Genomic DNA, 57671 nt, shown 5'->3' on the forward strand with positions numbered 1-57671 from the left:
TGGCTCCCCCTCCCCGACTCGAACGGGGGACCTGCGGATTAACAGTCCGTCGCTCTAACCAACTGAGCTAAGGGGGAAGCGTCATGCCTTTCAACGGGGCGAAATATTAATGACAGCATTGCAAAGTGTCAACATAAAAACTTCATAAATTCAAAAAAGAAGCTTATTCGATGTTTTTATGTTCGATCTGAGCAAAATGTAGCTGAAAAGCGCAGCGTTTTTTGTTTTTTAGAAGACTAGCTATGTCGAAAAGATGACTTTTTTGCATTCTTTTTGAGCAGTAGTACCAAATTGAAAATATAAAAAACCATTCTTTGTTCAGATATTCTCTATTAAAGTGAGGAAATCATCACTTATGCAATAATTTCTTGTGATTGAGAAAATCAAACCTAAGAGTTTTTATTAGGCCATCCTTAGGTGTTATTTTTTTCTTGTATTTTCTTACTACAGATGGCGAATATTTCATCTTTTTTTATGAAGCACATCGACATCATTGTTTGTCGAGGATGACTAAATTTATTTTTAGGTATACATATCAGTTAGTTACTGAATAGTGTGTTGTCGTGTTTTATGTTTCATGCTGGCTTTCCATTAAGGGGAGAGCATTTTTTACACATTCTTTTCTAGAAGCTTACAAAAGGGTCAAAACGGGATACTTCACTATTATTCGTTTTATCAGTTTCAAGCTAGTCTTCAAAGCCTTTATATTTGCGGCTTCTAGAGAGTTATCCACGGTTTCTGTGGATAACTCTGTTTATTAAACTTTAAGAACAGCTATAGTACTAGGATTTTAGGGCGCTCCAGCAATTTCAAGTGTTTAATTAAGTTTTTTTAATTCATTTTAAATCAATGTGTTAGTGTTTTTATCTGAAGCGATGCTGAATTGATAAGTAAATTTATTCGTGACGATGAAATGATGCTATTTATTGTGTAAAAAAACAGCGAATAGTGCCATTTAATTGTAATAAAGCTATTAAATTTGTTTTTATATTGTTTTTTATAAGGGTTAGTGGTTATTTTTATGTCAAAGCGTCAAAAGTTATAGTTTTGTACATCGATTTTGATTCTGCGAATAAAGCATAGCTTGCAAGTGAAGGATGCTTTAAACTTATAGGCTCATATAAAGAGGCCAAGAATTCTTATGAGCGTGAAACCGCAGAGCAAAACTAAACCTGATCTTTTAAACTCCCCAATTCTGCCGACCTTAAAAAAAATGACCATTCCTATGATTTTCGGAATGATCACTCTTATGATGTTTAATTTAGTCGATACCTTCTTCATCAGTTTGTTAGGCACTGAGCCATTAGCCGCAGTAAGTTTTACTTTTCCAGTTACCTTTACTGTAATTAGTTTAGCAATCGGCTTAGGGATAGGTACCTCCGCAGTTATTGCTAAAGCACTCGGAAGTGATAATTTAGATGAAGCTCGTTTTGATGCCAGTATGTCATTATTGGTGTCGGTTGTAATGGTGTTTTGCCTTTCTGCCTTAGGTTATTTGTATATTGAGCCTATCTTTAAATTATTAGGCGCAGGTGAGCAAGTCTTGCCACTTATTCATGACTACATGAGCGTGTGGTTCATCGGCAGTGTATTTTTAATTACCCCTATGGTTGGCAATTCAGTGCTTAGAGCCAGCGGCGACACCAAAACGCCAAGTATTGTTATGGGTGGAGCGGGGCTGATAAATGCTATTTTAGATCCGGTACTAATTTTTGGTTTTGGGCCAATTCCAGCCTTAGGTATACAAGGGGCTGCTATTGCGAGTGTTATTGCTTGGGCGGTTGCAGTAATTATTATTTTATATATTCTGGCAATTAAGAACGGTTTGTTGAGCCTGCATGCTGGTCAGCAAACAGCAGTTAGTTCAGTTCGTAAAATTCTTAAAATAGGTTTACCGGCGGCAGGCGCAAATATGTTGACGCCAATAGCGATGGCGGTCATGACGGCATTAGTAGCTAAGCATGGCCCTGAGGCGGTTGCAGCGTTTGGTGTAGGCAGTCGCATTGAATCTATCGCAAGCCTTGTGGTGCTTGCTTTATCAATGACCTTACCACCATTTGTAAGTCAAAACTTTGGGGCAGGTAAGTTTGAACGTGTTAAAGAAGCTTACTCAAAAACCTTGAAATTCGTGATGATTTGGCAGTTCGCTATTTATATTTTACTGCTGTTAACCTCTGGCTTTATCGCGGATGTATTTGGTAAAGAGCAAGCGGTAATGGATGTGATTAAGTTATTCATTTATATCTTACCACTGAGTTATGGCCTGCAGGGGGTGATTATTTTATCTAACTCTTCATTTAATGCCTTGCATAAACCAATGAATGCCCTGATTTTAAGTGTGGTACGTCTGTTTGTTTTTTATGTACCTTTTGCTTATATAGGCAGCGAAATTGCAGGTTTAACTGGTTTATTTATTGGTGCCGCGATTGGTAACTTATTTACTGCAATGGTTGCCTATAAATGGTTTATCAAAGAAGTTGATGGGTTAAGTGCATCATATATGAAGGAGTGTCATTCATGAGCGACCATTTCCAACTAGTTTCTAAGTTTCAGCCAAGTGGTGACCAACCAACGGCCATTGCACAGTTAAAAGATGGCCTAGAGGCTGGGCTTGCACATCAAACATTATTAGGGGCTACAGGAACCGGTAAAACCTTCACCATGGCCAATATCATTAATGATTTGAATCGGCCAACCATTATTATGGCACACAACAAAACACTCGCTGCACAGCTTTACGGTGAAATGAAAGAGTTTTTCCCTCATAATGCGGTTGAGTATTTTGTATCTTATTATGATTATTACCAGCCAGAAGCCTACGTTGTTGCCAGCGATACCTTTATTGAAAAAGACGCGTCTATTAATGAGCACATTGAACAAATGCGTTTAAGTGCCACCAAAGCGCTGCTTGAACGACGTGATACCATTATTGTGGCTTCGGTGTCTGCTATTTATGGTTTGGGCGACCCTGACTCATACATGAAGATGATGCTTTTACTAAAAGTAGGTGAAACCGTCGATCAGCGCGATATGCTGCGTCGTCTTGCTGAATTGCAATATACACGCAATGATATTGAATTTAGCCGCGGTACTTATCGCGTACGTGGCGAAGTGGTCGATATATTTCCTGCTGAATCGGATACTTACGCTGTGCGTGTGGAGATGTTTGACGATGAAATTGAGCGCTTAAGTATTTTTGACCCGCTTACAGGAGCAGTTGAAAAGCATATTGTACGTGCGACTATTTATCCAAAAACCCACTATGTAACACCCCGTGAAAAAATTCTTGATGCCATTGATAAAATTAAAGATGAGCTTAAAGACCGCCGAGCTCAGTTACTCAGTGCCAACAAACTTGTGGAAGAGCAACGTATTGCTCAGCGCACCCAGTACGATATTGAAATGATGACCGAGCTTGGTTATTGCTCTGGTATCGAAAACTATTCGCGATACTTATCTGGCAGAACACCGGGCGATCCACCGCCGACATTATTAGATTACTTACCTGATGATGCATTGATGATTATTGATGAATCACACGTTACTGTGTCGCAAATTGGTGCTATGTATAAAGGCGATAGAAGCCGTAAAGAAAATCTTGTTGAGTATGGCTTTCGCTTGCCATCGGCGTTAGATAACCGCCCATTACGCTTTGAAGAATTTGAAGCCATTGCGCCGCAAACTATTTATGTGTCGGCAACCCCTGGTGACTTTGAGCTTGAGCGCTCATCAGGGGAGGTTGCAGAGCAGGTCATTCGTCCGACCGGGCTTATTGATCCAGAAATTGAAGTACGCCCTGTGGGCACCCAGGTTGATGACTTACTCTCAGAAATCTATAAACGAGTAGAAGTGAATGAGCGGGTGCTTGTAACCACGTTAACTAAGCGTATGGCAGAAGATTTAACCGACTATCTCAATGACCATGACGTAAAAGTACGCTATTTGCACTCAGACATCGACACTGTTGAACGGGTTGAAATTATTCGTGATTTACGTGCTGGCGTATTTGATGTGTTAGTAGGCATTAACTTATTGCGAGAAGGTCTCGACATGCCAGAAGTTTCACTGGTGGCGATACTTGATGCCGATAAAGAAGGTTTCTTACGTTCGACTCGTTCACTTATTCAAACCATAGGGCGTGCTGCGCGTCACTTAAATGGTAAAGCAATTCTGTATGGCGACCGCATCACTAATTCAATGCGACAAGCCATTGATGAAACAGACCGCCGCCGTGAAAAACAACAAGCTTATAACCTTGAACATGGTATTGAGCCACAAGCACTGGTTAAAAGTATTACCGACATTATGGATGTGGGCGAAGAAGCAAGCCCGAAAGACAACCTTAAGTTAGTGCGTAAAGAGTCTAAACAAGTGCTCAGCGCGAAAGATATTGCCAGCCAAATCAAAGCTCTTGAAGCGAAAATGCATGCTTATGCTAGCGATCTTGAGTTTGAAAAAGCGGCGTCTGTGCGTGATGAAATTCACGAATTACAACAACAGTTAATTAACTAAAGATGATGACAAACGATTTTTCTGCCATTTTAAATGCTTTAGCAGAGGCGCCACTTGCTGCTAATGAATTATGTCGTGTATTCCATGGCCGTGGTCACTCAGTCGCTGAGCTGAGCCACATAAACTTAGACTTTTATCCGCCAGCACTCTTTTTAGTTTCATATCAAGAGATAGATGAACAAGTACTTGCGCAATTAACTGATACCCTGTGGCAATGGGCACAACAGAATGCGCCAGCGCTTGTCAGTGCATTGGTTTACCAACAACGTAGCGGCATTAACACCCGCAACGCGCTTATGTATGGTGAATTACCCCAAGAGCACCATGTCAGTGAAAATGGTATTAAGTTTAAAGTCGATTTATTGAGTCGCCAAAATACTGGGATTTTCCCTGATATGCGCCGTGGCCGAGAGTTTGTTCAAGCTAATAGTAAAAATGCAAAAGTGCTCAACTTATTTTCATACACGTGTGGCTTCTCTGTTGCAGCAATGCAGGGTGGGGCAGACCAAGTTATTAATATGGACATGAATAAAGGGGTGCTGCGAACAGGTAAACAAAACCATCAGCTAAATGGTTTTGATCAAGGTGTGAGTTATTTTCCGCACGATATTCTAAAATCATTCGGTAAGCTTAAAAAATCAGCACCGTATGAATTGATCATCGTAGACCCGCCGAGTTTTCAAAAAGGCAGTTTTATATTGACCAAGGATTATCAAAAAATCCTACGTCGTTTACCTGAGCTGCTAAATGAAAACACCCAGTTGTTACTGTGTGCAAATAGCCCTGAGCTATCTGAGCAGGCGTTTAAAGATCTCATTAGCGATCATACCCAAGGGGCAATTAGTTTTGTTGAGCGACTATCTCCTACTGATGGCTTTATTGAGGTTGACAGTGATCGCAGCTTAAAAGCGTTAGTCTATAAAACAGCAGACTAATGGCACTGAGTAAACGACTTTCAGCCATTGTTGATGTAGTTGATTCTGGGTATGACGAAATCTGGGATTGTTGCTGCGATCACGGTTTGTTAGGGATTGAGCTATTACAGCAAAATAAAGCCCAGCTTATACATTTCGTTGATATTGTGCCTGAGCTGATGCAGGTACTAAGTGATAAACTCGAACGTTTTGCCACAAGTGAGCAACGCGGCCGTTGGCAGGTACATTGCCAAGATGTGGCAATGATTTCACCAGATCCTAAAAAGCGTCACCTTGTTATTATTGCGGGGGTGGGAGGTGAGTTATTAGTGCGATTTTTAGCGCAGATTGTTAGTCAACAGCCAAATACGCATATCGACTTTATTGTTTGCCCTGTACATCACAGTTATCAAGTTCGCAGCTATTTGCAGACACTGCCATTGGGGCTCGTATCTGAGCAGTTGGTGTGTGAAAACAAACGATTTTATGAAGTTATTGCCATGAGTGCGTCTTCTTCGCAGTCGATCACTCGAGTTGGCCAGCAAATGTGGCAGCTAACAAGTAAAGAGCACCAAGCTTATCTAAAGCAGTTATGTGCTCATTACCAACGTATGTTAAATCAAGACGCCGATTACTATCAGCCTGTGCTTGAACAATACAGTGCATTATTAACTTAATAAGAGCTAACTTAATTAGAGTTTATTAATTTCTTGTTTTACGCTGTAGCTTGAATCAGTAACGATGGCTTCGAGCGTTTGCACACGCTCTTTTAGCTCTACAAGCTCTTTTGTTACTGCAGCGACATGTTCGTTCGCTTCTTTGCTGTCTTTTAATGTTCGAGATTTAAACTCTAAATGTTTTTTATACATATCATAAATCACACCTGAACCCACAGAAATCAAGACAATCAATACCACCATGGTTGTCCCTGACATAGCACTCTCCTTATTATTTAAAAATTATGTATAGATTATAGCCTGATTTTTTAATTGCAAAGGTGATTCTGTTACAAGGTGTTTCGTTTTAAAAATGGCTTGATACGAATAAAGCCGGTGACCAGCATGGTACCCGCGATAACACACAATGCGCCAACCAAGGTATTAGGTCCAATTTGCTCATCTAAAATTAAATTGCCCCAAACAATGCCAAATAATGGAATTAAAAAGGTAACAGTCAACGCAGAGGTTGGGCCAATGTCATCAATCAAACGGAAAAACAGGATATATGCCACCGCAGTACATAGCACACCGAGTGCCACCACACCAAGCATCACCTCATTACTTGGAATTTCTCTGGCAGGAATAACAAAAATAAGTGGTAGAACCATAATACTTGCCGCCCACATACTGCCATGGGCATTATCAAAAGCAGATAACTTAGGTGCATGTTTTGTGTAATGAGATGCAATGGCATAGCTGAGCGAGGCACACAATGCAGCTACAATTGCTGTGATTGCTTGCGTGTCGATAATCAGGCTATTTTGCCCTACTAAAATGGCTACGCCCGTTAAACCTAATAGCAAGCCAAGTAACATACTTTTGGTGGGTTTCGTTTTACTCCATACAATACCAACGATGGCACCCCAAATAGGGGTCGTTGAATTTAATATGGATAAGGTTGAGGCATTAATTGTTTGCGCTGCATAGGCAAACAATAAAAAGGGAAGGGCGGAATTAAGTGCGCCAATAATGAAAAAATGCTTTTTGTGGGTCGTGAAAGCGAGTTGCTTTCGTAAGTACATCGCAAAAATAAACAGTGTAATTGCAGCAAAGCCAACTCTTAACTCAATTAATACTGCAGGGCCTAAGCTATTCGCTGCCATGCGCATAAATAAGAAGGAAGCGCCCCAAATAGCAGCAAGGATGAATAAGCGTAATAAACTTGGCAATGACATGGTTTTACATTCTTGAATTATAAAACCTGAGCATAACAAATTTCTGCTCTAATACTCGCCATTTTCGGACTATTAATCGGTTGATTTTGGAAGTTTCTTTTCGAAATCAGACTTAACGATTTCTAAAGCTGCTAATACATCTTCGGCGGGGACATCGTTTTGCTCTAATAGCATAATAAGGTCAACAGCAATTTTAATATAGTTAGGCGCACCTTCTAACTCACTGCTCATTTTTGCAATTCCTTTTTCTTAGCGACTTGGCTGATCGCTACATCAATAGCTGTTTGCACTTGTTGCTCCATTCTAATACGTTCTTTTTGCGGTAAATAAAATTCCATATCGACATCGTAGCGAATGTAACGAGCAGGCAGTTGATTTAATACTGTGCAGCATAAATCTGCCATAACATCATCACTATAGGTCGCTTCTAAGTTTCGTTTTGAGATGTCTTCGACAACCAATTTTTCATAGTAATTATGAATGTCGTCATGCAATTTCATACAAAGTTAGCCTTATTTAAAAGTCACTTTTAGTGTATACCAAGCTTTAAAATAAATCGACAGCTGCCCTATAAAGCTGGCTATGAACTTCAACCAAACGGCTTACATTTCGTTGGTAGCCACCGCCCATGGCTGAAAACACTGGGATTTTTGCTTCCTTGGCTTGGTTTAATACAAAATGGTCACGCTGATACACGCCTTCTAAACTCACTTGAAAGTGTCCTAATTCGTCATCTGTTGCGATGTCTGCGCCGGCGTTATACAAAATGATATCTGGCTGGTGGAGTCTAATTGTTAAGGCTAAAGCTTGTTTGACTGTTTCTAGGTATTCATCATCTGTAGTGCCATGCTCTAACGCAAAATCGTAGTTTGATTGCTGTTTAATACGCGGGAAGTTTTGCTGACAATGAATTGAGCAGCTAATGATCTGGGGATGTGCTTGTGTAACTTCGGCTGTGCCATCCCCTTGGTGGACGTCACAGTCAAAAATTAATACGGTGTCGGCTTGCTCGGTATTAATTAAGTGTGCTGCGGCTATCGCTAAGTCATTAAAAATACAAAAACCACTACCATAGCTCGTAAAAGCATGATGATAACCACCACTTAGGTTAAAAGCAGCACCCTGTTGCAAAGCAAACTCAGCGCCTTGAATACTTGCGCCAACAGAGTAAAGTGTTCGCTCAACCAACTCAGTGGACCAAGGAAAGCCCATTTTTTTAATTACTTTGCTATCAAGGCTACCAGTTAAAAAAGCGTCGATATACTCGGGGTTATGGCACAGAGCAAGCTGCGCTCTAGTGGCTTGTTGTGGGGTAATAAAATGCTGCTCATCAATAAAGTTGCTAACAAGCTGTTTTAACATGCGGTATTTATCAATGGGAAAGCGGTGACGCTCGGGTAAAGTTAACGCTGAATAATTTGGATGATAGTAAAACATTATCTCAGCTGTTGCTTTTCGACTTGCTGAATTTTGTCTTCAGTGGCTGAAATAGCCTTTCGACAACGGCCAAGTCTTGCATGTAAAGCTAATATTTCTTTATTAATTTCGGTTGCTTGCTGTGCATTTGCAGCGTCGAGCTTAAGTTTTCGCTCTTCGATCATCAAAACTAAGCGGCGTTCAAACTCATGGGTTTGTTTTAGTTCGTCATACAGTTCATGGGATGACTGCATGATTTTTTTTACTGCTTGCTTATAAACTTGTGGCTTAGCTTTCGGCTTAAAGCTGTATTTATTTTCTTTAGCCCATACTGGGGTTGATTTGATTACATTGAATACCGCTTCGACTTGAATGGCAATACGCTCAAGCGCATATTGATAAGCATGGCGATGCTCAGCTGGCGGCAGGCTGTTAAGCTCATCTTCGATTTCGGTTACATAGTCAGCCAGCATCATACTTTTCGTACTAAACACGGCTTTATCAAACAAACTTGGCTGGGCTTGCATATAGCGATTTTTAGCAAATAAATTACCCTTATCAAATTGTGTGGCTAATTGTTTGAGTCTTTCAATTTGTGAACGTAGTTTATCAAAAGCAGTCGATTGCATTTATAAATAAGCCTCATAGATTAACTTTAATGCTAACACTATAACCACAGTGTTAAACACTGGGCGGATCATTTTACTACCAAACTTTATTGCAGAATGTGCTCCTAACCATGCTCCAAGCATCAAGAAAAAACCCATTGTGATACCAAGTAGAAAGTTTACATGGCCAAGTGCAACGAAAGTGATCAATGAAATAAAGTTTGAAACAAAATTCATTGAGCGGGCAAGACCACAGTTAAGCAATAAGCTCATTTTATATAAAAGGCTATTTGATGCGGTCCAAAATGTGCCAGTGCCGGGGCCTGCTAAACCATCAAAAAACCCAAGTCCAAGCCCTTGCAGCCACTGTTTAACTTTAGTTTTACTGTCAAGCTCTGGTAACTCGTTATGCTCAGTTGCACTTAAACTGCCAAATAAGCTGTAACAAGCGACTAAAATAATCACCACCGGTAGTAATTTATTTAAAAATTCAATACTTAAGTAATCTACCACTAAAGTACCTACGAGCGCCCCAATGGCTGTTGCTAAAATGGACGCAGCCCAAAACCGTGGGTTGAACAACTTTTTACGAAAATACGTTACGCTGGCTGTCAATGAACCAAAACTTGCTGCAAGTTTATTGGTACCTAATGTGAGGTGAGGCGGCAAACCTGCGGTTAATAGTGCAGGTACCGTTAACATGCCACCGCCGCCTGCAATTGCGTCAATAAAGCCGGCTGCTAGTGCAACTGCACATAATAGTGCCCAGGTTGTTGGGTCTAAAGCTAATTCAAACATTAATAATCAATTTGTCTTTTAAAAGGTGGCAAGGTATCGAGCATGGCTTTGCCATATCGCTTGGTCACTAGTCGGCGATCAAGGATAGTAATGCGACCCTGATCATTTTCTTTGCGCAGCAGTCTACCACAGCTTTGTACTAATTTCTTTGCCGCATCAGGTACGGTTATCGAAAGAAACGGGTTGCCACCTTTACTTTGCACAAACTCGGCCTGCGCTTCTTCTATTGGTGAGGTAGGCACCGCAAATGGAATTTTTGTAATTACTAGGTTTTCTAAGTATTTACCTGGTAAATCAAGACCCTCAGATAAACTTTGAGTGCCAAATAAATAGCTAGCACGGCCTAAATCCACATTGGCTTTATGTTTTTTAAGCAGGGCTTCACGAGACATTTCTCCTTGCACTAAGACCTCAATTCCTTTGTTACGTAATGCTTTAACAACATGATCCATCTGCCAATAAGAGGCAAATAACACTAAATTTGCTTTTTTATCATCAAGGAATTTGGGCAATTGCTCAGCTAAGTGATCACTAAACGCTTTATCGGTTGGCTCAATATGACTTGCAGGAATATGCAGCGTCGCTTGTTTAGGGTAATCAAATGGAGAAGGGACTTTTATGTATTTTACGCCTTCTTCTTTGGCAAGACCGCATTCATAAGCAAAGTGATCAAATGAACCCAATGCAGTTAAGGTGGCTGAACAAAGCACGGCACCCGCACATTGATTCCATAATTTATCTTTAAGGTAATAGCCAACTTCAATAGGGCAATCACTAAGTAAATGGTCGTGATGGTTCTTATATTCTAAGCGTTTGATCCAGCGCGCATGGGGAATACCTTCGCCTTTTGTGGCGTAACTAAACCACAGCTTGTTTAATAACTCTAGACGATTAATGTACTGACCACTTTCAGCCAAGATTGGATCGGCCACATAAGGTTTTACATCGCCATCACTTACGTCTTGCACTAGGGTATCGTGCATCTTGTTGAGTGCTCTTAGGGCATCAAGGGTGGCATCGCTAATATCTTTTGCTTTGGCATGTAAAGATGCTGGGATTTCACCATGTTCAAAACGATAGGTGTCATCACTGTTATAATTAAAGTCTGCGTTATCAAGAATATCACGCACTACTTTTAAATTTTTACCGGCATCATTGATACTGTCACTGAGCTTAAAATTTTGCCCAATCGCTTTTTGACCTACGAGCACATTGGCCATTTTGCCGGCAAATTTAACCAGCTTGTCGAGCCAGTCTATGGTGCCTTTAATGGTTGCTGCGGCAGAAGAGAAGTCGCGGGTGATGTGCGCTAAATGGTGTGCTTCATCGATAACATAAATCGTATCGTCAGGTTCAGGTAGAATCTTACCGCCACCTAAATCAAGATCAGCCAGTAGTAGAGAATGGTTGATCACTAGCACATCCATTTGCATCAGACGCTGACGTGCCATATGAAAAGGGCAGAGCTGATGAGCGCGCATTTGTCGTTGGCATGAATGCTTATCACAAGCAATTAAATTCCACACTTTATCAGGAATTGTATCAGCCCAGCTATCGCGGTCGCCTTGCCATTGCTTTTTTGAATAAGCATCATAAAGTTGCTTTAAGCATTTGGTTTCCATATCTGAAAGGGGCGATGATAGGGTCGGCATAAACTCCATTTGCGTTTGACTGTCGCCATTGACGGCGGCACTCAGTTTTTGTGCACAGATATAACGCTGTCGACCTTTCACTAAATCAAACTTGATGTCGAGGCCAGAGTGCTCTTTAAAAAAAGGCAGCTCCTTACTAATTAACTGTTCTTGTAGAGCAACGGTTGCCGTCGAAATCACTAATTTCTTTTTCTTGGCCATCGCTAAAGGCAATGCCCCTAAACAATACGCTAGCGATTTTCCGGTCCCGGTGCCTGCCTCAATAACGCAAATTCGTTGGCTCTTGTGATATTCGCCAGCTAGAGTTTTTGCTATTTCGGCAACTAAATAGTTTTGACTGCTTCGAGGGCGATAATCGGTGAGGTTATCAGCAACATGCTTATGAATTTGCCGAATTGTTTTTTTTAAAGAGTTAGAAAGCATGCCCAGAAAACCTAAAGTATGTATATAATTACAGTAATGAATTTTAGAGATTTAACTGGGCAACTACAAGCGACTTGTTTGATTATTATTTTAATAGCTTTAACAGGGGCTCGAGGTGAACCTTGTAGTTTGACCACTGAGTCAGAGCATCTTTGTAAATCGGTTGCCTTACTTGTTCAGAACTTGGCGTCATTATTGGACGTTGGTGATTATAAAAATTAATACAGTTTTCATGCATCTCTAAATTGCAATGACGTAGTAATTCAGCCACCGTATTGGAAAAATCATTAACTAGGTTTTGATAATCGACTGTATAAATTTCGCCAGCATATAGCGTGTCCCAGTGTGACATTAAGTCTGTATAATCATTTATGTATTGTGCAAGGGATGTGAAATCGTAGCTATAGGCGTGGCCCTCTGAAAAAGAGTGTTTGTATAAACTCCATGCTGTTGCGGCTTTATCTCGCGTAACTTCGAGTATTTTAGCGTTCGGGAATAGAGTTTTTATCAATGCAATATGATGGAAGTTTGTGGGTTGTTTATCGATAAATATCTTATTTCCCCCACGTAATGGCGCAATAAAATTCAAATACCTTGCGGCATAATGAGCCTTATCTTGTTCTGAAAGATTATCAAGGCCATAAGGTACATCTGAGAGTTTTTTACTCTCAAGCTCTCGCGCAATTGCGTTAATTTCAGTTAATTCATAACTTGCATCAACATCAGGGTGACTTGCTAAAATTTGCTCAATCAAGGTAGAGCCACTGCGGGGTAAGCTGACGATAAAAATCAGCTGTAACGACTCATCAAATGCATTATGAGCCATTGGCTTTTGATTAAAATGTTGCGTGCAACGAGAAGTGAAATTACTCGGCTTGTAGGGAGTGAGTGACTTTTGAATAATGTTCGCTTTTTCTAACATCGCAAATGATAAGTTGAAGTTACCCTGTTGCTCATACGCTTTTGCAAGCGCAAAGTAGAATTGGGCACTATTTAGGTGTGGTTTAGCAGTTTGTGTGAGCTGCTCGAGGTTATTGATATTTTCGCTATCAAAAACGTATGTCTTTAAATTTGCCAAATTCCAATAGGCTTCGCCTAGTTTACTATCTAGTTGTAGTGCTTGTTTGTAATGATCAATAGCAAGCCCAGTATTACCTTTTATTTTTTCTATGTTGCCAAGGCGAAGGTGGCATTGGGCTGGGTAATAATTTGCATCGAGTAACTTGTTATAGAGGGCTGTTGCTTCAACAAATTGCATTAGTTTTACATGAGCGATCGCTAATAAGCTCTCTATATATAATGTCGGTGAAGATATCGACGAGTGGTAAAAAGAGATTAACTCATCAAATTGCTTGGTATTGAGTAAGGCTTTACAGTAGCTTTCTTTAACAGTTTGTTTTTGTGCGTTGTTTTCAAGGTTATGTTTTGATATTGCAAAGTAAGCTTTGCTATCACCCACTTTAAATGCGATCTCAGCCAGCGTATCAAGTGCTCTATATTCATTTGGTACTAATTTTAATAATTGCTGAATGGTTTGCTGTGCTTGCAGAGGGGTTTGATTGGTTAATTGTTGCTTCGCAGTGTCTAATTGTTTATTAAACCAATAAATCATTTCATATTGTTTGAGTGCACTATGCTGTTGTTCATGCTCGTGCAGTCGTTTGTGAGTATCAGCAAGTAAAGCCCAGCCATCGTGATATTCTGGATGTTCATTGAGTACTTCTAACAACATAACTTTAGCTTTATGTGGTTCAGTAGCAACGAGTGTCTTTGCGTTATTAATCGCATCAATTGGGCTCATAATTGGCTCTTATAATTTTATGTAGTTAGGGTGTACTATACCCCTTCCGTAATAGATTTTTGAAGTAAATGGTTACAGATACAGGTTTTATCCTTTCTAAAGAAGCGTTTGATAGCTCATCAGGGGTTAGTTTTGTGTTTTGGCTCTGGTGTGAAAATGGCCCATTAAAAGTACAGGTTGAGCACCAAGAGGTGTTATTTTTCATTCCTGAAAACCAAGTAACTGCTGCAAAGCGACTATTACAAAATCAAAACATTCATGCTCGTTTTGCTGATGCCAAACTAAAAAACTTCCAAAATCAGTCGGTGATATGCTGTTATTTTAAATCGTTAAAAGATTACTACAGCGCCATTAAGGTTTTAAAAAGTTCACAACTAGTCACTTTTGAAGATGATGTTAGGCCAATTGACAGATTTTTGATGGAGCGTTTCATTAAAGGCTCTGTATGGGTAAAAGGTGAAATTCAAACACGAAGTGGTTTTCGACTGTTAAAGAACGCAAGATTAAAACCAAACAATGAATTTAGACCTTTCTTCAAACATGTTTCTATTGATATCGAGTGTAATGGCGAAGGCGTACTATTTTCTATTGGTTTAGTCGGAAACGGTATTGATAAAGTCTTAATGATAGGGCGCCCAGAGCCAACGACTCATCTAGATTATCAAATCAACTGGTGTGAAGATGAAATAGATCTTCTTACTCAGTTTGAAAATGAAATTCAGCGAATTGACCCTGATGTATTGATTGGTTGGAATGTTATTGAGTTTGACTTCAGTGTGCTTCACGCAAGAGCCGAGGCGTTAGGTATATCTCTAAAGCTTGGTCGCAACAAAGAAAAAATGCGCGTGCGCTCGGGAAATATTACTCGCATAACAATGCCTGGTCGTGTAGTTATTGATGGAATTGATACCTTAAAAAACGCTACTTATCATTACGATAGTTTTAGTCTTGCAAATGTAGCGAGTATTGAGCTTGGCGAAGAGAAGCTAATAAATACAGATAATCGTCTTGAAGAAATTATTCGCCAGTTTAATGAAGACAAACTGTCTCTTGCTAATTACAACAGGCAAGATTGCATTTTAGTGATGCGGATTTTTGAGAAACTTAAGTTACTTGATTTTGCAGTTGTAAGAAGCCAGCTTACAGGGCTTGAATTAGAACGAATGGGCGGCTCAGTTGCAGCCTTCACTAATCTTTATCTGCCGTTACTGCATAGAAGTGGCTATGTAGCCCCTAACTTAGGCGATCACGGCTTAAGTTTTGATAGCCCTGGTGGTTATGTCATGTCATCGCAGCCAGGTTTATACAAAAATATCCTAGTGCTTGATTACAAAAGCCTCTATCCATCAATAATGCGTACATTTTGTATAGACCCTCTCGGCCTTATTGAGGGATTAAAAAAATCAAATGATACAATCGAAGGCTTTAACCAAGCACAGTTTTCACGCACTGAGCATCATCTGCCAGAACTTATTAGAGGACTGGCTGCGACAAGGCAAATAGCCAAAGATAAAAACCAAACCATGCTCTCCCAGGCAATTAAAATCATCATGAACAGTTTATATGGTGTACTTGGCTCGAAAGGCTGCCGCTTTTATGACCCTCGATTATCTAGTTCTATCACTTTGCGCGGTCATGAAATTATGCAAACAACCAAGCGTTGGATTGAAGAGTGGGGCTATGATGTCATTTATGGTGATACAGATTCGACCTTTGTTAAGCTTGATGATGATCTAAATCCACTAGACTGTAATGAAATCGGTACGAAACTGGCAGAAAAAATAAACAAATGCTGGCAGCGTGTATTGCAGAAAGATTATAAAATAGACAGCTTTTTAGAAATAGAGTACGAAACCCACTTCAGTCCATTTTTTATGCCAACAATTAGAGGTAAAACAATGGGTTCTAAAAAGCGTTATGTAGGAAAAGTCGAAAAAAAAGGCGTTTCAAAATTAGTCTTTAAAGGGATGGAAACAGTTAGAAGTGATTGGACAGAGCTAGCCCACAAGTTTCAAACAGAATTATTTGAGATTTTATTTTCTGAAAATTACACCCAAGAATTTATTTTTCAAGCGTTTGATAACTATGTTAAAAAACTATATGAAGGTGAATTTGATTCAAAGCTAATTTATCGTAAGCGACTGGGTCAGCATTTGACTGATTACCAAAAAAACATCCCTCCCCATGTAAAAGCAGCGAAACAGTATTTAGCTGACAATCCCAACTTAACGTTTCAACGTGGTCAAATAATTGAATATGTTTACACCGCTAACGGCGCTGAGTACTACACTGGTGACCATAATTATGATTATGGCACTTATGTAAATAAGCAATTGTTGCCAATAGCTGAAATGATAGTTGTTGATTTGGGTACTAAAGTTTCGTCACTAAGTGACCGTCAGATACGGCTTTTTTAAGATTGTTAACATTTTTTTGACTCTTTATTGCGATGAATGATCAATAAGCTCAGTTTAAATGCTTATTTGTTTATTTTTTGCTCTTAAAACTGGTAAAAGTAAACTTTTTGCTGTCTCATTAAAAATTTGTAAATAAAGAGCTGGATATTTTGTTTTATTTGTTTATTATTTGTTTGTCGCAGTCCTGATGCGATACAAATAATAAACAAGCTTATGCTAAATATAGCCACAATATAGTGGTCCAGGGAGAATCAAATGTTAAATAATAAAGTTTCAAAAGCAGTTCGCTTAGCGCTTGCTTTTGGTACAGCTTCTACAGCTGCGTTTTCTGTAAACTCTTATGCTGCTGAAGAAGAAGCAGCAGAAAAAGTTGAACGTATTGAAGTTACAGGTTCACGTATCAAACGTACTGATATTGAAACTGCAAGCCCAGTACAAGTTACAACAGCTGAAGAAATCGCTGTAGCTGGTTTTACACGTGTTGAAGACATGATGAACAGCTTGCCTCAACTTGAAGCTTCAAACACAGCGTTCCAATCAAATGGTGCTTCTGGTACAGCTACTCTTGACTTACGTGGCATGGGTTCACAGCGTACATTAGTACTTATCAACGGTCGTCGTATGCAAGCGGGTGGTATCTACACTCAATCTGCTGATATTAACCAAATCCCAGCAGCACTTATTAAACGTGTTGACGTAATGACTGGTGGTGGTTCTTCAACTTACGGTGCTGATGCGGTAGCGGGTGTTGTAAACTTTGTAATGAATGATGAGTTCGAAGGCTTTGAAGTAAGCCTAGGTTCAACTGCATATCAACACGACAATGATAATGAATACATCCAAGGTTTAATGGATGAACGTGACTTTGACTACCCAGAAGGTAGCTCAGGTTTTGATGGTTCTTCTTTTGACTTCTCAGCTACATTAGGTGGCTCTTTCGATAGCGGTAAAGGCCACGCTGTTGGTTATTTCACTTACCAAAAGCAAAATGAACTTCGCCAAGGTGCTCGTGACTATTCTTCATGTGCTCTAAATGCTGCAGGTACAGCGTGTGGTGGTTCTGGTAACGCGGTAATTCCTAACTTCTATATCTCAGCGCCTACAGACAGCGGTGCATTCGACTGGGATGATTACGATTATTGGACACTTGGCTCTGATAGCAGCTTCATTCCTTCAAGTGGTAACGTATATAACTACGCTCCAATTAACCACTTCATGCGTCCTAATGAGCGTCACACGTTAGGTTTATTCTCTAAATACGAAATTAATGATCACTTCCAACCGTTCATGGAAGCGATGTACATGCGTGACCGTACTACAGCGCAAATCGCTGAGTCTGGTACGTTCTTCAACGAAAACTACGTTATTGATTATGATAGCCCGCTTCTTACAGATGCGCAGCGTCAAAACTTAACTGACCGTTTCGGTTTAACTTCAGGTGACCAATTTGCAACTTACATCGGTAAACGTAACGTTGAAGGTGGCCCACGTGCAGATAGCCTTGAACATAACTCATTCCGTTTAGTACTTGGTAGCCGAGGTGAGCTAAGCGACCTTTGGTCATACGAAGCATTCGTACAGTATGGTTCAACGTCTTCATCTTCTGCATACGAAAATGACTTCTTCGGTCCACGTATCAGCACTGCGCTTTCTGCAAATGGTGAAGACTGTTCAGCAACTTCTGGTTGTATCCCTTACGAAGTATTCACGTACCAAGGCGTTACTCCTGAGTCAGCTGGTGCATTAACTGGTACTGCGATTCTTAACGGTGTTACAGAGCAGTTTATCGTGAATGGTTTCGTTACTGGTGAATTTGAATGGGGTCTACCTTCTTCAGATTACCCAATTGCGGCAGTATTTGGTGCTGAATACCGTGAAGAAACGTTCAGCCGTACTGCGGATGAAGTTTACGCGCAAGGCTTATTACTAGGTCAAGGTGGTACAACTAAGAGTTTAAACGGTGAATATGACGTAACTGAAGTATTCGGTGAGTTAAGCTTACCTATCGTTGAAGGTATCACAGGTGTTGAAAGCTTATTAGTTGAATTAGGCTATCGTTGGTCTGATTACAGCACATCAGGTTCAGAGCCTACTTATAAAGTAGCAATGAACTGGGACGTAACTGAAAACTGGAAAATCCGTTCAAGCTATAACCGTGCAGTACGTGCAGCGAACAACGGTGAGCTATTCGCACAACAAAGCACAGGTTTATGGCCAGGTACCGATCCTTGTGCAGGTGCAACACCATCTCTTAGCCAAGCAGAGTGTGCTAATACAGGTGTTCCTGCATCTCAATATGGTAGCGTAGGTAAGAGCCCTGCTGACCAATACAATGGTTTCTTTGGTGGTAACCCTGAGCTTCGTCCTGAAATTGCTGATACAATCACTCTTGGTGTTGTTGGTAACCCATTTGAAGATTTTAACTTCTCAATCGATTATTGGGATATCGAACTTGAAGATGCAATTGGCGCAATTGATCCTGAACTAATTGTTGAGCAATGTGGTAAAACTGGCCAAGCAGTTTTCTGTGATAACGTACAACGTACACCGGGAAGTGCTAGTCTTTGGATTGGTTCAGGCCAAGTTGTAGCGACAAATACTAATTTAGGTAAAATTCACTATGAAGGTATCGACTTAAGTGCTAACTACGACATCGAAGTAGGCGGTGGTACACTTTCTACAAGCCTAATCGGTACTTACATGATGACTAAGGAATTTGATAATATTCCTGGTGTAAGTGAAGTATATGATTGTGTAGATACACTAAATAATGGCTGTTTCCCACAACCTGAATGGCGTCATGTTCTTAGCGCAAGCTATGACACAGGCAGCTGGTGGAGAGCGACAGCTAAATGGCGTTACTTCAGTGCAGTTAACGAGTACGATGGTGCTGATACACTTGTACAAGATGGTATTGGTTCACAAAGCTACCTTGACCTTAAAGGCACGTTTACGGTGAATGATTACACTTCAGTACTTATTGGTGTAAATAACATTCTTGATAAAGAGCCGCCAATGGTAGGTGGTTCACTTTCAACAAACGCAAATGCTATTGCTGGTTACTATGACACTTTAGGTCGTTACTTCCATGCAAGCGTGACGTTAAAATTCTAATTTGAATTAATTAATGTATGATAAAGCGAGCTTCGGCTCGCTTTTTTTATGGGAAAACAATGACATCAGAACAACACGCGTTTACCCAAGCGGTAGCTTTACTTCAACAAGGTAAAGTTAGCCAGGGGATAGAATTATTAAAACCGTTAACACATAACAGTGAGTTTGCTGAAAAAGCGTTACAGATCCTTTTCAAAGTTGCTATGCAGCAACAAGATACTGAAACAGCCATTGCATATTGCCAACAACTGGTATCTATTGCTCATACAAAGTTTGATTATGTACTGACCTTAGTACAATTAAGTATGAGTTGTGGCGAGTTCAAAATTGCAAAAAACGCGCTGTTGCCATTATACACAGCAAATCCGCAGCAAGCTGATATTTGCTTTCAGCTTGGAAAAATAGAAAGAAAGCTCGGTAATTTTGATGCAGGGATTTCCTTTTTTGAACGAGCTATAAAACTATCTGAGCAGTTTAAAGCACCCGCTTTAATAGAAATTGCTTTTTTGTATAATGAGCAATTACATCAACCCGATAAAGCCCTACATTACTTACAACAAGCGATTAGTCATGATAAGAATAATCTTCAAGCTCACTTTTCATTGGCAAATATTTACGAACAGCTTGGTGATAAAGAGAAGGCGAAAACAGGCTTTCAACAGGTCTTAAAATTAGATGCATTTAATGCGATGGCTCAAGCAAGATTAGCCGATATTGAGACCTTTTCTGAACGCGATGCAATTGACTATGAACAAGCAAGCTTAGCGATATTAAAGCGAGAGTCAGATGATATAGCATGTGCTGATATTTATTATGCACTTGGTAAAGTATTTAATGATTGCAAAAACTATCAGAAAGCATGGCATTATTATGTAAAAGCGAATCATTACAATAAAAAGTATTTACCAGTCTATGATCGCCAGTCTGCTGAGAAGATTACTGACTACACATTAGCGCGTAATATTGCTCTGCCAGAAGCTAACAGTTCAATAACACCCATTATAATTTGCGGTATGTTTCGTTCTGGCTCAACACTAATTGAACAAATCATCAGCTCTAATGAGCAAATAGCGGCAGGTGGTGAAATTGCCTATTTACATTCATCGTTATTCAGTTTGATTGGTGATGAAAAGGCACTTGTTAATAAGGCTAAAGAGCCTGAATTTATAGATGGTTATAAAGAACAATTAACTTTAAGAGCTGAAGGTGCGCTTTATGTAACAGATAAACGCCCTGAAAATTACCTTTATTTAGACATTATCAAGCAGTTATATCCAAAAGCGAAGATTATCTGGACAGAGCGAGATATTAAAGACAATAGCTTGTCAGCTTTTTTCCAGCATTTAGGTCCGAGCTTAAACTATGCTGTATCTCTAAATGATACTCTACATCACTATGAGCAGCAGCAACGAATTAAATCACATTGGCAGTCGTGTTTTAGTAATGATATTTTTACTCTGAATTACGACCAGCTTGTTTGCTCGCCCGAGCAGATGTTAGAACAGTTGTTTAGTTTTTTAGGGTTAGAATACACTGATGAAGCCCAGCGATTTCATAATAAATCTGGCGCAGTAAGTACAGCGAGTGTATGGCAAGTTAGAAAACCACTTTATAAATCATCCTCAGGACGATTTGCAAATTACCTTGAATACATACAGGCCGATGAAAAATCCTACCTAGATGCAAAAGCGCTGTTAAATAAGTAATTGGTAATAAAAAAGACCATCATCTAGATGGTCTTTTTTATTATTTTAAGGGCATGATATCACATGGAATGGTTAGCCGAGGGCTAGTGCTTTTTAGTTGGTATGTACCATGCCAAATATAGCTTGGAAATATAATAATTTGACCTTCTTCAGGGCATATTTCACGAGCTATAGACTCACGTTCACCTAAGTTAAGACTGGTTTCTCCTAGCTTAAGCCAGCCATTTTTAGTGTCATCATCTTTACTCATTTCATTAGGAATAGAAATATAGCTCGGCGCTGATAACCAACCTTGAGGGTGGATATGATTAGCATGAAAACCGCCTTCTTCTAGTTTCACTGACCAACTACCTCTAGCAACAAATCGTTTATGGTTACGTGCTAAAAGAGGGTGGTTAGCATCCTTTGGTAACTGCATTAGGTATTGATTAATGCATTGGCTCATAGATGACTTAAATAAATCAATAAGTTGGTTTGAGCGGTGTAATAAGTGACCTTGAGTTTGACTACCGCTGCGCACACTTTGATCTAATGGTTGTAGTTTATTTGTGTGAAGGCTGATCATTAATTCCTGCAACTGCTTATTAAAATCAGCAAAGGTTTTAAAACCTGGCGGAGCAGGCAGCTCCATGACTTTAACGAATTTATCTAGATCAGTTAACCAGTGATATTTATCATCATTTGATAAGCGCCAAGCAATACTTAAATATGCCCAAAGCTCTTGGTTATTAGGATTAAATTTTACAGCAGTTTCTAAGTGAAAGATCGCTGAGCTGTAATCGCCTTGTTGTATGTAAAAGTTTGCTAAATCAATACAGTAACGAGCATTTTGTGGAGCTGCTTTAACGAGCTGTTGAAGGAGTGAAAATGCTTTTTCTTCGTCACCTGTTCTATCAAGAATAATACTGTGGGCATGATGTAAATCTAAATTTTGTGGGTTGTTTTGTGTTGCATTACTACTTACTAATAATGCTTCTTCTAGTTTACCTAGTTGTAGTAGTTGACAAATTTGCGAGTGGATCAGAACAGGGTTTGCATCAAAGTGTTTAAAAGTGTCTGCATATGAACTCATTAACTGGCTTTGAGAGTGCTCCCAGTAGAGTTTATTAAGGCTTTCATGTGCAGGTACATAGTTAGGAGCAAGCTCTAGGCATGCCTTAAGATGAGCTTGTGCTTGTTCATATTGCTGTAAATCATAGTATGTACAACCAACTATGTAATGCAATTCGGCGCTTGGTTGCTGTTTTAAAAGCATTTGCAAAAGCGCTAATGCCTCGGGAAATTGACCTAAATTTCGATAATTACAGGCATGTTTATAAACGAAATGAAATTGCCCTTTTAATTGTTTTGGCAATTTTGTTTGAAAATAGTTTTCGATTTTTTGTAAGTCACCCAGTCGCTCGAAAAGTTCTAAAGTGAGCCAATGGTAACGGACTAATGCGTTCTGAGAGGGCGATGTTTTGCTTAATAAAAGTTCGGCTTTTAATAATTCATCTTGATTAACTAGACTTTCAATGTAATTGAGGCGTGGTTTTTCAAGAGACAAAGAAACTGTGTTGTATTCACAAAAATGAATACAGTCTGCATACTTTTTTTGTTTACATAGTAGATTAGTGTAGTTGTCTAAAAGGCCAACATGATTACTAAATTGGCTAAGGCCTTTTAAATAACACTGCTCTGCATCAGTTGTTTTGTTTACAGCTGATAAACATAAGCTATTCAATGTATACCAATCAGCGGTTTTATTTGTATGTAAAGAAAGGAGTTGTAATGCCTGCACATATTGTTGTTGATTGAATGCGTGCAAAGCTCTTTGTAATGAATTATTCACTCGTAAACCCTGTTTTTGCTTTATGTTAACAGGGTGTACAGTAAAGTAAAATATTACTCTTGATTTACATCAAGGTCTTTGATTTATTCAGTGTGTTTATGGTGAAGGGTAATAAACAGCCCTGAAAGTTAACTTAGTTTAGGTTTTTGCTGTAAGGCCTGACCTGGTTGTAAAAAGCTGACTTAGCAATAAAGTTTCTATTCGAAAAAGACCGCATGCCGCTGATTACTGACATGCGGTGTTTAGCGATTAATTATTTGAATCAATATCTTTGATCTCAACAGTACCGCTATTGTCTTGGCGTTTTAAGTTAAGCTTTTTAATTTTTTCTAACATTTCAGGTGAAAAGCGACCAAAATCCATTGTACGCATCATGATAGAGTCGTTAATAAAGTTAACATTAACGGCCCCCATACCTGAGCTACTGCCATCTTCAGATACTGGTACATCAGAATTACTCACCACAGCGTTTAACATTGCTGCTGGGTTAGTTGATGCAGTTGCACCAAAACTACGCTCTGTACCAAATAAGTCGGTTATATTCCAATCTTCAATGTCAATTTTAAAACGTTTTGCGTATTTAACATCGCTTTTCATTTGCCCTTCAGCGTAGTCTTCTAAATGCTCACGTAAGTCAGTTTCGAAGTCAGTAAATAATGATTCAGTTTGCTCATAATATTTAGATACATAAAGGCGGCTTTTACGCTTAATTTGCATGCCTCGATTAGAGTTTACAAATTCTTCACCATTTTCAACTAGTTGATGGTAAACCTTATTACCTTTATAAGCTTCATTGCGCAGGTTTGGGCTACCTATGTTACCTTGATAAAAGCCATACATGACGATTGGTTTCTTTTTACCGAATTTTTCAAAAACAATTTTATGTTGGATATCATTGAGTGAAAGCTTATAACCGGCAACGGTTAAAAACTCTTCATCTAAAATTGAATCATCATCAAAAAGAAGATCTTCTGTATCGCGAATAGGGTAGTGCTCGATTAACTTTTCAACTATCGCTGTATTGTAAAGGTTAAGCCAGTATGCCAATTGCTCATCGAGGCTAAGTTCGTTAAGAGAAATTTCGTCAGGTACTTTTTCCAGGCTTATACGAATTTTGTGAAAGCCATCTTTTATTTCTGATTTAGATACTGCCTCAAATAAAAAACGATTAGCCTCCAAAGCTGTATCATTATTTTTATGTGATTTCATGCGCGTGCCAATGGATGATTGGGATTTACGTGAGCTTCTATCAGACCTGCCCATATCTAGCACTGTTATTTCAAGTAGGTTATCAAGATCCTCGTATGAAATTCTTATATCTCTATTAAGGCTAAAATCTGAGAATTCTTCTGGTAGTTCATTGATTTTTGCGTACGAAGAAAGTGAGCAAAAAGTAAATGCAATTAGTAATAATTGTTTAATCATGGTTTTTCCTTGTTGTTTTAACAATCTAACTATTGCCGATTGTTACATTTTTTTCAAGTTGGAATGTACCGAATTTATTACTACTTAGCGTCTTGGGCTTAGTAAATAAGGAGGGTGAGCTTTTTTCTAGAGTCGACTAATGGGTTTGGTTAATAGAATGTTCATTCTATTAACTTTTGCATGGTTAATCTTAAAAAACATATCTAACTATCATCTTATCTAAGTAATTTGTGGTTTCGTCTATATCTATTGGGTTTAAGTTTTCAAATTTTAAATTTAAGCGAAAAAAAAATCCAAAATACAAACCGCCTATTTATTGTGTTTATTGCAATTATTTGGCGTTATTTTGGTGTGTACCTTTATTGGTACTAAATAATGAAATTCTTCTTTCCCTTTGTAACTCATTGTTAATGATGCTGTACCCTTTGTGGTTTAAGGGTTTTTCGTGTGTTAAATTTGTTTTTAACTCTGTGGTGTTTTTATATTTATTGTTAAAAGTTGAACTTTTGCGTTAGTGAAGTGTTGACCTTTGAGAGTGGCGAGTATTATTATCAAAGCTCGAAATGACTGCGGAATATGCATTTATTTTGAATAACTATAAATATTCCATGAATAACATGGTCCAGGGAGAATCAAATGTTAAATAATAAAGTTTCAAAAGCTGTTCGCTTAGCGGTTGCTTTTGGTGCAGCTTCGACAGCTGCATTTTCTGCTAGTACATTTGCTGCAGATGAAGAAAACGCAGGGAAAGTTGAACGCATCGAAGTAACAGGTTCACGTATCAAGCAAGTTGATATGGAAACTGCCTCACCAGTGACAGTTATTACTGCAGCTGATATCCAGTTATCTGGTGAAGCGACAGTTGCAGATGTATTAAATAACTCGTCTGTAAACAGTTTCGGTTCTTGGCGTGGTATGTCAGGTTATGGTTCAGGTGCCGCCGCAACTTCAAATGTTAATATGCGTGGCCTTGGTGCAAACTATACACTTGTATTATTAGACGGCCGTCGTATGCCAGGTACTAGTTCTTCTTCTGGTGCAGCGGCTGATACGTCACGAATTCCAATGGCAATCGTTGAACGTATTGAAATTCTTCGTGAAGGTGCATCTGCGGTATATGGCTCTGATGCGGTTGCTGGTGTAATCAACATCATCACTAAAAAAGATTTTAATGGTTTAAACTTCACATATGACACAGAGTTACCTTCAGTTGAAGGTGGTGATACTAACCGTTTCTCAGTGACAGGTGGTTATGCATCTGATAAAGGTAATATCACATTAACTTACGAACACTACAAAGCAGATGCAGTTTATGACCGTGATATCTGGGAATTAGATTCTGAATTATACGGTGCATTTTCGTCTTACAGCTCTGTTCCAAATGGTCAAGGCAAAGACTCTAAAAACTGGTACTCAGCAGACTTATGTGATGTTGCAGATAATACAGTACCAAGTAGCGACGGCCGTTGTTTATATAGTTATGGCGCTGTGACTAAGCTTTTCGCTGACGCAGAACAAGACTCAATCCTTTCAAACTTTAAGTATGAGTTAACAGACGACTTATATTTCCGTGGCCGTGCAAGTGCTTCAATGTCTAAGACTGATGCTCGTTATGCTGGTACACCTGTATCAACTACAAAACCGACTATGTATGCTGATAACCCTATGAACCCATATGGTGAAGATATTTCACTAAGCATGCGTTCAGCTAACTTGGGTAACCGTGATACTCGCGTTGAAATTGCTAACATTGATTTTGTTGGTGGCTTAGTAGGTTATACTGATATTGGTAACGGATTTGACTGGGAAATCAATGCGCAGCGTAGCCGCTCTACGACTGAATCATTCAACCGTAATCTAATTAATGATCCACTTGTACAATCTCTAATCGATACAGGTGAATACGATATCTTCAATACTACAGGTATGGATTTTGCTTCATGGGATGCACAAATGGCAGAGCTTTATGCTGGTGCAGCTCACATGGGTACCTATAAAGCAGAGTTCGAAAGCACTCAATTTGACGGTTTAGTTTCTACAACGCTTGTTGATAATGAATCATTTACCTTAGCGGGTGTAGTAGGTGCTGAGTTTGAAACGATCGACTTCACTCAGTATTCAGACCCTCTATCTGCTTCAGGTAATGTGTCAGGTGGTTCAGGTGGTGATGATGTATTTGCAACACGTGACCGTACTTCTAGCTACTTAGAGCTACAAGCTGCTTTCCCATTCGGTTTAGATTTAAATGCTGCAGTTCGTTACGATAAATATGAGCAAGAAGGTGACGTAGGTGCATCTGTTGTTGCAGGTGAATTCGATAACGTAACTAGTCAACTTGGTGCTGCTTGGCGTATCACAGATGACTTATTAGTACGTGCAAGCTGGGGTGAGTCTTTCCGTGCTCCAAACATGGGTGAGATGTTCTCTAGTCAATCTTTAAGCTTCGAAACTAACTACGATACACTTTGGTGTGATAACCAAGGTAACGCTGCAAGCGATACTGTTTACTGTGCGCCAAGTGGTACACAACACAAAACGTGGTTTGGTGGTAACCCAGATTTAGAGCCAGAAGAAGGTGAGTCTCTAACTGTTGGTACAGTTTGGAATGTGACAGATACACTTTCAATGGAAGTTTCATACTACAAAGTAAAAATTGATAACCGTATTGCTGCAATCAGTACAGATCGCTTACTTTCAGATGAAATTGAAAATGGCTCTAACCCAGCTGTTGTGCGTGATGCAGAAGGTAAAATTGATGTAATGTACAGCTTTGATCAAAATATGGCTTCTTTAGAGACGTCTGGTTTTGACTTTAAAGCGAACTACACTCATGAAACTAATATCGGTGATTTCTCATTACGTGGTGAAGCAAGTTACGTTGAAGAGTTTGTAGAAATCACAGAAGCAGGTGCTGATCCTTTCGATTACTCTGGTCTTCAAGATTACCCAGAGTGGCGTGCAAATATGACGCTTGATTGGAAATATGATAACTTTGGGGCTGCTTGGTCTACTTACTACATTGGTAAACAAGAATCAGGGGCAGAAGAATTTAACAATCCTTCTTTAGCGCCAGTTGCGAGCTACTTCAAGCATAATGCACAAGTATCTTATACACATGATTGGAACGGTAAAGTAACATTTGGTGTGAATAACATCTTCGACCGTGAAGCACCTAAATGGTACGACGGTTTCTACGACTACCGTGATGCTTCTACAGCACTATATGATGTGCTTGGCAGAACAATTTTCTTAAAAGTAGAACAAACGTTCTAATTTTAAAGAATGCATAAGCTTCAAAAACCTCGCCTAATTGCGAGGTTTTTTTTTAAATAACAATAAATCTATAGGGTTATTTATATTGAAATACTTACCTATGTAATGCTACTCAACTGGGTGTTTTCTTGGTATGTGATAGCAAGCCAGCAACACACTGATAACTATAACTTGAAGACTTCTAGAAATCGCCAAATTTCCAATTTATCACTGACTTTAAATTATTTTCTCCAATAAAAAAGCGTAAAATATAATAAATATTGAAACCGAAGGGTTATAAATTATAAAAGTAATTCTCCAGTTTGAAGAGCATGATATGAATACCGTATCGTGACCAAAGAGTAAGGAGGCTGTTTTTATATTAAATAACAATGCAAAAGAAAGTTTTAGTATTTATAAAACTAAAACTGACTCTAAAGCGTGCGATTTGTTGGCGCTCATGAAGGCACATCAGGCATATGCTCAGCGTTTTCTATAGTACAAATGCTGACAACAAATCCGAGCATATTTTCATTAGCTTTAACGGTTGAAACTTAAAGGTTCCGGAACTTTATAAACTACCACTAATAGCCGTAGGAATGAGCTAAAAAAGGCGTATTCGTAAAATAGATATGATGACAAAAAGTTTAGGTAATGTTAGAGCTTAGCCACTTGATCATGATGGTACAGTTCGTGGAACTGCAAAAATTGATAATTTTTAAGGGTTTTCTCTATAAAGGTAAAGCCGTACAAGACTTCAAGGTGCTTAAACTGCTTAATGTTGTAGTTAAGGATATAAATTTGTAGATGTTAAGTATTCGATTTGTAATAAAAATTGTTTTTTATAAAGCGATACTTACCCTGAACACTATATTTATTCGACGAAGCAAAACAGAGCTAAAGTTTCCATCAGCACCTATGTGTTGGAAATATAGCTTGGTGCTATGCCTTTTCTGAAATCGATCAAACTTAAGAGCCGAAATAAGCTTATATTTTATGGTTATCAAAAAGTTCTTTAGGAAAAAATTCCCCACTAATTGTTAATCCCTATCGTCGTTCTTTTAGTATTCGAGGTTATAAGGGGTTAACTCTGCGCTTCAGTGTTATGCAACCTTAGATTATGTAACTGCAGCAGGCCGAGCTTATTTCAAAATTTGAGTAGTGTTATTGATTATAGATATCAGTGAGCCTTACCTAAACATTGGGAACCTCACCGTGAGCCTTTTAGAAAATCAGATTGGCGGTATAGTAAATAAATCTTTGATGATAAAAATGTCACCTTACGTCACACAGATAAAATTAAAGCGTCGGTTATGGTTGTTCAAGGAATTGAAGGCTTAAGTGTAGTTATGTAGCACAAGACCGATTTACATGAAGCACAGACAAAACAGTAGGAAATTTTGTCTGATGTTGAATGGATCATGAAAGAAATTTAAGAACGAGCCTTTTAATAGCAAGAAAATAAAGTTGAGCTTTATACAAAAATGAAAAAGCTTTTAGAAAAAAATACGAAATAATAGGTTTTCTAATAAATATAAAAATCCCGAATTTAAGCTGGTTATCTTGGTTTTGGTTTTTTATTATTTCGAATATATGAATTAATGTGAAATATATGTGACGTTACTTTTCTTCAAATACTTATATGTATGAAACTTAAAATTCACATTTAAAATCAATGGTTAAAAAGCTGTTGACCAAATGTTGTTCCTGATATTAGTATTTAATTCCCTTAAAGGGTACTAGTACCTTTTATGGGTTTAAATAAATTAATAGAGTCATAACATGGATATGACCAGGGAGATTCAAATGTTAAATAATAAAGTTTCAAAAGCAGTGCGTTTAGCAATTGCTTTTGGCGCAGCATCAACGTCAGCATTTTCAGTTTCTGCAGTGGCTGCAGATGAAGGTGCAGAAAAAGTAGAGCGTATCGAAGTAACGGGGTCACGTATTCGCTCTACTGACCTTGAAACAGCACAACCAATCCAAACAATAAGTCGTGAAGATATTGCTAATCAAGGTTTCACATCTGTTATTGATTTGATTGAAAATATGTCTGCAGCTGGTTCACCGCCAATCAGTCGTTCTGAGCCATTAGTGTCTGGTGAGAATGTGGGTGGTAACTACGTCAACCTTCGTAACTTAGGCGCCAGCCGTACTTTAGTTTTAATCAATGGTAAGCGTTTGGGTATTACTACCTCTGGTTATCAAGATATCTCGGCTATTCCAATGGGAATGGTTGAACGTATTGATGTGTTAAAAGATGGCGCGTCTGCAATGTACGGTTCAGATGCAATGGCTGGTGTTGTTAATATTATCACTCGTAAAAACTATGAAGGTCTTGAGTTCACAGTATACGGCGGTGGCTATGACGATGGTGATGGTGAGAAGAAAAACATTAGTATGGTCACTGGCTTTTCGGGAGAAAAGGGTTCAATTACTTTAGGTGCTGAGTGGCGTGATGAAAGTGATGTATGGGCGAGAGACCGTTCTTTCTCAGAAGTGTCATATCCAGGTTATGATATTCCAAATAACCGTACTTTAGTGGGTCAATATGGTCGTTTTTATTATAATGATCAATGGTGGGTTGCTAAGCGCCCAGGCAATGCTTCATCTTTTGACGATTTTGAACCGCAAACTTATGAAAATGGTTCAAGTAATTCAATTGACCAAATGCATTTAGAAACGCCTTTAAGTGCACGCTCTCTTTATATCAGCTCTAACTACGATATTACTGATAGTGTAAGTTTTACAAGTGATATCGGATATAGTGAACGTGAAGCGTTACGTCAGGTAGCAGGTTATCCATATCAATCAGCGTCAGATGGCTTTGTGTTAAGTGGTGATAGCTATTTTAACCCAGTTGGCGAAGATGTTTCATTTACTCGTCGTGGTTGGGAAGTTCCACGTACAACTGAAAGTAATCAAGATACTTTACGTTTTACTGCCGCATTAGAAGGCTCTTTCGAGTTAGCTAATCGTTATTTTGACTGGGATGTTGGTGGTGTTTACAGCAAGAGCACAACTGTTCAAGTAGACAACGGTAACTTCTATAAGCCTGCTATTGAAGCCGCTACTGGCCCTTCATTTTTAAACGCATCGGGAGAAGTTCAGTGTGGTACTGAAGATGATCCAATTTCATCAGCTGAGTGTGTTGCGTGGAATCCTTTAGCAGGCTTCGGTGCAGGGCCTGTTGAAAACTCGCTAGCAGATCCTGATGTACAAGACTTCTTGTATCCTACACTGCATTATCGTGGTGAAACTCAAACAACAATGTACTTTGCTAACATAAGTGGTTTACTTGCAGAGTTACCTGCAGGTTCATTAACTTTCGCTGTTGGTACTGAGTATCGTAAAGAGTCGGGTGAGTATAATCCTGATGCACTAGCGCAACTCGGTCAAAGTACTACTCTTGCATCTGGTGCAACGGGTGGCGGTTACGATGTTACTGAAGGTTACGCAGAGTTAAATGTTCCTATTTTATCTGATGTTGTTGGTGCTAAGTCTCTAAACGTTAGTCTTGCGACTCGTTACTCAGATTACAGTACTTTTGGTGATACAACGAACAGTAAAGTAGGCATTGAGTGGCGTCCAACTGATGATTTATTGGTTCGTGGTACTTGGGCTGAAGGCTTCCGAGCTCCAACAATTAGTAACTTGTATGGTGGTGGTTCTCAAACTTTTACAACAGGCTTTATCGATCCATGTGATTCAGTTTATGGTACAGCAGCTGGCTCTGCGCGCTGTTTACAAGATGTACCAGCTGATTACCGTCAGTTACAACAAGGCTTTGTGCCGACGACTGGCCCTGCAGCTCAAACACCAGTGCCATTCAATAGTGGTTCAAATCCACTGTTACAACCAGAAGAGTCTGTCAGTAAAACCGTTGGTTTTGTTTACAACCCAAGTTATGTTGAAAACCTTGATATCATCCTTGATTGGTGGAGTATTAAAATCACTGACACGGTAGTTTCTGACTCACCAAATGAGATCTTAAAAGATTGTTATATTGGCGGTGATGAATCACGATGTGCAATGTTTTCACGTGATCCGAACAACTCAATTGTTAACGATTTAACATATGGTACGCGCAATGCTGGTTTCACTGAAACATCAGGTATTGATCTATCATTAGCATATGCATTTGAAACTGGTTTTGGTGACTTCCGTGCAACTCTAGATAGCACATACTTACTAAAATATGATTCAAAATCGACAAATGATCCAACAACTAAAGTTGAATCAGATGTAGGTCATGGAGATACATTTAGAACACGTGCTAACTTTGGCTTGAATTGGACGTATGGAGATTTCAGTGCAAACTGGGCGATGCGTTATTTCTCTTCAATGCGTGAGGACTGTTATTTTGAAGACCGTTGTAGTGATCCAAACTTCCAACGTGATTGGACTAATGGTGTAGTTGTGCCTAAAAATAAAGTAGGCTCTACTACATTTAACGACCTACAGTTCACTTATAATACGCCATGGGAATCTAAGCTTTCTATTGGTGCTAACAATGTATTTGATAAACGTGGTCCTATTATGTACTCAGGCCCAAGTTCTACTTATTCATATTACGGTGGCTTTGATATTGGTCGTCAATTGTACTTCCGATACTCACAAAGCTTTTAATGTGTAAATAACAATAAAAACCCACTGACTAAAGTGGGTTTTTTTAGTTTAATTAACTGCTCTTGATTATTTCTTACTTCATACCCATTGGCTTTTGCAATAGTTTAGAGGTGGAAAATATGCGCATGCTATTTTTAAATAATTAACGCAATCTTTATTCGAATGGCGACTGTACGTCTGTATCGAATCATCTATTTGTTAATTTTTATAGTAGCTAGTTTTAAACAAAAATTGAGTATTTAAATTTCACTGCTAGAATGTATCTAGTTATTTACTTTTGCTTGGTTTAGTTCTGAAACGACGATTTCTCTTTTACCTCTATGCTATTACGCTTTTATTCTCTTGTATTGCTTCTGCGACGCAACTCAAAGCGGGTATCGTAAGTTATAATTTTTTTCCTTATCACACCCAAGACGCAAATGGTCAATATACTGGTGTAATTGTTGGTTACAGTAACGAAATAGCGCGTTTAGCTGGTGCCGATTTAGAGTACCGAGTTTACGACAGTCTTGACGAGCTTCTGGACGGACTTAAAGCTGGTGAAATAGACTTTGCGGTTGGGTTGAATAAAACCACGCAACGTAAAAAACATTATTTATTTTCAACACCCTTTATGGAAGGTCCTCGAGGAATAGTTGTAAATCAATCTATTGCGAATAGTGCCTTAAAGAACTTTGCTAGTTTACGATGGGTTTGTATCACTGGGAGTTCGCATTGCGAATATCTAGCAGAAAATGGGGCGCTTTATATAAATCGCTTTATAAAACCAGATGATGCGTTTAAAAAAGTGGCGGATGGCTCATTTGATGCTTTTTTAGGTGATTATTCAGTTTTGTCTCATCAGTTAAAAAATCGTGGTAAAGACGGTCTTAAAGTTGTAAGTCCTATCTGGCTTTCTAGTGAAACATTTCATGTCATGTTCAACCAACAGAAGACGGCTTTACGTAATCAAGTTAATTCTTTTTTAGCATCTATCTCTCCAACCACGAAACAATTATGGGAAAGTTCGGCAAGTGAAGAATATTTGGCCGCAAAAGCCTATAGTCAATTCAAACGTGAATTCAATAAAGTAAGTGTGAAAGGCAACAATAATTATTTACTTACGTTCTCGTTTATTGATGGTTTGTTTCCAATTAATGACACAAATCAAATTGGCGAAGCTACAGGCTATTTAAATGATACCCTTGAGTTACTATCTGAACGAAGTGGGTTCCAGTTTAAATATATCCCTGCTGCAAATTCCAAAGAATTAGAAAGATTATTTTTAGCGAATAAGATCGATCTCATTCCGACGATGACACCAACAAGAATTAATGAAGGTGTTTTGATTGCTTTACCGCCGCACGTAAGCGTAGAAATGGTTTTAATTTCTAAACGTTCGAGTAAAACTCAGCGTATTGGTTATATAGATCTGTTTGCAGATCCAAAAAAGAAGCTGCCAAGTGCTGAGAATTTAGAAACGGTGTCATTTAGCTCAATTGTGACACTTTTTTATGCTTTGAGGAACGACACGATTGATAGTGTTATCTTACCGCAAAGCATTGCGGCATATCAATTAAATCAGTTTTACATAGGCGAATTTTATATCAACCCTAAATACCGATATAATCAGCCGATCTATTTCCTTGTGAATAAAAACTTTACTGAATTAGTCAGTTTACTTGAAAGCCTTTTCAAAACACTAACGAGCAATGACTTCAATCATATTGTCAATCGTCATGGTATTTTTAATATCGAGCGTGGATATGACAAAACCACCGTTAATACAACTGCAATTTTAACCTTAATTCTTATCTGTATTTCGATTATTTATTTTGTTAGCTGGCGGATTACCATAAACCGTGAGATTTCAAAACGAAAAGAGGCTGAGCAAGTTGCGTTAAGTAAATTGAACTTCACTCAAAAACTCATCGATGATTTACCTACAATGGTAGTGATACAAGATTCTGAGCAAAAAAGGATAATGTGGAACAAAGCCTATAAGGATAATTTTGCTCATTTATGGGACGAAAAAAAACGGTATTTACGTGACGAGTTAGCACAAGTTAGCCAGTTATTGACGCAGAATAAGCAAAGCTTGCACTCTGGAAAAGTTTTTAATCGTCAAATGAACTTTACCAATAAAGTAGGAAAGAAGCTTGAGCTTCTCTACACTAAAAAGCCATATCTTGGAGTTGATGGTCAGTTGGCTGGGATTATGACCGTCATCACTGATTTGACTGAACATCATAACCTTCAAAGGGAAAACCAAGCGGTTCAACAATTATTACAAACGATTACTGATACTATCCCTGGCGGGGTATTTCAGTATGAATATTATGATAATGGTGAAGGGTGTTATACCTATATTAGCAAAGGGGCGCAAAGTTTATTGGGGGTAACATCAAGACAACTCAATAGCCGCGGTATGACCGGATGTATTTCCCCTTGTATTGTTGATGAAGACCGGGTGCAAATAGCTAAAGCCTTTAAGCAAGCAAGTAAGCGCAAAGGCATGATTGATATTGAGTTTAGAATTAATAATCTTGGCCAAAAAGTTTGGTGCCGTTATATTGCCAATGCACAAACAAAAGGCAATGACATACAACAAGGGGTTAGGTGGAATGGTATCTTATTAGATATTAGCTTACTCAAACATCATCAAGTTGAATTAAATAAGGCCAACCAACAGGCGCTTCAAGCTGATTTAGTTAAAAGTCGTTTTATTGCGACGATGAGTCATGAATTAAGGACACCTTTATCTGGGGTAAATGGTTTTATTGAGCTTTTAAAATCATCACAAGTAGACAGTGAGCAATCTACTTTAATCGAACACATTGAGGTTTCAGTAACTAAACTACAAGGTTTAGTTGATGATATTCTATATTTTGCAGACACTAGTACGGGTAACATCGAAGTAGTGGTTGAGAATGTTGATTTGGAAACTCATTTGTGTCGCATTCTACGAGCACATGAACATCAGGCTAAACAGAAGGGACTTCATTTCAAATTAAATTGGCTGACTGCTGCTTACACATCGACATCGGTTGATATTAATCATTTAATGCATGTTTTATCACACCTACTAAGTAATGCAGTTAAATTCACAAGTCAGGGCTCAATAACTTGCGAGGTAAAGTTTGAGAAACAGTTGTTAAATATCACAATTACAGATACCGGTAAGGGGATGACAACTGAAGAGCTTGCTCAAATCTATAAACCATTTGAGCAAGCCGATAACTCTTTTCAACGCCAATTTGGCGGAACAGGCTTAGGCTTAGCGCTAGTAAAACAGCTGGTTGACGCGATGCAAGGCAGTATCACTTTGTCTAGCACATACGGCAAGGGGACGCATGTTTATTTATCTATCCCATTGCAACATACTAAAAAGCCTCAATTAAGCACATCATCTGGGTATTGGATTGTTTGTAGTAAAAGTGAAGAGCTGGTCCGGCTGCTTGGAACCATGGCAGTCAAACATACCATACTTGATTGGCCCTTGGAGTTATCTGAACTTAGTCAGACTGAAAATTTAATTATTGATGAGCAATACATGGTTGAGTTACTAGGAGAGCAGTGGCGTGCTAAAAAAGCAGGCATTGCTGCTAAGTATACTATTGTGCCATCAAGCCGAAATACTCAACAAGTAAATGATTGTAATTGTCATTTACTACCTATCGAACCACTTTATCCCGATTCATTACGAGAGCTACTTAATAATATTCATACCACCTTAGATATAATTAGCCCAGATAAAGCGCATTTATATGGCCAGATTTTAATTGCTGAAGATAATAAAACTAATCAATTATTACTTGAAAAACAATGTCAAAAATTAGGTATAAAAGCTGTAATGGTCGAGGATGGATTAGCTGCTTTAAGGGCGCTTGAAGAAGGGGACTTTGATCTACTCTTAACAGATTGCCATATGCCTCACTTAGATGGTTTTAAGTTAGCCGAACAGATCAGGACGATAGAAAAATTCCAGAACTTGCCAATTATCGGTTTTACTGCAGATGACTCTAAGACCTGCTTAAATATAGCTCTCAGCTCAGGCATGAACAGTGTTTTGTTTAAGCCGTATAAACTTAATGAATTGTATAATCGGCTTGCAGAATTTATTGATCTTAATAAAGACGATGAAAACATTATTACAGATAGTAAGAATGTAAGTTTGCAAGGGATCAAAGATATACAGCATTGGCTTAATGTTTTTGGTAACGAAAGTGATGCAAAAATGTTGGCAGAGGTATTTATAAATAGTTTGCAGGATGATTTGAGTACGTTAGAAGATCACCTCAATAGTGATGAGTTGGATAAAGTGTCTGCTGCTATTCATAAACTGAAAGGAGCGCTTGTCATGCTTCAATATCCACCTATCTCAAAACTAATTGTAGATACGGAAAAGACGTTTATTGATAATCATGATACTGCCATTGTTATTGATTTAATTACTGAGTTAAAAGACGTCATTGTTCAGATCAGAGCATGGGTATAATAAAAAGTTAGGATAAAGAATTAGAGTCGAATAGATTATTTTATGAATAGGGCATATACTAACTCATGTTTATACATTTTACTTAACTTTAATATTAAAGAGAGCTCTCAATGAAAGAAATCCGATCTTTTGTAAAATCTGCGTCATTATCTGAATTAGAAAAAGCAAAACAGCTAATCGACACAGCTATCGAGAAATATACTCAACAGCAAGAAGCTAAAAAAGAGGTACTCGATTTACTAAAAGAAAAAGGACTTACATTAGAAGATCTACAGGATGTAGTAACAACAGACAAACGCACTAAGGTTAAACCCAAGTACCGCATCGAATTTAATGGCGAAATTGTAGAATGGACAGGCCGTGGTAAACGACCTAAAGCATTCCAAGGTGTCGATTTAACAAAACACCTTGCTTAATTTTTTGCTTTAAAGAATACCAGGGGAAGCGTATGCTTCCCTTTTTTATGTCGATTATAGTCCGATAACATGAAGTACGTACTCAGACCCTACCAACAAGAGGCCGTAGAGCGCACGGTTGCTCACTTTCGACAAACAGATGACGCAGCACTAATTGTGTTACCAACAGGGGCTGGAAAAAGCCTGGTTATTGCTGAACTTGCGCGTATTGCCAAACAAAAAATTATGGTGCTTGCGCATGTTAAAGAATTGGTAGAACAAAACGCCGAGAAGTATATTAGCTTTGGCTTTAAGGCAAGTATTTTTTCTGCGGGGTTAAAACAAAAGTCATTAACGGAGCAAGTGACCTTTGCGAGTGTGCAATCATTGGCACGTAATACCGATAAGCTTACAGATGCTTACTCTTTGTTGATCATTGATGAATGTCATCGTGTCAGTGGTGATGAACAAAGTCAGTACGGGCAGGTGATAACGAGTCTAAAAAAACAAAACCCCAATCTTAAAGTACTTGGTTTAACTGCAACACCATTTCGTATGGGAATGGGCTGGGTTTATCATCATCACTATCATGGTTTTGTTAGAGGTGATAAAGACGCACCATTTAAAAAGTGTATTTTTGAGTTACCGCTGCGCTATATGATCAAAAACGGCTATTTAACGCCGCCTCATGAAGTCGATGCAGCTATTAGCCATTATGACTTTTCATCACTGCCGAGTGATTCATTTGGTCGTTACGGCATTGAGAATATGAATGCGTTATTAAAAGACAGCACCCGCGCGACAAAAGCCATTATCAAGCAAGTAATAGAGTACAGTGAACAGCGTCATGGTGTGATGATCTTCGCTGCAACCGTGATGCATGCCAAAGAAATTACTGGCTACTTACCTGAGGGTAGTACGGCACTTATCACCGGTGATACTGATAATAACGAGCGTGATCGAATTATTAATCAATTTAAAGCCAAAAAAATAAAGTATTTGGTTAATGTATCCGTACTCACGACGGGCTTTGATGCCCCTCACGTTGATTATATTGCGATTTTACGGCCCACCGAATCTGTCAGTTTATATCAACAAATAGTGGGTCGAGGCCTTCGTTTAAGCGAAGGAAAAAAAGACTGCTTAGTTATTGATTATGCTGGTAATGGCTTTGATTTGTTCTACCCAGAGGTAGGGAGTAAAAAAGCGCAAAGTGATAATGAGCCAGTTCAAGTGCTATGCCCTGGCTGTGGATTTGCGAATATTTTTTGGGGTAAAACTGATGGCGAAGGCAAAGTGATTGAGCATTTTGGTAGGCGCTGCCAAGGCTTGCTGGACGATGGTGAAGAGCAAATACAGTGTGATTATCGTTTTCGTTTTAAAGAATGTGAGCAGTGTGGTGAACAAAATGATATTGCTGCAAGGCAGTGTCAGTCCTGTGGTACCATGATGGCAGACCCTGATGATAAACTACGAGAAGCACTAAATTTAAAAGATGCCTTGGTATTAAGGTGTAGTGGTTTGTCAGCTCAAGTGCTCGCAAAAGGTTTACTTAAAATTAGCTATTATGATGAAGATGGAGCCAGTTGTGATGAGGTATTTAACTTAGCAAATGACACCGGACGATTTATTTTTAATAAGCAGTTTGGTAAGCGAGCAGCACCTGGTTTTACCCCAATGGAATGGCAAAGCGCGGAACAGGTTGTCAATTTACAACAGCAACTGCTTGCACCCGATTTTGTGATTGCGCGTAAAAATAAAAAATACGGTTGGAAAGTGGCTGAAAAGCTATTTGATTATCAGGGCAATTTTCGTAAGGCGAATCAATTAAATTGATCCCCTTACGAGATTGTGGGAATGGCTTATTCTTCTTCGGCCATCAACCCCCAACCATCGCCATAACCATTATGGCTATTAGCAATGCTTTCTAAGTATTGTTCTGTTTGGCTAAGTAAGGTGTGATCTGGCACCATCTTCACATGAGTAATTACTTCCCACACCCCTGTATCTGGGCATTTGGCTAACTCTGTTGAAGGGGCAAGTTCATCACTTGTAATGGCTTCAGCAAATTTTTCTGCTTCAGACTTTTGTTCAAAAAGAATATAGAAATCGATAGTTTGCATACTGGTTAAATCGACACCAGCGTCAGCAATTTCAGCTAATAATTGACCGTTTTCGTCATCAGGGAAGTGCATTTAGTCGCTCATTCATTATAAATCTAGGTATTATCCGCTATTGTAGCGAAAATAATTGTTTAACGCGTACTAATTTTAACATTTCAATTATGTCAGTGGCTATTGCACTGTGCTAGTATCTTTTTGTACTCATTTTAGATTATGACTCTTCCAAAAAAGTAAGGATATTTTTTGTATACTCGGCATTTCTTTTTTGTCTTTGTGTTTATCTGCTTTTCATACAGCCAGCACGCAATTAGTGCCTCAACTGTTATTAAAGATTATAAAATTCAAGGGATCAGTGATGATCTCGAAAAAAACGTTGAGCTTTACATTAAGCAACTGGTCGATGAAAAAACTTCTAAGGCTTTAAGGCGTCACGCTAAAAGCCAAGTTGAAATGAGTTTAAAGGCGCTTGGTTATTATAAGCCGATAATCAAAATTAGTTTCGATGATGCTCAGCAGCTTTTAATTGTTGATGTTCAACGTGGTCCTGCTACCCGTATTGCAGATATTAACGTGACTATCACGGGTGCCGGTAAAGATGACGCTGAATTTATGTCTGCCGTCAACAGCATCAAAATCAAACAAGGTGATTTTTTAAATCACGGTAAATATGAGGCCGCAAGAAAACGTATTGAAAGCCAACTATTAGACTTAGGCTATTTTGATGCAAAATGGCATGAGCATAAATTGGCAGTTTCGCTAAAAAATAATAGCGCAAAAGTCATTTTCAATGTCGATACTGGGCCCCGTTATCAGTTTGGTGACATCACAATTGGTAGTGAGACTCCAGCCGAAAAATACATTCGTTCGCTGGCTGAATTTAAACAAGGTCAGCCTTATAAGGCGACCGAGATTTCTGATTACAACTTAGCACTGTCGAGTACCCCTTACTTTGCCAGTGTTCGTGTGTATGCAGACATTGCAAAACGTAAAAATAACCAAGTGCCTGTCAACGTTGATGTATTACATAAACCTGCCAATAGTTATGAAGTGGGTGGTGGTTATAGCACTGACCTTGGACCAAAAGTCCGTTTCAAATGGACCAAGCCTTGGATCACCGAAGATGGTCACTATTTAGAAAGTAACCTCAATGTATCTGAGCGCCAGCAAGATATTTCACTTGGCTATACGGTGCCAGTTGACGACCCTAATGATGATCTTTGGCGCTTTTCTGTGGGTTACAAGCTTGAAGATGAATTAACCAACGATTTATACAGCCGTATATTCACAGGGCAGCTTCAGCGGCAGTGGCTCACTGATGACGATTGGGTACGTACTGCTTTTCTAAGACGTGATTACGAGACCTATCGAATAGGGGATGAAGAACAAAGCGCAAAAATGCTGATGCCTGGTATTAGTTATGCCAAAAAAGACACCGAGGGGGGCACAACGCCTTATGAAGGCTATCAATGGATGATGTCAGTCGAGTTTGGTTTAAAAGATATGATGTCTTCAACCAATATTTTGCGCTTACAACTGCAAAATGCCTGGTTAACTACTTTTGCAGATCGCCATATGCTGTTTTTAAGAGCCAATCTAGGTGCCATGTTGGTCGATAATATAAATGATGTGCCGTTATCACTGCGTTTTTATGCCGGTGGTGATCAGAGTGTACGTGGTTTTGCCTATGAATCTATCTCCCCTGAAGATGAGGAAGGGCGTTTAATTGGTGGTAAATATTTAATGAGTGGCACTGTTGAATATAACTATCAATTTGCTGAACATTGGCGCGCAGCCTTATTTGTCGATAGTGGTACTGCGACTAATGATTTTAGTGATCGCGTCGAAGTTGGTGCCGGTTTTGGTTTTCGCTATTTAACACCGGTTGGCCCTGTACGTATCGACCATGCTTGGGGTTTAACAAAAGAAAGCAAAAGTACCCGATTAAGTATTACCATAGGGCCTGAAATCTAATGAAGATGTTAAAAAAGATAACCAAGGTTCTTTTAATTACGCTGGCAAGTTTGCTAGTTATTGTGTTTTGTTTGTTATTCACCGCGCCTGGTAATCACTTTATTGCATTCACGGCGAATAAGTTAGTTGATGGCTTATCAATCAAGTTGCCATCTGGTCGTTTTCTATATAACGATGCGTTTGATGTTCACTTTGAAAATCAAAGCATCAAGTTTGATGCAAAGCAGCTAAAAATTGATTTATTTTGGTGGCGTTGTGATGGGGTTTGTCTTGATAATTTAAGCGCCCAGTCGATTGATTTAAATATTAAAAGTCAGGCTGCATCAACTGAGCAGAGCACTGAAACAGAACCTAATGTTGAGCAAGTCACACAAATTAGTTTACCTATGAAGATTGTTGTTAAGCGTGTTGCAATTAATCGCTTTAATCTAGCACACCCGAGTGCCGATGTAACAGTCAACAAACTAAACTTAAGTGCTCACGGCGAAGCATCGGATATTACAGTGGATACACTGACCATTGCTGATGTTGCTATGATGCTACACGAAGCAAAAGAGCAGCCTAAATCAACGCCATTAACAGAGCTGCCAGCATTACCATCACTCGATATTACGCTACCGATTAATATTGAGTTAAAGCAATTTCAAATCAGTAAAGTTGCTGTAACCCCTTATGGTGCTGAAGAGGCTCAGCTAGTCGAAAATATTGAATTAGTTGCGTCTGCTAAGGGGAGCGATATTAATCTTGAAAAGCTTGCTGCAAGTTATCAGCAATGGCAATTGCACTCTAATTTAATGGCAGAGCTTTCTGGTGAAAATACAATTGAGGGAGCAGTGTCTGTAAAAAGCACTGAGCATCAAGCGAAGTTATCGCTTTGGGGCCCGCTTGAGGATTTAAAATTAGATTTAGTAACGCAAGGAGCGTACCCAGCAGAGTTAAAAGGGGCTGTGAATTTAAAACAAACAAATTACCCATTTGATTTAACAGGCCAGATAGCAAAGTGGCAAATTGCCACAGACACACAACAGCTGCAATTATCGGACTTTGATTTAAAAGCCAAAGGCCATGCCGATGCTTATGCTGTCGATTTGAGCCTAGTAACGCAGTTAGACGCATTACCTGCAATGACTGTGAAATCGCAATTACAAGGTAGTTTAACAAACGCAAAACTTGAGCAGTTAAGCCTCAATGCTAATGACAGTAAAGCAGACATTAACGCATCAGTTGATTGGTCGAACGGGATAAAAAGCGAGTTTAAAGGGGTTTTAAGCCACTTAAAAGCCCAATACTTAACGGATGCATTAAGCAGTGATTTATCTGGTGAATTTAATGGTTCATTTAATTTACAGGCAGGTGAGTGGCAGCTTGCCTTAGATAACACGCAATTAAATGGTTCAGTTAATGAAGTGCCAGTGACCTTGTTGTCGGATTTTGAACTTGATAGCAGCCTGCATGCGAGTTTTAAAAAACTTGAAGTGAAAAGCGGTAAAAATGAAATTGCGCTATCGGGACAGGTTGATGACGTATGGCGTGTAGACGGTAAATTGCGTCTAGATGCAAGTGGTCAAGATATCTTGCCTATGCAAGGCAAGGGCTTTGCAGATTTGAGCTTACGTGGTGAGCGTCTTGCGCCAACGGTTGATTTAAATCTAGTCCTTAATACATTGAGCTATCAAGATATTCAGGTTGATGGTTTAACATTAAAAGGGCAATTTGATTACGCAGCAGATTGGCAAACGGATGTATCACTGGTGCTCGATTCTGCATCGATTAGCGAACACAAAATTAATCAAATTGAGTTAGACGCCAGTGGCGATAAAACAGATCATCATTTAACTTTTTTACTCGATGCAGATCAAGGCAAGGCATCATTTGATGTAGACGGTAAATTTAATAAAGAAACCTGGCAAGGTGCGCTAAGCCAAATTCTTGTTACCGATAATCAGGTGCGCTTTGGCACTAATAAACCAGTTAATATTCAAGTAAATACCAAAACCTTTGACTTTAATGTAGGCGCGCATTGCTGGCAAAGTGATAACTCAAAACTATGCTTTGAGACCTTGCAGCAAACTAAGCAATTAGGCCAGTTAAATGCACAGCTTGCAGCGCTATCAATTGCTGAATTTAAACACTTCTTACCCGATAACTTGAAAGTAACTGGCGATGCAAACGGGGAGTTTGTTGCTAATTGGAATAATGGTGCATTGAAAACGATTCGTGCCAATATCAAAACCAACCAGCTTGAAGCATCTTTAATTGATGACGCAAATGTTTATAAGTTACCGATAGAGGTTTTAGATATATCGGCAATGAGCGATGCGCAAATGGGTAAACTTAATGCCACAGTTGATTCATCTGTATTAGGTAAAGTGACGTCAGAGCTCAACATTGATGATATTCAAAATCAACAGACCTTAGCGGGCGACTTGGTTATTGAGAAAATTGAGTTAACAAACTTACGCCCTTTTATAGCTTCACTTGAGGAACTAACAGGCGACATAAAAGGTCGGTTAGCAATCGCAGGTACTTTAAAAGAGCCATTACTCAATGGTGATTTTGATGTCGAAAAAATCAATCTAGAAGGGGCTACCTTGCCGGTGTCGCTGCAAAACTCTTATGTGAACATTGCCTTTAATAACCAAAGTGCAAAGCTCACGGGAGAGCTTAAAGACACCGAAGGGGGCGCGCTTAATTTATCAGGCGGTGTTGATTGGCAGCAAGATTTACCGGACGTTGACGTGAGATTAAACGGTAAAGAGTTTTTTGTTCGTGCTCAGCAAGATGTCACCTTTAAAGTGTCTCCAGATTTAACTATGTCGTTAAAAAATAATGCGTTTAATCTTGATGGCCAAGTCGTCGTGCCATGGGGACGTATTGCGATTGAAGAGCTACCAGAAGGTGCTGTGCAAGTCAGCGATGATGAAGTCATTGTTGATATTGAGCAGCAACAGTCAGAAAAAGTGCCCTTTGATTATGCTATTAACTTAAAGGTGTTGGTTGAGAATGATGTGCGCGTTGACTCGTTTGGCTTACAGTCGAAAGTTGAAGGTGACATAAACATCAGCATGGACCAAGTTACGCCGATGATAGCAACGGGTGAGTTAAACCTAGTTCAAGGTACCTATCGTGCTTTTGGTCAAGACTTGCAAATTCGTACCGGTCAGGTGGGCTTTAGCGGCTCAATTGATAAACCGTACTTGAACATTAAGGCAATTCGTAATCCTGATAACACCTCGAATGGCGTGATTGCGGGTATTACGTTAACTGGTAATGTTGAACAGCCTTCCTTAAAAGTTTTCTCAGAGCCTGCGATGGACCAAGCCCAAGCATTGGCTTATTTATTAAATGGGCAACCTCTTGATGAAGGAGATAGTTCAACAGATGCGATGCTCACCCAATTATTGCTTGCCCAAGGTGTAAACCGTAGTGAGGGTGTGGTATCTAAAATTGGTGAAAGCTTTGGTTTGTCTGATGTCAGCTTAAGTTCAAGCGGCAGCGGGGATGACACCAAAGTCGAAATATCTGGTTACGTTACTCCGGGTATTCAAGTGAAATACAGTGTTGGCATTTTTGATTCACTAAGTGAAGTGGCGGTTCGCTATCAACTGCTGTCGCAACTGTATATTGAGGTGACCAGTGGTTTGAATCAAAATGTTGATATTCTTTATAAGTTTGATTGGGATTAATACCTACGCTTGTGATCAAACATCGCTTTTACTTGCTTATTTAGGTTTAAGTTAATAGGCTGAATTCTCAATTACTTAAAAGATAATAACAATGAAATTAAGTCTATTAACCTTATGCCTTGGTGCCTTCTTAGCTGCACCAATTGATGTTGATGCAAAAGAAACTAGTCAAAAACGTTCTGCTGGCGAAATCATTATGACCGCAAGTAGCAGTGAGTGGCGAGAAGTCAGTGCCGAAAACGTCATTAAATTAACCTTACCTACGGGTGCGGCTTATATCGAACTAAACGATGAATTAGCGCCCATTCACGCAAATAACATGCGACAGCTTGCCAAAGAAGGGTTTTATCAAGGCCTAAGTGTGTATCGATTTGTTGAAGGGTTTGTCGCGCAGGGCGGGGATGCTAGCGAAAGTAAACCCGTTAAAAATGCCAAAAAAGGGTTACCTGCTGAGTTTTATCTACGCACAAAGACGCCTTTAGCGATTACAGAGCTTAAAGGGCCTGATGGCTATGCCACTAAAACGGGCTTTTTAAATGGCTTTGCTGTGGCACAAAACCAAAGCCAAACAGAAACATGGCAAGTACATTGCCCAGGGGTCTTTGCCATGGCCCGCGATAATGATATCAATTCGGGTGGTACCGAATTTTATGTAACCATTGGCAATAGCCAGCGCTATTTAGACCGTAATATCACCGTGTTTGGTCGTGTTTTAGAAGGCATGGAACACTTTAATTTATTGCAGCGTACAGCCACTGAAGGTCAGGCATTTAACCCCATCACCGATATGCAAGTATTAGCAGATATTAAAGACACTGATAACAGTGAATTTCGGGTGATGAAAACAGACTCAAATGCATTTAAAGCCCTTATCGAAGCACGTAAAAACCGAGTAGAAGCGTGGTTTGTTGAAAGCCCCAATTTTATCGATGTATGTGCAATGCCAATTCCAACCGAACGGATTAAATAAAGCCATGACCACCTGATAGATTATTTGATACAATATCAGTCTATTGGTTAAGAAATATAAGGGTATCGGGTGGTTAACCTAGGTCCGCTGTTTGGCGAATTAAAAACGTGTTTACGCAAAGATCAATTCATCTTCAAAAAACGCCTTCATGGCATCAAAAAAATCAACGATGAAACTAAGCAAGCGAGCATAGCGCAAAAAATAGCTGAAGATATTAGCCGTTCGCAGCAATTGCGCGAGCAACGTTTGACTGCCTTACCTAAAGTGACCTACCCAGAGCAACTTCCTGTTAGCCAAAAGAAAGATGATATTAAACAGGCGATTGCCAATAACCAAGTGGTGATCATTGCCGGTGAAACAGGTTCTGGTAAAACGACGCAGATCCCAAAAATGTGTTTAGAGCTTGGCCGCGGTGTTGATGGATACATTGGCCACACGCAGCCTCGTCGACTCGCGGCTCGAAGTGTCGCGAATCGTATTGCAGAAGAAATGCAATGCGAGCTAGGTCAACAAGTGGGCTTTAAAATTCGCTTTAGTGACCAAGTTTCTGACAATAGCTACATTAAATTGATGACAGACGGTATTCTGTTGGCTGAAATTCAACAAGACAGATACCTAAACCAGTACGATACCATCATCATCGATGAAGCCCACGAACGTAGTCTGAATATCGATTTCATCTTAGGCTATTTAAAAAATTTACTGCCAAAACGTCCTGACTTAAAAGTTATTATTACCTCAGCAACAATTGACCCTGAGCGCTTTTCTAAACATTTTGACGATGCACCCATCATTGAAGTATCAGGTCGTACTTTCCCAGTAGAGGTTCGTTACAGACCAACCACTGAAATCAATAAAGATGAGATGGAAGCGGATGGTGACCAATTACAGGGTATTTTTGATGCCGTTGATGAGTTGTGTGATGAAGGTCCCGGCGATATTCTAATTTTCATGAACGGTGAACGAGAAATTCGTGATACCGCCGATGCGTTATCAAAGCGAAACCTCAAAGGCACCGATGTTTTACCGTTATATTCGCGTTTATCAAACGCTGAACAGAACCGAATTTTTGCGCCGCATAGCCGCCGTCATATTATTTTAGCCACCAACGTGGCTGAAACATCACTAACGGTGCCGGGTATTCGCTATGTTATCGACCCAGGTACCGCGCGTATCAGCCGTTATAGCTATCGTACCAAGGTACAACGATTACCGATTGAGCCAATTTCACAAGCTAGTGCCAATCAGCGAAAAGGCCGCTGTGGTCGTATTGAAGCGGGTATCTGTATTCGTTTATATAGCGAAGAAGACTTTAATTCGCGTCCAGAGTTTACTGATCCTGAAATTTTACGCACCAACTTAGCCTCTGTTATTTTGCAAATGCTTGGTTTAGGGCTTGGCGATATGCAACAGTTCCCGTTCGTGCAAGCGCCAGATAGCCGAAATATCAACGATGGTTTAACGCTACTTGAAGAACTCGAAGCCATTAAGCCAGCTAAACGTCATAAAAAGACTGAGCTTACTAAATCAGGCAGAAGTTTAAGCCGTTTACCGGTTGATCCACGTTTAGCGAAAATGGTGCTGACTGCCGATGGCTTAGGTGCACTGCGTGAAGTGATCATTATTGTTGCGGCATTGTCGATTCAAGATCCACGAGAGCGACCACAAGAAAAACGCGGTGCAGCGGATGAAAAGCACGGCCGTTTTGACGATCCAGATTCAGATTTTATCGCCTTTTTAAATTTATGGAATTACCTTGAAGAGCAGCAATCTGAATTGAGCAATAGCCAATTTAGAAAGTTATGCCAAAAAGACTTTTTAGCCTATATGCGGATCCGCGAATGGCAAGATATTGTTTATCAGCTATCAACTGTGTGTAATGAAATGGGCATGAAGGCCACTACCAATGTTGCTGATAGCGAACGAATCCATCAATCTTTATTAAGCGGTATGCTAAGTCATATTGGTTTTAAAGATGAAAAACAAATTTATAAAGGCGCACGCAATAGCCAGTTTCATATTTTTCCAGGCTCAGGATTATTTAAAAAGAGCCCAAAATGGATTATGTCGGCTGAGCTTGTTGAAACCAGCAAACTTTATGCGCGGATCAACGCACGCATAGACCTAAAATGGGTTGAAGGCTTTGCACAGCATTTAGTAAAGCGCAGCTACAGCGAACCGCATTGGGAGAAAAAGCCAGGTGCAGTTATCGCGTTTGAACAGCAAACCCTGTATGGCCTATTAATTGTTAATAAGCGCCGCTGTGTTTATAGCAATATTGATCCAAAAGTAAGTCGCGAGTTGTTTATTCGCTCGGCGTTGGTAGAGCAAGAGCTGGGTCAAAATGAAGGGTTTTTACACTATAACCAAGAGTTAATAGAAGATATTCAGGTTCTTGAAAATAAATCTCGCCGCCGTGATATCTTGGTTGATGAACAAACCTTATTTGAATTCTACGACAAGAAAATTCCGCAAGATGTAAATAATCGTGCTGCGTTTAATAAGTGGTGGAAGGGACAAAAACAAAAAGATAAGCGCTTTTTGCATATGTCTCGAGAAGAATTAATGCAGCATGGTGCCGATCATGTCACCGAGTTCGATTACCCAGATACATGGCAGCAAGAGAACTTGTTATTACCACTGGCTTATCATTTTGATCCAGGCCAAGCCGTTGATGGTGTTGCGGTACAAATTCCGGTAGCACTGTTAAACCAAGTGCAAGAAACTGGCTTTGATTGGCATATTCCTGCATTTAGACATGAATTAATTTGTGCGCTTATCAAGTCGCTACCAAAAACGATCCGTCGCAACTTTGTGCCTGCGCCAAACTACGCCGATGCGGTACTTGCTGCAATCGAGCCGATGCAAGGCAACTTAATTGATGCAATTAGCACGCGCTTATTACGTATGACAGGTGTGCGTGTTGAGCCAGATGCATGGGATTTATCAACCCTTGCTCCGCATTTACGCTTACAGTTTGAAGTACGCGATGAACACGATAAGTTACTCGCTCGCGGTTTAAATTTATCTAAACTAAAAGCTCAGTTACAAGGTAAGGTAACGGATACCTTATCGAAAGTAGCCGACAAGGGCATAGAGAAAGCTGATTTGACCGAGTGGAGTTTTGGTGAGTTACCAAGTTCTTACGTGAAAAAGCAAGGTCAATACGAAATCAAAGCGTTTCCAGCGCTGGTGGATAAAAAAGACTCAGCAGCGGTTGAGTTATTTGATAATGAACACAAAGCTCAGCAGGCGCACCAACAAGGTTTACGTCGCTTAGTGTTATTAAATGTGCCATCACCGATTAAGTATTTACAGCAAAATTTACCGAATAAATCTAAATTAGGTTTGTACTTTAATCCGTTTGGTAAGGTCAATGACTTAATTGATGACTGTATCGCTGCAGCCGTCGATAGCCTACTAACTAAATATGGCAACATCCGCACTGCAGATGCGTTTGAAAAAGCGAAAGAGCAAATTCGTGGTGAGCTTGGTGACACGGTGGTTGAGATTGCCACCCAAGTAGAGCAAGTGCTAAGTATTGCACATGGCTTAAATAAACGGATGAAAGGACGCGTTGATCTAACCATGATAACAGCGCACGGTGATATTAAATCACAGTTACAAAGCTTAGTGTTCAAAGGCTTTGTTAGCCAGCATGGGGCAGCAAAGATGACGGATTTAATTCGTTACTTAAAAGCCATTGAACGCCGCTTAGAAAAGCTACCTGTTGACCCTAACCGCGATAGGTTGTGTGTACTTGAGCTTGAAAAAGTAGCCGAGCAATATCAAAAACTAGCGAACAAAATCCCTAAGGGAATGCCAATTCCTGAAGAGATCAGTGCGATATTTTGGATGCAACAGGAGTTACGTGTTTCTTTATTTGCACAAACACTAGGGACACCTTATCCTGTATCTGCTAAACGTGTTTTAAACGCAATTAAAGAATCTGAGTTATAATACTAAGGAATGAGCAGTGGAGGTGTAACCTCCTTGCTTGACGCTAAAACACAGATGCTAAAAGGAGGTTATGTGGGCATTGAAAAGGAAAGACCAATCTCAGTTCCTGAACGGGCGGTAAATCGACCGCGACCAACTATTTTGGTCGTCGATGATGAATATTTTAATTTTGAAATGCTCAAAGCAAGCCTTGGAAATGAGTTTTCGTTAAGTTATGCAAACTCAGGCGCATCGTGTTTAACGTCTGCCATTGCAGAGTTGCCAGATGCCATACTATTAGATGTTTGTATGCCAGGCTTAGATGGCTATGATACGTGCCGATTACTAAAAAACACCCCAGAAACAGCGCAAATTCCTGTTGTCATGGTGTCTGGTCTTGAAACCGAGCTTGAACAAAAAGCGGGGTTTGATGCTGGATGTGACGCCTATGTAGTGAAGCCTTTTTCTGTTAAAACATTAATAGAGAAAATAAAAACACTGGTATAGGAGGCCATATGTTTCATGAGGAGAAACGCGATTTTCGCCGCATGCAAATTCATACCCCTGCAAAACTGATCCCATTAGATGCAGTTAATGGCGAAGAAATTCAGGTTACGTGTACTGATTTAAGTGCAACAGGGCTGGCAATACACCTTGATGAAGTCTTAGAAATTGGTAGTCTTTATCGGGTGCTAATTGCTTCGACTAGCACGGCGATTACTTCATTTGATGCAACAGCCCGTGTAATTCGGGCAACCAAGGAGCAAGATGGCTCCTTGAGTGCCGGGTTAGAAATTGTAAGTTTTAATTAGTAAACCTTACAGATCAGGCCTTTCAGATAAAAGCCTTCTGGGTAGCTGCCAGCAATCGGGTGGTCGGCAGCTTGATTTAGTCGTTCCATGATCAACAAGTCTTTACCTGCATCAAGGGCTGCATCCGCAACCACTTTTTGAAATAAATTTTGTTCCATTAATCCAGAGCACGAGAAGGTAAGTAAAGTGCCACCTGGTTTTAAGATTTGCATCGCAATCATATTAATATCTTTATAACCACGGCAAGCACCGGTTAATTGCGCTTTGTTGTCAGCAAATTTTGGTGGATCCATAACGATAGTATCAAATTGCACACCTTCATCACGGTATTGGCGCAACAACTTAAAAACATCTTGTTTTACGAAATCAACTTTCGATAAATCAAGGTTGTTATGCTCAACGTTACGCTTTGCTGTATCGAGCGCTGGCTGTGATACATCAACGTTAGTCACGTGCTTACAACCACCACGCAAAGCATATAGCGAGAATGTACCTGTGTAGCTAAAGCAGTTTAATACCGTTTTGTCTTTAACAAAGCGCTCAAGGGCTGCACGGCTATCACGTTGGTCTAAGTAAAAGCCAGTTTTGTGGCCTTCAAGAATGTCTACTTCGAGTTTTAAGCCATTTTCTTCAATGATGACTGGCTCAATTGGTTCCTTGCCCCAAAGTATTCCCTTGATTGGCTCAAGGCCTTCTTTAGTGCGTACATCAACGTCTGAACGTTCATAAATATCGCAGCCCGGAAAAATAGTCATCAGTGCAGCAACAATTTCACCTTTATGGCGCTCTGCACCTGCACTAAGTAGTTGGCACACTAATACATTATCAAATTTATCGATAGTGATGCCTGGCAAGTAGTCAGACTCAGCAGCGCTTAAACGAAAACCCGTTAAACCGCCTTCGCTGATCACCTGTTCACGCGCAGCATAGGCACGGCGTAAACGTTTTTCAAAAAATGCTTGGTCAATTACTTCGTTTTGATCGAAGCTCCATACGCGAGCGCGAATTTGCGATTGCGGGCTGTAAGCTGCAATGGCTAAAAACTTGCCGTCATTGTCATAGATAGTGACAGTATCACCTAGTCCTGGCTTACCTTTTACTTTTTTAATGGCTTTTGAGAACACCCATGGGTGTTTTCTTTTTAATGATTTTTCTCGTCCAGCTTGCAGGTAAATAGCAGATGACATAGGGATTCTCGCGTCAAACAAAAGGGGGCATAGTTTAATGAAGCACTGGCAAACATACAATGAATGTTTTGAACAAATCTAGCAACCACGCTAAAGTAAGCATAATTTCAATCAGTAAATGGTGATAGCCAGTATATGCAGCCAAAAATAGACTTTGCAGCGTTAGAAACTCAATGTCGAGACTTTATTTTGTCTTTACTCCATGCCGATGTCGCACACGATATTAGTCATATCGAACGAGTAGTGAGGGTTGCAAAACAATTGTGTATTGCCGAGCAGGCAGAAATGGCCGTGGTGTTACCCGCAGCTTGGTTACATGATTGTGTTGCGGTTGCAAAGAACCACCCAGATCGGGCAAAAGCATCGACCATGGCCGCAGACAAAGCGCTAAGTTTTTTAGCCTCAATTAATTATCCTGAGCAGTATTTTAGTGCTATTCATCATGCTATTGCCGCACATAGCTTTAGTGCCAATATCAAAGTACAAAGTGTCGAAGCGCAAATTGTGCAAGATGCAGACCGAATGGATGCATTAGGTGCAATCGGGGTGAGCCGCTGCATGAAAGTAGGGGGCTCAATTGGTCGCTATCTGTATCATAAAGACGATCCATTTTGTTTAAACCGCGAACCTGACGATACAAAATACACCCTCGATCACTTTTTTATTAAGCTGTTACACATTGGTGAGAGTATGAACACGCCATCAGCAAAAGATGAAGCCAAACGACGTACAGATTACATGCTCGATTTTTTAGAGCAGTTAAAAACAGAAATAGGTGAGTAACATGGCTATTCCAGCTTTGTGTGGTGTTGATCATTGCCACTTAAATGTTGATGACTTAGCGGCTGCTGTAAAATGGTATCAACAAGTACTTGGTTTTAATGTGATACCGGAACTTGCATTTTGGGATGAGGGAAAAGGCCCTTTAACCTTAGAAGATCAAGCAAAAACAATTCGTTTGGCACTGTTTGAAGCTGACGGTAGAAGCAAAGGTATTGCTTTTGGCGCAAATGCAACACAGTTTTTAGCATGGCTTGAGCATCTAGCTCAGCTTGAGATTAAAACTGTTGTTGCCGATCATGGTGTTACTTACTCAATGTACTTTAAAGATTGTGCTGGTAACAGCCATGAAATAACCTCTCATGATTATGAAGCTATAAAATCAGCTCTTACCTAAAGGTTTTAATAAATGCACTTTTCATAGTGTATTTTAACCTTCATGCCACTTCGCCTTATAAAAATCAAGCAATACATTTTTCACTATCCTTCATACGGCTTTTTTACTCATTTTTACGTTGTTATTAACTTTCAATTAGTTTCATTTTTATTCGATATTTTTCATTTTATGTTTTTTATTTGCGATTCTTTCGTTTTTGAACCTTAATTACTCGGTGGTTTATATTTTTTGGTTCTTTATTGCTACTAAAGGATAAGTCCACAGAATCTAGAAATTAAGTTTTATCACTTACAGGAGCTAGCATGAGAAAAATGACAATAAAATTGGCAGTAGTCGGTATGTTGAGTAGTTGGAGTGCCCAAGCTAATACGGTTGAAGATAGGGCCGCGTCGATTTGGTTTAACTTTAATGATGTAGGTCGCGGTAACACGATCATGCAGGATGTGTATGTGCCTAGCAATGGACTTACTAAGTACACCTACTATTCAGTGCTTAACTGGAATGCGGGCATGGAAGGTGGGGGCTATGCTGGCATACAAGATCACCCTGATGGGCGCAATTACATATTTTCCATATGGGATCCGCGCAGCTCTTCAAAGCCAATTGTAGCCCGCTATCTTGGTCATGGTACGGAATCTGAAAATTTTGGCGGTGAGGGTACAGGGCTAAAAACATGGAACTTTGATTTAGGGTGGCAAGCTAACCAATGGTATACCTTAGTGGCAAAGGCATGGCCGGTAGGTTCACATACTCATTTCGGCTATTGGGTGCATGATCAGGCTGCTGGAGAATGGTCGCACTTGGTGACCATGGATTACCCTGTAGCTGATGTACGTTTTGAAACGACAACAGGGTCATTTGTTGAAGATTGGTGGTATAGCGGCGAAAACGCGAGAACTGTGAGGCTCAAAAATGGCCATAAAAAGCTCGAAAATGGTAGCTGGATTGGCTTTGATTCTGCAAATTTTAGTGTTGTCCAACACCAACCAAAACGTAATTACGACAATAACTATGATGCAAGCGCAAACCTAAGTTATTTTACTATGACAACTGGCGGGACAACCTCACCTACGTTAAGTATTAGCAATCAAACCTGTAGGGATGCATATGGTAACTTGACAGCGTTTTGCGGGAGAAATTCACTTTTTCCGTTAACAAGAAACAATGTAGCGGATACCCCCAATCAGCCTAATATTGAGTTCACCATCACTGATGCCACTACGCGAAGCGTAAGTTGGCAAGTGCCGCAAACGAGCACCCCTCAATTTAGCTATTCTGTGATGATAAACAACGTACTCGTTGCATCAGCAAGCCAACCAGAAAAGCGCCAAGTAGATATTATTGCGAGTGAAAATGACAACGTTATCATTACCCTCGAAGATATTTTCGGTCGAACAGTTTCGCACTCAGCGACTGTCACGATTGATAATACGTCAGCACAACACTACCTGATCGACAGCGCCACATTGACGGTAAGTTCTAACTCGCAATCAGAGCCTTATCATGAATTGGCAAACGCATTTGATGGAGACAAAACCACGCTGTGGCACACCAGTTGGTCAACTCCACAAGTGCCTAGTTACCCTCACGATGTCATCATTGATCTTGGTAAACACTATGAGTTATCAGAGCTTCATTATACGCCACGCGCTGTGGGCGAAAATGGATCAATTGCAGACTATGAAGTGTATGTTAGTCATGATGGTGTAACCTATGATGAATTAGTTGCTGCGGGTACTTGGGATGCCAGCAAACAAGGCAAAGTGGTTGCACTTAATAATACGCAAACGCGCTTTATAAAATTGGTTGGCTTGTCAGAAGTAAACGAGAATGTATGGGCTAGTGCGGCAGAGATTGAGCTATATCACACTGGAAAACTTGATAGTTCGAGCTTTGTTGTGAGTAGCGACTCGCAGGCAGAGCTTGGCGAAGAAATTATCTACGCCTTTGATAATAATCCAGCCACCATTTGGCACACGAATTGGTCTGGCAGCACAGTGCCTGAGTACCCTCACTCGGTTGATATAGACTTAGGTAACCCGCAAAGCTTTTCAAAAATTACCTATCTACCAAGAACCATTGGCGTAAACGGCACTATTGCAGACTATGAGGTGTATGTGAGTGACGATGGTATCAACTTTGGCTCACCCATCGCTGTTGGTACATGGGCTGCGAATACAAAAATCAAGCAAACACAGTTTACACCTGTTACTGCACGGTATATTCGTTTAATCGCACAAAGTGAAATTAATGGTCGCATTTGGGCAAGTGCAGCAGAGATTGCTGTTTATAAGTAATTGAAACCACATAAGAGATAAGGGCTCAAAAGAGCCCTTATCCAACATTTTAATTAATGTTAACTCCTTGCAGAGTAAAGCTATATTCATACTCTGAAGCTGTCAGTGTGTATTCTGGCAGTGCTGTTGTATGCCAACTGTTAACGCCGCCAACACCCATTTGCCCATAATCAATATTCAGTGAAACGAGTGGACGAGGCTGAAGTTCACCGGAATGTGTTTGGCTTCGTCGCATGCCGGGGTCTAGATCACTGATCCTGTAGTGTAAAGCACTCATATCAAAATGAGGTGCACCAGTAATTTTTAATCCTACACCTTGTTGATTGGTCAAGTGAATCCAGCGTACTTGCGTTTTATAGCCACTTTCTTGCGGTCTGATGTAAGGGTGATATTGCTGTGACACTTTAGAGTGATATAAACCAACATGTGCTGCGGTATGTCGATCACGATAATTTTCCTGTGGTCCACGGCCAAAGTAGGTAATATTGTTAAGCTCGGCAAATAATTCCAAGTTCATACCGACGCGAGGGATCATTGGCATGTCTTGCATAGATGAACTGAACTTGTAATCGATTTTTACTTTGCCACCAGCTGTGATGATATAAATAATATTTAATTTTCCAGAAACATCTGGCACATCAAACTCAGTGGTAACAACAACTTGGTTTTCAGCTTCTACTAAAGTGAATTTTGTACGCTGTTGACGCTCTGAGGCGTATTTCCAAACCCTTAACTTATCTTGCCAATTTCCGCCGAAGTCATTATCAGTAGGAGCGCGCCAAAAGTTGGCTCTGGCAGGTGTTTTAATTAATTCAACCTCGTTAAAGCGATAGCCTGTTAACTCTGCTCGCGCGTGATTAAATCTTACTACAAAGTTATTACCAATAATCTCGCTATCGGTAACGGTTCGATAAACATTAAGTTTTCTTAAATCAGTTTGTTGTTCTTTCGCACGTGCTGTTCGTACTAAAAATTGCTCTTTTGCGATTTCAAAACTTTTTCCTATTAGTGGCTCATCAAGCCGTGTCACTACACTTACATTCAAAAATACTTCATCATTGATTTCTTTTGGAATTGAATAGTTAAGCGTGAAGTTAGCGGATTGCTGTGGTGGTATTTCAAGTTTATTGATGCGGCCTTCTTTAAGCACCTTACCATTGCTCATCAATTGCCAATTTAAACGGTAATGGTTGAGGTTTTTGAAAAAGTTTTCATTAAATACAGTTAACTCTTTGTCATTGAAAGAAAACAAAACAGATTGATGAACTTTCTTAATTTCATATAGAGCAGGTTCCGGTGTGCGATCAGGTAAAACAATACCATTTAAAAGAAAATTACCATCTGAAGGAGTGCCTGGAACACCAAAATCCCCACCGTAAGCATAGATAGTTTTGCCCTCAGAGGTGGTGGTTTGTATACCTTGATCAACCCAGTCCCAGATAAAGCCACCTTGTAACTTGTCGTACTTACGTATTTGATGCCAAAAGTCAGCAAAGTTACCCACACTATTGCCCATAGCATGCGCATACTCACTCATGATCATACTGCGCTCAGGGTTTGACTCGGCGTATTCTTTTAGATATTGCGGAGTAGGGTATTGGGGTACATAGAGATCGGTATTCCATTCAAAAACAGCGCGTTCGTACTGGATAGGACGAGATGGGTCGCGAGATCTTACCCATTCATAACCATGATAAAAATTGTAGCCATTACCAGCTTCATTGCCAAGTGACCAAATAATTACTGAAGGATGGTTTTTTGAACGTTCGACCATGGCTGAAATTCGTGCAAGATGGGCTTTTTTCCAGTCGGGGTTATTTCCTAATGTGTGGCCCTTTGCCAAATTATAATACATGCCATGTGATTCAATATTGGCTTCATCAACCACATAAATGCCGTATTTATCGCATAATTCGTACCAGTAAGGATCGTTAGGATAGTGAGCGAGTCTCACGGCATTAATATTGAATTGCTTGAATAGTTTTATATCCAATTCCATGCTTTCTCGGGAAACGGCATGCCCTGTAATAGGGTCATGCTCATGCCGGTTGACCCCTTTGATCAAAATAGCTTGGCCGTTAATAAGCAGTTGGCCATTTTTAATTTCTGAGGTTCTAAAGCCAATCTTTTTCTTAACGTATTGACTTAACAGCTTCTTATTATCAAAAAGTGATATGCTTAATTCGTAAAGAGTGGGCGATTCAGCAGACCAGGCTTTTATATTTTTAAATTGTTTGTTGAATTG

Annotated in this window: 35 protein-coding genes and 1 tRNA gene (1 of these 36 only partly in view); 21 read left to right on the forward strand and 15 right to left on the reverse strand. The window is 39.7% G+C overall.

Features of this window, described 5'->3' with window-relative positions; translation table 11 throughout:
- Positions 1-77, reverse strand: a tRNA-Asn gene (locus tag NO991_RS18025).
- Positions 78-1141: 1064 nt separating this feature from the next.
- Between NO991_RS18025 and NO991_RS18030 the strand changes: the two genes are divergently transcribed.
- Genes NO991_RS18030 through NO991_RS18045 form a run of 4 tightly spaced genes read left to right on the forward strand, consistent with a single transcriptional unit; the run spans position 1142 to position 6103 of the window.
- Positions 1142-2521, forward strand: coding sequence for an MATE family efflux transporter (locus NO991_RS18030; RefSeq protein ID WP_300363026.1), 1380 nt, complete (start codon positions 1142-1144; stop codon positions 2519-2521).
- Positions 2518-4512: an excinuclease ABC subunit UvrB gene (gene uvrB, locus NO991_RS18035; RefSeq protein ID WP_054553686.1), complete on the forward strand. Its 1995-nt coding sequence runs from the start codon at positions 2518-2520 to the stop codon at positions 4510-4512. Before NO991_RS18030 ends, uvrB begins: the two co-directional genes overlap by 4 nt.
- Positions 4513-4517: 5 nt before the next feature.
- Complete coding sequence (locus NO991_RS18040) at positions 4518-5447, forward strand: class I SAM-dependent methyltransferase (RefSeq protein WP_371352267.1); 930 nt, start codon at positions 4518-4520, stop codon at positions 5445-5447.
- Positions 5447-6103 (forward strand): tRNA (adenine(22)-N(1))-methyltransferase TrmK, encoded by a 657-nt coding sequence (locus NO991_RS18045; RefSeq protein ID WP_300362686.1) that lies wholly within the window; start codon positions 5447-5449, stop codon positions 6101-6103. The genes NO991_RS18040 and NO991_RS18045 overlap by 1 nt, the downstream gene beginning before the upstream one ends.
- 15 nt (positions 6104-6118) lie before the next feature.
- On the opposite strand, the gene NO991_RS18050 is transcribed toward NO991_RS18045, so the two are convergent.
- From NO991_RS18050 to NO991_RS18090, 9 genes are all read right to left on the reverse strand, one after another.
- Complete coding sequence (locus tag NO991_RS18050) at positions 6119-6361, reverse strand: hypothetical protein (RefSeq protein WP_054553683.1); 243 nt, start codon at positions 6359-6361, stop codon at positions 6119-6121.
- A gap of 71 nt (positions 6362-6432) precedes the next feature.
- On the reverse strand, positions 6433-7320 hold the full coding sequence (locus NO991_RS18055) for a DMT family transporter (protein ID WP_054553682.1): 888 nt from the start codon (positions 7318-7320) through the stop codon (positions 6433-6435).
- Positions 7321-7392: 72 nt separating this feature from the next.
- Positions 7393-7551 carry a YbaM family protein gene (locus tag NO991_RS18060; RefSeq protein WP_082389283.1) on the reverse strand — a complete coding sequence of 53 codons (159 nt, stop codon included), beginning with the start codon at positions 7549-7551 and terminating at the stop codon, positions 7393-7395.
- A complete protein-coding gene (locus NO991_RS18065) occupies positions 7548-7820 on the reverse strand; it encodes a late competence development ComFB family protein (RefSeq protein WP_138602087.1) in 273 nt (90 codons plus the stop codon). The genes NO991_RS18060 and NO991_RS18065 overlap by 4 nt, the downstream gene beginning before the upstream one ends.
- 46 nt (positions 7821-7866) lie before the next feature.
- The gene (locus tag NO991_RS18070) at positions 7867-8760 is read right to left on the reverse strand and encodes a histone deacetylase (protein WP_300362688.1); all 894 of its coding nucleotides are present in this window, start codon (positions 8758-8760) and stop codon (positions 7867-7869) included.
- A complete protein-coding gene (locus tag NO991_RS18075; RefSeq protein ID WP_054553679.1) occupies positions 8757-9365 on the reverse strand; it encodes a primosomal replication protein in 609 nt (202 codons plus the stop codon). The genes NO991_RS18070 and NO991_RS18075 overlap by 4 nt, the downstream gene beginning before the upstream one ends.
- Entirely contained in the window at positions 9366-10142 is a 777-nt protein-coding gene (locus NO991_RS18080; RefSeq protein ID WP_300362680.1) for a TSUP family transporter, read from the reverse strand.
- Entirely contained in the window at positions 10142-12217 is a 2076-nt protein-coding gene (gene dinG / locus NO991_RS18085) for an ATP-dependent DNA helicase DinG (RefSeq protein WP_300581841.1), read from the reverse strand. The genes NO991_RS18080 and dinG overlap by 1 nt, the downstream gene beginning before the upstream one ends.
- Before the next feature lie 85 nt (positions 12218-12302).
- Positions 12303-14018: a tetratricopeptide repeat-containing sulfotransferase family protein gene (locus NO991_RS18090; RefSeq protein ID WP_300359235.1), complete on the reverse strand. Its 1716-nt coding sequence runs from the start codon at positions 14016-14018 to the stop codon at positions 12303-12305.
- Positions 14019-14086: 68 nt separating this feature from the next.
- Between NO991_RS18090 and NO991_RS18095 the strand changes: the two genes are divergently transcribed.
- The 3 genes from NO991_RS18095 to NO991_RS18105 all read left to right on the forward strand — a co-directional run bounded on the left by NO991_RS18095 (position 14087) and on the right by NO991_RS18105 (position 21255).
- The gene (locus NO991_RS18095) at positions 14087-16435 is read left to right on the forward strand and encodes a DNA polymerase II (RefSeq protein ID WP_300359232.1); all 2349 of its coding nucleotides are present in this window, start codon (positions 14087-14089) and stop codon (positions 16433-16435) included.
- A gap of 255 nt (positions 16436-16690) precedes the next feature.
- Positions 16691-19549: a TonB-dependent receptor domain-containing protein gene (locus tag NO991_RS18100; protein ID WP_166339706.1), complete on the forward strand. Its 2859-nt coding sequence runs from the start codon at positions 16691-16693 to the stop codon at positions 19547-19549.
- A gap of 59 nt (positions 19550-19608) precedes the next feature.
- Complete coding sequence (locus tag NO991_RS18105) at positions 19609-21255, forward strand: tetratricopeptide repeat-containing sulfotransferase family protein (RefSeq protein ID WP_300420914.1); 1647 nt, start codon at positions 19609-19611, stop codon at positions 21253-21255.
- A gap of 40 nt (positions 21256-21295) precedes the next feature.
- Here NO991_RS18105 and NO991_RS18110 read toward each other — a convergent pair whose 3' ends face one another.
- Positions 21296-23086 carry a putative 2OG-Fe(II) oxygenase gene (locus NO991_RS18110; RefSeq protein ID WP_166339710.1) on the reverse strand — a complete coding sequence of 597 codons (1791 nt, stop codon included), beginning with the start codon at positions 23084-23086 and terminating at the stop codon, positions 21296-21298.
- Between the two features lie 249 nt (positions 23087-23335).
- Positions 23336-24511, reverse strand: coding sequence for a DUF547 domain-containing protein (locus NO991_RS18115; protein ID WP_166339712.1), 1176 nt, complete (start codon positions 24509-24511; stop codon positions 23336-23338).
- 636 nt (positions 24512-25147) lie between these two features.
- Here NO991_RS18115 and NO991_RS18120 point away from each other — a divergent pair.
- From NO991_RS18120 to NO991_RS18140, 5 genes are all read left to right on the forward strand, one after another.
- Positions 25148-27784, forward strand: a complete 2637-nt coding sequence (locus tag NO991_RS18120) for a TonB-dependent receptor (protein ID WP_166339714.1) — start codon at positions 25148-25150, stop codon at positions 27782-27784.
- Positions 27785-29569: 1785 nt separating this feature from the next.
- Positions 29570-32392, forward strand: coding sequence for a TonB-dependent receptor domain-containing protein (locus NO991_RS18125; RefSeq protein WP_054553672.1), 2823 nt, complete (start codon positions 29570-29572; stop codon positions 32390-32392).
- A gap of 277 nt (positions 32393-32669) precedes the next feature.
- Positions 32670-36869 (forward strand): ATP-binding protein, encoded by a 4200-nt coding sequence (locus tag NO991_RS18130; RefSeq protein ID WP_371352262.1) that lies wholly within the window; start codon positions 32670-32672, stop codon positions 36867-36869.
- 110 nt (positions 36870-36979) lie between these two features.
- The gene (locus tag NO991_RS18135) at positions 36980-37285 is read left to right on the forward strand and encodes an H-NS family nucleoid-associated regulatory protein (protein WP_054553670.1); all 306 of its coding nucleotides are present in this window, start codon (positions 36980-36982) and stop codon (positions 37283-37285) included.
- Positions 37286-37354: 69 nt separating this feature from the next.
- Positions 37355-39100: a DEAD/DEAH box helicase family protein gene (locus NO991_RS18140; RefSeq protein WP_371352263.1), complete on the forward strand. Its 1746-nt coding sequence runs from the start codon at positions 37355-37357 to the stop codon at positions 39098-39100.
- A 26-nt stretch (positions 39101-39126) separates the two neighbouring features.
- Here NO991_RS18140 and NO991_RS18145 read toward each other — a convergent pair whose 3' ends face one another.
- Positions 39127-39459 carry a ribonuclease E inhibitor RraB gene (locus NO991_RS18145; RefSeq protein WP_300421061.1) on the reverse strand — a complete coding sequence of 111 codons (333 nt, stop codon included), beginning with the start codon at positions 39457-39459 and terminating at the stop codon, positions 39127-39129.
- A gap of 171 nt (positions 39460-39630) precedes the next feature.
- Between NO991_RS18145 and NO991_RS18150 the strand changes: the two genes are divergently transcribed.
- From NO991_RS18150 to NO991_RS18175, 6 genes are all read left to right on the forward strand, one after another.
- A complete protein-coding gene (locus NO991_RS18150; protein WP_287203676.1) occupies positions 39631-41358 on the forward strand; it encodes an autotransporter assembly complex family protein in 1728 nt (575 codons plus the stop codon).
- A complete protein-coding gene (locus NO991_RS18155; RefSeq protein WP_371352264.1) occupies positions 41358-45044 on the forward strand; it encodes a translocation/assembly module TamB domain-containing protein in 3687 nt (1228 codons plus the stop codon). The genes NO991_RS18150 and NO991_RS18155 overlap by 1 nt, the downstream gene beginning before the upstream one ends.
- Positions 45045-45135: 91 nt before the next feature.
- Positions 45136-46014: a peptidylprolyl isomerase gene (locus NO991_RS18160; RefSeq protein ID WP_138602109.1), complete on the forward strand. Its 879-nt coding sequence runs from the start codon at positions 45136-45138 to the stop codon at positions 46012-46014.
- A 69-nt stretch (positions 46015-46083) separates the two neighbouring features.
- Positions 46084-49974 carry an ATP-dependent RNA helicase HrpA gene (gene hrpA, locus NO991_RS18165; RefSeq protein ID WP_138602111.1) on the forward strand — a complete coding sequence of 1297 codons (3891 nt, stop codon included), beginning with the start codon at positions 46084-46086 and terminating at the stop codon, positions 49972-49974.
- A 72-nt stretch (positions 49975-50046) separates the two neighbouring features.
- Positions 50047-50460, forward strand: coding sequence for a PleD family two-component system response regulator (locus tag NO991_RS18170; protein ID WP_283235040.1), 414 nt, complete (start codon positions 50047-50049; stop codon positions 50458-50460).
- Positions 50461-50468: 8 nt separating this feature from the next.
- A complete protein-coding gene (locus tag NO991_RS18175; RefSeq protein ID WP_054553663.1) occupies positions 50469-50765 on the forward strand; it encodes a PilZ domain-containing protein in 297 nt (98 codons plus the stop codon).
- On the opposite strand, the gene NO991_RS18180 is transcribed toward NO991_RS18175, so the two are convergent.
- Complete coding sequence (locus NO991_RS18180) at positions 50762-51952, reverse strand: class I SAM-dependent methyltransferase (protein WP_138618615.1); 1191 nt, start codon at positions 51950-51952, stop codon at positions 50762-50764. The genes NO991_RS18175 and NO991_RS18180 overlap by 4 nt on opposite strands.
- A gap of 135 nt (positions 51953-52087) precedes the next feature.
- On the opposite strand from NO991_RS18180, the gene NO991_RS18185 reads away from it, so the two are divergent.
- From NO991_RS18185 to NO991_RS18195, 3 genes are all read left to right on the forward strand, one after another.
- Positions 52088-52735, forward strand: coding sequence for an HD domain-containing protein (locus tag NO991_RS18185; RefSeq protein ID WP_054553661.1), 648 nt, complete (start codon positions 52088-52090; stop codon positions 52733-52735).
- A 1-nt stretch (position 52736) separates the two neighbouring features.
- Complete coding sequence (locus tag NO991_RS18190; protein WP_054553660.1) at positions 52737-53129, forward strand: VOC family protein; 393 nt, start codon at positions 52737-52739, stop codon at positions 53127-53129.
- A gap of 302 nt (positions 53130-53431) precedes the next feature.
- Positions 53432-55426, forward strand: a complete 1995-nt coding sequence (locus NO991_RS18195) for a DUF3472 domain-containing protein (protein ID WP_300544608.1) — start codon at positions 53432-53434, stop codon at positions 55424-55426.
- A gap of 49 nt (positions 55427-55475) precedes the next feature.
- On the opposite strand, the gene NO991_RS18200 is transcribed toward NO991_RS18195, so the two are convergent.
- A protein-coding gene (locus NO991_RS18200) for a glycoside hydrolase family 2 TIM barrel-domain containing protein (protein WP_300419036.1) crosses the window boundary here: on the reverse strand, positions 55476-57671 show its 3' portion. 903 nt of this gene lie beyond the right edge of the window; 2196 of the gene's 3099 nt are visible here — the last part of the coding sequence; its start codon lies beyond the right edge, outside the window — the gene reads right to left on this strand; its stop codon occupies positions 55476-55478.

Origin of the sequence: Pseudoalteromonas sp. DY56-GL22 (assembly GCF_041414715.1) — a bacterium.
Lineage (GTDB): Bacteria > Pseudomonadota > Gammaproteobacteria > Enterobacterales > Alteromonadaceae > Pseudoalteromonas > Pseudoalteromonas simplex.

Excerpts from the sequence above, each read along its gene's own strand:
- NO991_RS18185 (WP_054553661.1), top strand. The coding sequence starts at position 52,088 with ATGCAGCCAAAAATAGACTTTGCAGCGTTAGAAACTCAATGTCGAGAC.
- NO991_RS18050 (WP_054553683.1), bottom strand. The coding sequence starts at position 6,361 with ATGTCAGGGACAACCATGGTGGTATTGATTGTCTTGATTTCTGTGGGT.
- NO991_RS18120 (WP_166339714.1), top strand. The coding sequence starts at position 25,148 with ATGTTAAATAATAAAGTTTCAAAAGCTGTTCGCTTAGCGGTTGCTTTT.
- NO991_RS18065 (WP_138602087.1), bottom strand. The coding sequence starts at position 7,820 with ATGAAATTGCATGACGACATTCATAATTACTATGAAAAATTGGTTGTC.
- NO991_RS18100 (WP_166339706.1), top strand. The coding sequence starts at position 16,691 with ATGTTAAATAATAAAGTTTCAAAAGCAGTTCGCTTAGCGCTTGCTTTT.
- NO991_RS18125 (WP_054553672.1), top strand. The coding sequence starts at position 29,570 with ATGTTAAATAATAAAGTTTCAAAAGCAGTGCGTTTAGCAATTGCTTTT.
- NO991_RS18090 (WP_300359235.1), bottom strand. The coding sequence starts at position 14,018 with ATGAGCCCAATTGATGCGATTAATAACGCAAAGACACTCGTTGCTACT.
- NO991_RS18075 (WP_054553679.1), bottom strand. The coding sequence starts at position 9,365 with ATGCAATCGACTGCTTTTGATAAACTACGTTCACAAATTGAAAGACTC.
- NO991_RS18140 (WP_371352263.1), top strand. The coding sequence starts at position 37,355 with ATGAAGTACGTACTCAGACCCTACCAACAAGAGGCCGTAGAGCGCACG.
- NO991_RS18160 (WP_138602109.1), top strand. The coding sequence starts at position 45,136 with ATGAAATTAAGTCTATTAACCTTATGCCTTGGTGCCTTCTTAGCTGCA.
- NO991_RS18195 (WP_300544608.1), top strand. The coding sequence starts at position 53,432 with ATGAGAAAAATGACAATAAAATTGGCAGTAGTCGGTATGTTGAGTAGT.
- NO991_RS18045 (WP_300362686.1), top strand. The coding sequence starts at position 5,447 with ATGGCACTGAGTAAACGACTTTCAGCCATTGTTGATGTAGTTGATTCT.
- dinG (WP_300581841.1), bottom strand. The coding sequence starts at position 12,217 with ATGCTTTCTAACTCTTTAAAAAAAACAATTCGGCAAATTCATAAGCAT.
- NO991_RS18095 (WP_300359232.1), top strand. The coding sequence starts at position 14,087 with ATGGTTACAGATACAGGTTTTATCCTTTCTAAAGAAGCGTTTGATAGC.
- uvrB (WP_054553686.1), top strand. The coding sequence starts at position 2,518 with ATGAGCGACCATTTCCAACTAGTTTCTAAGTTTCAGCCAAGTGGTGAC.
- NO991_RS18115 (WP_166339712.1), bottom strand. The coding sequence starts at position 24,511 with ATGATTAAACAATTATTACTAATTGCATTTACTTTTTGCTCACTTTCT.
- NO991_RS18080 (WP_300362680.1), bottom strand. The coding sequence starts at position 10,142 with ATGTTTGAATTAGCTTTAGACCCAACAACCTGGGCACTATTATGTGCA.
- NO991_RS18040 (WP_371352267.1), top strand. The coding sequence starts at position 4,518 with ATGACAAACGATTTTTCTGCCATTTTAAATGCTTTAGCAGAGGCGCCA.
- NO991_RS18180 (WP_138618615.1), bottom strand. The coding sequence starts at position 51,952 with ATGTCATCTGCTATTTACCTGCAAGCTGGACGAGAAAAATCATTAAAA.
- NO991_RS18105 (WP_300420914.1), top strand. The coding sequence starts at position 19,609 with ATGACATCAGAACAACACGCGTTTACCCAAGCGGTAGCTTTACTTCAA.
- NO991_RS18155 (WP_371352264.1), top strand. The coding sequence starts at position 41,358 with ATGAAGATGTTAAAAAAGATAACCAAGGTTCTTTTAATTACGCTGGCA.
- NO991_RS18030 (WP_300363026.1), top strand. The coding sequence starts at position 1,142 with ATGAGCGTGAAACCGCAGAGCAAAACTAAACCTGATCTTTTAAACTCC.
- NO991_RS18055 (WP_054553682.1), bottom strand. The coding sequence starts at position 7,320 with ATGTCATTGCCAAGTTTATTACGCTTATTCATCCTTGCTGCTATTTGG.
- NO991_RS18145 (WP_300421061.1), bottom strand. The coding sequence starts at position 39,459 with ATGCACTTCCCTGATGACGAAAACGGTCAATTATTAGCTGAAATTGCT.
- NO991_RS18190 (WP_054553660.1), top strand. The coding sequence starts at position 52,737 with ATGGCTATTCCAGCTTTGTGTGGTGTTGATCATTGCCACTTAAATGTT.
- NO991_RS18175 (WP_054553663.1), top strand. The coding sequence starts at position 50,469 with ATGTTTCATGAGGAGAAACGCGATTTTCGCCGCATGCAAATTCATACC.
- NO991_RS18060 (WP_082389283.1), bottom strand. The coding sequence starts at position 7,551 with ATGAGCAGTGAGTTAGAAGGTGCGCCTAACTATATTAAAATTGCTGTT.
- NO991_RS18135 (WP_054553670.1), top strand. The coding sequence starts at position 36,980 with ATGAAAGAAATCCGATCTTTTGTAAAATCTGCGTCATTATCTGAATTA.